Annotated in this window: 40 protein-coding genes; 20 read left to right on the forward strand and 20 right to left on the reverse strand. The window is 62.7% G+C overall.

The genetic code is table 11. The annotated features are described in order from the left end of the window. The 9 genes from AK81_RS22780 to AK81_RS22820 form a co-directional block, all read right to left on the reverse strand. The coding region (locus AK81_RS22780; protein WP_043202748.1) for a DUF444 family protein at nucleotides 1-369 on the reverse strand (369 nt) is incomplete at its 3' end. Between the two features lie 131 nt (nucleotides 370-500). Beyond that, nucleotides 501-2,423: a PrkA family serine protein kinase gene (locus AK81_RS22785; RefSeq protein ID WP_016497703.1), complete on the reverse strand. Its 1,923-nt coding sequence runs from the start codon at nucleotides 2,421-2,423 to the stop codon at nucleotides 501-503. Nucleotides 2,424-2,708: 285 nt separating this feature from the next. Then, nucleotides 2,709-3,041: a thiosulfate sulfurtransferase GlpE gene (gene glpE, locus AK81_RS22790; RefSeq protein ID WP_043202751.1), complete on the reverse strand. Its 333-nt coding sequence runs from the start codon at nucleotides 3,039-3,041 to the stop codon at nucleotides 2,709-2,711. Between the two features lie 14 nt (nucleotides 3,042-3,055). Further along, complete coding sequence (locus tag AK81_RS22795) at nucleotides 3,056-3,922, reverse strand: symmetrical bis(5'-nucleosyl)-tetraphosphatase (protein WP_043202753.1); 867 nt, start codon at nucleotides 3,920-3,922, stop codon at nucleotides 3,056-3,058. Then, nucleotides 3,922-4,302 carry a Co2+/Mg2+ efflux protein ApaG gene (apaG, locus tag AK81_RS22800; protein ID WP_043202755.1) on the reverse strand — a complete coding sequence of 127 codons (381 nt, stop codon included), beginning with the start codon at nucleotides 4,300-4,302 and terminating at the stop codon, nucleotides 3,922-3,924. Before apaG ends, AK81_RS22795 begins: the two co-directional genes overlap by 1 nt. Nucleotides 4,303-4,508: 206 nt before the next feature. Next, nucleotides 4,509-5,309: a 16S rRNA (adenine(1518)-N(6)/adenine(1519)-N(6))-dimethyltransferase RsmA gene (gene rsmA, locus AK81_RS22805; protein ID WP_043202756.1), complete on the reverse strand. Its 801-nt coding sequence runs from the start codon at nucleotides 5,307-5,309 to the stop codon at nucleotides 4,509-4,511. Next, the gene (pdxA, locus tag AK81_RS22810; protein ID WP_043202758.1) at nucleotides 5,306-6,295 is read right to left on the reverse strand and encodes a 4-hydroxythreonine-4-phosphate dehydrogenase PdxA; all 990 of its coding nucleotides are present in this window, start codon (nucleotides 6,293-6,295) and stop codon (nucleotides 5,306-5,308) included. Before pdxA ends, rsmA begins: the two co-directional genes overlap by 4 nt. Further along, nucleotides 6,292-7,611: a peptidylprolyl isomerase SurA gene (surA, locus tag AK81_RS22815; protein WP_043202761.1), complete on the reverse strand. Its 1,320-nt coding sequence runs from the start codon at nucleotides 7,609-7,611 to the stop codon at nucleotides 6,292-6,294. The genes pdxA and surA overlap by 4 nt, the downstream gene beginning before the upstream one ends. Then, entirely contained in the window at nucleotides 7,592-10,423 is a 2,832-nt protein-coding gene (locus tag AK81_RS22820) for an LPS-assembly protein LptD (RefSeq protein WP_043202763.1), read from the reverse strand. Before AK81_RS22820 ends, surA begins: the two co-directional genes overlap by 20 nt. A 130-nt stretch (nucleotides 10,424-10,553) precedes the next feature. Here AK81_RS22820 and AK81_RS22825 point away from each other — a divergent pair, with 130 nt between their 5' ends. The 3 genes from AK81_RS22825 to AK81_RS22835 are packed head-to-tail and all read left to right on the forward strand — an operon-like array spanning nucleotide 10,554 to nucleotide 13,010. After that, on the forward strand, nucleotides 10,554-11,573 hold the full coding sequence (locus AK81_RS22825; RefSeq protein WP_043202765.1) for an aminoglycoside phosphotransferase family protein: 1,020 nt from the start codon (nucleotides 10,554-10,556) through the stop codon (nucleotides 11,571-11,573). Continuing rightward, nucleotides 11,570-12,241, forward strand: coding sequence for an N-acetylmuramate alpha-1-phosphate uridylyltransferase MurU (murU, locus tag AK81_RS22830; RefSeq protein ID WP_043202767.1), 672 nt, complete (start codon nucleotides 11,570-11,572; stop codon nucleotides 12,239-12,241). Before AK81_RS22825 ends, murU begins: the two co-directional genes overlap by 4 nt. 1 nt (nucleotide 12,242) lies before the next feature. Next, nucleotides 12,243-13,010, forward strand: coding sequence for a TerB family tellurite resistance protein (locus AK81_RS22835; RefSeq protein ID WP_043202770.1), 768 nt, complete (start codon nucleotides 12,243-12,245; stop codon nucleotides 13,008-13,010). A gap of 108 nt (nucleotides 13,011-13,118) precedes the next feature. Here AK81_RS22835 and AK81_RS22840 read toward each other — a convergent pair whose 3' ends face one another. Then, nucleotides 13,119-14,117: an alpha/beta hydrolase family protein gene (locus AK81_RS22840; protein ID WP_043202772.1), complete on the reverse strand. Its 999-nt coding sequence runs from the start codon at nucleotides 14,115-14,117 to the stop codon at nucleotides 13,119-13,121. Between the two features lie 95 nt (nucleotides 14,118-14,212). Here AK81_RS22840 and AK81_RS22845 point away from each other — a divergent pair, with 95 nt between their 5' ends. The 9 genes from AK81_RS22845 to trpE all read left to right on the forward strand — a co-directional run bounded on the left by AK81_RS22845 (nucleotide 14,213) and on the right by trpE (nucleotide 25,127). Next, a complete protein-coding gene (locus AK81_RS22845; RefSeq protein WP_043202774.1) occupies nucleotides 14,213-16,600 on the forward strand; it encodes a PAS domain-containing sensor histidine kinase in 2,388 nt (795 codons plus the stop codon). Nucleotides 16,601-16,607: 7 nt separating this feature from the next. After that, a complete protein-coding gene (locus AK81_RS22850) occupies nucleotides 16,608-17,240 on the forward strand; it encodes a response regulator (protein WP_193393774.1) in 633 nt (210 codons plus the stop codon). Nucleotides 17,241-17,535: 295 nt separating this feature from the next. Then, a complete protein-coding gene (locus AK81_RS22855; protein ID WP_043202776.1) occupies nucleotides 17,536-18,660 on the forward strand; it encodes an ABC transporter ATP-binding protein in 1,125 nt (374 codons plus the stop codon). A 40-nt stretch (nucleotides 18,661-18,700) separates the two neighbouring features. Further along, nucleotides 18,701-19,735, forward strand: a complete 1,035-nt coding sequence (locus AK81_RS22860; RefSeq protein ID WP_043202777.1) for an ABC transporter substrate-binding protein — start codon at nucleotides 18,701-18,703, stop codon at nucleotides 19,733-19,735. Nucleotides 19,736-19,801: 66 nt separating this feature from the next. Then, a complete protein-coding gene (locus AK81_RS22865; RefSeq protein WP_019472254.1) occupies nucleotides 19,802-21,049 on the forward strand; it encodes an ABC transporter permease in 1,248 nt (415 codons plus the stop codon). An 11-nt stretch (nucleotides 21,050-21,060) separates the two neighbouring features. Continuing rightward, on the forward strand, nucleotides 21,061-21,888 hold the full coding sequence (locus AK81_RS22870; RefSeq protein WP_016497719.1) for an ABC transporter permease: 828 nt from the start codon (nucleotides 21,061-21,063) through the stop codon (nucleotides 21,886-21,888). Nucleotides 21,889-22,086: 198 nt separating this feature from the next. Continuing rightward, a complete protein-coding gene (gene rpe / locus AK81_RS22875; protein WP_043202780.1) occupies nucleotides 22,087-22,761 on the forward strand; it encodes a ribulose-phosphate 3-epimerase in 675 nt (224 codons plus the stop codon). Beyond that, nucleotides 22,758-23,576: a phosphoglycolate phosphatase gene (locus tag AK81_RS22880; protein ID WP_043202783.1), complete on the forward strand. Its 819-nt coding sequence runs from the start codon at nucleotides 22,758-22,760 to the stop codon at nucleotides 23,574-23,576. The genes rpe and AK81_RS22880 overlap by 4 nt, the downstream gene beginning before the upstream one ends. A gap of 69 nt (nucleotides 23,577-23,645) precedes the next feature. Further along, nucleotides 23,646-25,127: an anthranilate synthase component I gene (trpE, locus tag AK81_RS22885; protein ID WP_043202785.1), complete on the forward strand. Its 1,482-nt coding sequence runs from the start codon at nucleotides 23,646-23,648 to the stop codon at nucleotides 25,125-25,127. A 141-nt stretch (nucleotides 25,128-25,268) separates the two neighbouring features. Here trpE and estP read toward each other — a convergent pair whose 3' ends face one another. Beyond that, nucleotides 25,269-27,158, reverse strand: a complete 1,890-nt coding sequence (gene estP, locus AK81_RS22890) for an esterase EstP (RefSeq protein WP_043202787.1) — start codon at nucleotides 27,156-27,158, stop codon at nucleotides 25,269-25,271. A gap of 368 nt (nucleotides 27,159-27,526) precedes the next feature. On the opposite strand from estP, the gene AK81_RS22895 reads away from it, so the two are divergent. The 4 genes from AK81_RS22895 to AK81_RS22910 all read left to right on the forward strand — a co-directional run bounded on the left by AK81_RS22895 (nucleotide 27,527) and on the right by AK81_RS22910 (nucleotide 30,862). Next, nucleotides 27,527-28,120, forward strand: a complete 594-nt coding sequence (locus AK81_RS22895; RefSeq protein WP_039613257.1) for an aminodeoxychorismate/anthranilate synthase component II — start codon at nucleotides 27,527-27,529, stop codon at nucleotides 28,118-28,120. Nucleotides 28,121-28,129: 9 nt separating this feature from the next. Then, nucleotides 28,130-29,179, forward strand: coding sequence for an anthranilate phosphoribosyltransferase (trpD, locus tag AK81_RS22900; RefSeq protein WP_043202795.1), 1,050 nt, complete (start codon nucleotides 28,130-28,132; stop codon nucleotides 29,177-29,179). After that, the gene (gene trpC / locus AK81_RS22905; protein ID WP_043202798.1) at nucleotides 29,176-30,009 is read left to right on the forward strand and encodes an indole-3-glycerol phosphate synthase TrpC; all 834 of its coding nucleotides are present in this window, start codon (nucleotides 29,176-29,178) and stop codon (nucleotides 30,007-30,009) included. The genes trpD and trpC overlap by 4 nt, the downstream gene beginning before the upstream one ends. A gap of 148 nt (nucleotides 30,010-30,157) precedes the next feature. Beyond that, nucleotides 30,158-30,862 (forward strand): lipoate--protein ligase family protein, encoded by a 705-nt coding sequence (locus tag AK81_RS22910; RefSeq protein ID WP_043202800.1) that lies wholly within the window; start codon nucleotides 30,158-30,160, stop codon nucleotides 30,860-30,862. Here AK81_RS22910 and crp read toward each other — a convergent pair. Beyond that, on the reverse strand, nucleotides 30,859-31,503 hold the full coding sequence (gene crp / locus AK81_RS22915; RefSeq protein ID WP_043202801.1) for a cAMP-activated global transcriptional regulator CRP: 645 nt from the start codon (nucleotides 31,501-31,503) through the stop codon (nucleotides 30,859-30,861). The two genes, AK81_RS22910 and crp, sit on opposite strands and share 4 nt — an antisense overlap. Before the next feature lie 189 nt (nucleotides 31,504-31,692). On the opposite strand from crp, the gene AK81_RS22920 reads away from it, so the two are divergent. Further along, nucleotides 31,693-32,115 carry an OsmC family protein gene (locus tag AK81_RS22920; RefSeq protein ID WP_004376171.1) on the forward strand — a complete coding sequence of 141 codons (423 nt, stop codon included), beginning with the start codon at nucleotides 31,693-31,695 and terminating at the stop codon, nucleotides 32,113-32,115. A gap of 122 nt (nucleotides 32,116-32,237) precedes the next feature. On the opposite strand, the gene AK81_RS22925 is transcribed toward AK81_RS22920, so the two are convergent. The 6 genes from AK81_RS22925 to hemJ all read right to left on the reverse strand — a co-directional run bounded on the left by AK81_RS22925 (nucleotide 32,238) and on the right by hemJ (nucleotide 36,664). After that, complete coding sequence (locus AK81_RS22925) at nucleotides 32,238-33,278, reverse strand: hypothetical protein (RefSeq protein ID WP_043202803.1); 1,041 nt, start codon at nucleotides 33,276-33,278, stop codon at nucleotides 32,238-32,240. 10 nt (nucleotides 33,279-33,288) lie between these two features. Continuing rightward, nucleotides 33,289-33,936, reverse strand: coding sequence for a 2-polyprenyl-3-methyl-6-methoxy-1,4-benzoquinone monooxygenase (coq7, locus tag AK81_RS22930; protein ID WP_043202805.1), 648 nt, complete (start codon nucleotides 33,934-33,936; stop codon nucleotides 33,289-33,291). A gap of 65 nt (nucleotides 33,937-34,001) precedes the next feature. After that, complete coding sequence (locus AK81_RS22935; protein WP_003255518.1) at nucleotides 34,002-34,340, reverse strand: histidine triad nucleotide-binding protein; 339 nt, start codon at nucleotides 34,338-34,340, stop codon at nucleotides 34,002-34,004. Between the two features lie 63 nt (nucleotides 34,341-34,403). Then, complete coding sequence (locus AK81_RS22940; RefSeq protein ID WP_043202807.1) at nucleotides 34,404-35,186, reverse strand: SDR family NAD(P)-dependent oxidoreductase; 783 nt, start codon at nucleotides 35,184-35,186, stop codon at nucleotides 34,404-34,406. A gap of 67 nt (nucleotides 35,187-35,253) precedes the next feature. Beyond that, the gene (locus tag AK81_RS22945; protein ID WP_043202808.1) at nucleotides 35,254-36,210 is read right to left on the reverse strand and encodes an NAD(P)H-dependent flavin oxidoreductase; all 957 of its coding nucleotides are present in this window, start codon (nucleotides 36,208-36,210) and stop codon (nucleotides 35,254-35,256) included. Nucleotides 36,211-36,238: 28 nt separating this feature from the next. Further along, entirely contained in the window at nucleotides 36,239-36,664 is a 426-nt protein-coding gene (gene hemJ / locus AK81_RS22950) for a protoporphyrinogen oxidase HemJ (RefSeq protein ID WP_043202810.1), read from the reverse strand. Between the two features lie 142 nt (nucleotides 36,665-36,806). On the opposite strand from hemJ, the gene argC reads away from it, so the two are divergent. Continuing rightward, nucleotides 36,807-37,841: an N-acetyl-gamma-glutamyl-phosphate reductase gene (gene argC / locus AK81_RS22955; RefSeq protein WP_043202812.1), complete on the forward strand. Its 1,035-nt coding sequence runs from the start codon at nucleotides 36,807-36,809 to the stop codon at nucleotides 37,839-37,841. Nucleotides 37,842-37,987: 146 nt separating this feature from the next. After that, nucleotides 37,988-38,338 (forward strand): iron-sulfur cluster insertion protein ErpA, encoded by a 351-nt coding sequence (gene erpA, locus AK81_RS22960; protein WP_016497734.1) that lies wholly within the window; start codon nucleotides 37,988-37,990, stop codon nucleotides 38,336-38,338. Nucleotides 38,339-38,397: 59 nt separating this feature from the next. On the opposite strand, the gene AK81_RS22965 is transcribed toward erpA, so the two are convergent. Together AK81_RS22965 and AK81_RS22970 are read right to left on the reverse strand one after the other, a co-directional pair. Beyond that, nucleotides 38,398-39,489, reverse strand: coding sequence for an anhydro-N-acetylmuramic acid kinase (locus tag AK81_RS22965; RefSeq protein ID WP_043202815.1), 1,092 nt, complete (start codon nucleotides 39,487-39,489; stop codon nucleotides 38,398-38,400). A gap of 4 nt (nucleotides 39,490-39,493) precedes the next feature. Further along, the gene (locus AK81_RS22970; RefSeq protein WP_043202817.1) at nucleotides 39,494-40,915 is read right to left on the reverse strand and encodes a peptidoglycan DD-metalloendopeptidase family protein; all 1,422 of its coding nucleotides are present in this window, start codon (nucleotides 40,913-40,915) and stop codon (nucleotides 39,494-39,496) included. A gap of 213 nt (nucleotides 40,916-41,128) precedes the next feature. Between AK81_RS22970 and tyrS the strand changes: the two genes are divergently transcribed. Beyond that, nucleotides 41,129-42,328, forward strand: a complete 1,200-nt coding sequence (gene tyrS, locus AK81_RS22975; RefSeq protein WP_016497737.1) for a tyrosine--tRNA ligase — start codon at nucleotides 41,129-41,131, stop codon at nucleotides 42,326-42,328. Nucleotides 42,329-43,220 lie beyond the last annotated feature (892 nt).

Raw genomic sequence — 43,220 nt, forward strand, 5'->3', positions numbered from 1 at the left:
GAATTCTTCCTGGGTGATCTGGAAGACGAAGTCGTCCATGCCATCGCCGGAGTTGCCCGCTTTGCCGCGGCCGCCGCCGCCCCCGCCACCACCTTGTGGCCTGGGGATATGTTCGCCGGCAGTGAATTCCTTGTTGCCCGGGTGCACGACGGTCTGTTTGCCGCCGCGACCGTGGTGGAGCACGGGTTCGTCGATGTCACGCCCCGGGATGCTGATCTGCTCGCCATGTTCCATGTCCATGATGGAACGGCGGCTTACCGCCTCTTCGACGGCTTTCTTGATGTGTTCACGGTACCGCCGCAGGAAGCGCTGGCGGTTGACCGTGCTCTTGTTCTTGCCGTTCAGGCGTCGGTCTATAACGTAGCTCATGGTCCCTCCGGTAGCTGGGAACAGCTGCACGCTTCAAGCTACGAGCTTGCTGCAGCCAAAGGCAGCAAGGCAGTTGCTGCCGCCCGGGGCTGGCGTAGCAGCCCAGGGCGCGCAGTGTGTAGCTTGTCGCTTTATTGCGATTTCCTGACCCGCAGGTACCATTCCGACAGCAGACGAACCTGTTTGTCGGTGTAGCCACGCTCCACCATGCGCGTGACGAAGTCGTTGTGCTTCTGTTGGTCTTCCTTGCTGGCCTTGGCGTTGAAGCTGATGACCGGCAGCAGGTCTTCGGTGTTGGAGAACATTTTCTTCTCGATCACCACCCGCAGCTTTTCATAGCTCAGCCAGCTCGGGTTCTTGCCGTTGTTGTTGGCACGGGCACGCAGCACGAAGTTTACGATTTCGTTGCGGAAATCTTTCGGGTTGCTGATACCGGCCGGTTTCTCGATCTTCTCCAGCTCTTCGTTGAGGGCGATGCGGTTGAGGATTTCGCCGGTCTCCGGGTCGCGGTATTCCTGGTCCTGGATCCAGAAGTCGGCGTACAGCACGTAGCGGTCGAAAATGTTCTGGCCGTATTCGCTGTAGGACTCCAGGTAGGCCGTCTGGATTTCCTTGCCGATGAACTCGATATAACGCGGTGCCAGGTATTCCTTCAGGTAGCGCAGGTAGCGTTCGCGCACTTCGGCAGGGAACTGTTCCTGTTCGATCTGCTGTTCGAGCACATACAGCAGGTGAACCGGGTTGGCCGCGATCTCGTGTGGGTCGAAGTTGAAGACTTTGGAAAGGATCTTGAAGGCGAAGCGGGTCGACAGGCCGTTCATGCCCTCGTCGACGCCTGCCGAGTCCCGGTACTCCTGGATCGACTTGGCCTTCGGATCGGTGTCCTTGAGGTTCTCGCCATCGTAGACGCGCATCTTCGAGTAGATGTTGGAGTTCTCTGGCTCTTTGAGGCGCGAGAGTACAGTGAACTGGGCGAGCATCTTGAGGGTGTCTGGCGCGCAATGGGCCTTGGCCAGCGAGCTGTTGATCAGCAACTTGTCGTAGATCTTGATCTCATCGCTGACGCGCAGGCAGTAAGGCACCTTGACGATGTAGATCCGGTCGATGAACGCCTCGTTGTTCTTGTTGTTGCGGAAGGTGTGCCACTCCGATTCGTTGGAGTGGGCCAACAGGATGCCGGTGTAGGGAATGGCACCCAGCCCCTCGGTACTGTTGTAGTTACCTTCCTGAGTGGCCGTGAGCAGTGGGTGCAGGACCTTGATCGGGGCCTTGAACATCTCGACGAATTCCATCAGGCCCTGGTTGGCCCGGCACAGCGCGCCCGAATAGCTGTAGGCATCGGCGTCGTTCTGCGGGAATTCTTCGAGCTTGCGGATATCGACCTTACCGACCAGGGCGGAAATGTCCTGGTTGTTCTCATCGCCCGGCTCGGTCTTGGCGATGGCGATCTGGTTGAGGATCGACGGGTACAGCTTGACCACTTTGAACTTGCTGATGTCGCCGCCGAACTCCTGCAGGCGCTTGGTGGCCCAGGGCGACATGATGGTGTTCAGGTAGCGCCGCGAGATGCCGTACTCTTCCTCGAGGATGGCCCCGTCTTCGGTGGCGTTGAACAGCCCCAGGGGCGACTCGAATACCGGCGACCCCTTGATGGCATAGAACGGTACCTTTTCCATCAGCTGCTTGAGTTTTTCGGCCAGCGACGATTTACCGCCGCCCACCGGGCCCAGCAGATAGAGGATTTGTTTCTTTTCTTCCAGGCCTTGGGCGGCGTGGCGGAAATAAGACACGATCTGGTCGATGCACTCTTCCATGCCATGGAAGTCGGCAAAGGCCGGATAGCGGCGGATAACCTTGTTGGAGAAGATGCGCGACAGCCTGGAGTTGGTAGAGGTGTCGATCAGCTCTGGCTCACCGATGGCCAGCAACAGCCGTTCGGCCGCCGATGCGTAGGCACTGCGATCCCCTTTGCACAGCTCGAGGTACTCCTGCAGCGAGAGTTCTTCCTGGCGCGTGGACTCGAAACGTTGTTGGAAGTGGCTAAAAATACTCATGACGTCACCTCGCTCGATACGTGGAGACGACGCCGGATCAGTCAGCTGATGCTGGCATGCAACCGGGTTTCGCCGGTTGCTGTATACCCCCCAGAACACCCTGTAACGCTACCGATGACCCGCACGCCGGTGTACCGGCTCTCCCCTTTTTCTGGATGGCCTGCGCTTAAGAATAGTTGGTTATCGGTAAGTTCAAGGCGGAGGGGCGGAGAAGTTGCGAACGACCGTTCGTCAGATAAGCCGCAAGCCCGCACGTGGCGCGGGCTGCAGTAAAAATGAAAATATTTATTCGGCGGTGCCTTGGGCGGTCTCTGCCGGGTAGGTGGCGCGCCACAGCTCAAAGCCGCCGTCCACGCTGTACACGTCGGAAAAGCCCTGGCCGACCAGGTAGGCGGCAGCGCTCTGGCTGGAATTGCCGTGGTAGCAGACCACCAGGGTAGGGGCGTCGAGGTCGGCATTGCGGATGAACTCGGCAACCGAAGTGTTATCCAGATGCTGGGCGCCGGTGATGTGGCCTGCGGCGAAGGCTTGCGAGTCACGAATGTCGACGACGACCGCACCTTCTTGCTTGCGAAGCTCCAAGGCCTGCTCGGGAGGGATGCGCTTGAATTCGCTCATGGGTACTACTTCCTTCAGGTGTGGTCGTTGAGTGTAGTGGGTTGTGCCGGCTGGCGCAGGGTGCCGTCGTCGGCGCAGTCGCAGCGGTGGTATTCGCCGCTGTCGACGTTGTACAGGGTCATGGCGCCGCCCCACACGCAGCCGGTGTCCAGGGCGATGACGCCCGGCTCGTCGACGCGGCCTTCGAGGGCGGCCCAGTGGCCGAAGATGATCTTCACATGCCGCGAGCGGCGGTCCTTGTGTGCAAACCAGGGCTTGTAACCCTTGGGCGCGGTGCCCAGGCCTTCCTTGCTCTTGAGGTCGAGCTTGCCCTCTGCGGTGCAGAAACGCATGCGTGTGAAGTAGTTGGTGATGACCCGCAGGCGCTCGATGCCGGTGAGGTTCTTGCTCCACTTGTTCGGCTCGTTGCCGTACATGCCGTCGAGGTACAGCTTCAGGCGGCCATCGTCGCGCAGTACTTCTTCCACCTCAGCGGCAAGGCCCAGGGCCTGGCCGAGTGTCCACTGCGGCGGGATGCCGGCGTGCGCCATGGCAATGCCGCGTGCCTCATCGTAATGCAGCAGTTTTTGCTGGCGCAGCCAGTGGAACAGCAGGTCGGCGTCCGGTGCTTCGATGATCTCGCGCAGCGTGTCGCTTTTCTTCAGGCGCTCGACGTTGTGCCAGGCGGCCAGCAGGTGCAGGTCATGGTTGCCCAGCACGCAGACCAGCGACTGGCGGATCGAGTACAGGAAACGCAGGGTTTCCAGTGATTCGGGGCCGCGGTTGACCAGGTCGCCGACCAGCCACAGGCGGTCGACGGCCGGGTTGAAACTGACACGTTCGAGCAGGCACTTGAGGGGTTGCAGACAGCCCTGCAGGTCACCGACGGCGTAGGTTGCCATCAGTGCAGTGCCCCGGGCACCGCGAGGCGGAAGGGGGCGATCTCGGCGTCGAAGCGCTTACCGTCTTCGGCGAACATCTGGTAACTGCCCTGCATGGTGCCCACGCGGGTGGTGATAACCGCACCGCTGCTATAGGTATGGCTCTGGCCCGGATCGATGTTGGGCTGTTGGCCAACCACGCCGGAGCCGCGCACTTCCTCGACCTCACCGTCACCATTGGTGATCAGCCAGTGGCGTGACAGCAGCTTGGCTTTGAGCGAGCCGCCGTTGTGCACGGTGATGGTGTAGGCGAAGGCGAAACGACTGTTTTCGGGGTCGGATTGTTCTTTGAGGTAGCGGGTCACGACGCTGACGTCGATCAGATAGCGGGGATCGGACATGCAATGGCCTTGGGCGAGCTGACGCAATAATGCAGTCTAGGCCATTGGGAGGGGGGAGGGCCAGCGGTGTAAGGCTTGCGGATTTGTGTTGTCGGTGCTGGCCCTATCGCCGGCAAGCCAGCTCCCACAGGTACAGCACAGTTCTTGAGTGCTGTGGAGTTCCTGTGGGAGCTGGCTTGCCGGCGATAGGGGCGGTACAGGCAGCGTCAGGCTTGCTGATCGGCCAACTGGTCAGCCAGGCGCACGAAGGCCGCCAGGTCCAGCTGTTCGGGGCGCAGGCTGCCATCCACGCCGGCAGCTTCAATGGCCGTGCTGTCGAGCAGGCCTTTCAGGGTATTGCGCAGTGTCTTGCGACGCTGGTTGAAGGCTTCGCGAACGACACGCTCCAGCAGCAGGTGGTCCTTGGCCGGGAACGGCAGCACCTCGTGCGGTACCAGGCGGACGATGGCTGAATCCACTTTCGGCGGCGGGTTGAAGGCACCAGGGCCCACGTTGAACAGGTGCTCGACGCGGCAGTGGTACTGCACCATGATCGACAAACGCCCCCAGTCACCACCGCCAGGGCCGGCGGCCATGCGCTCGACCACTTCCTTTTGCAGCATGAAGTGCATGTCGCGGATCAGCCCGGCATGGCTGAGCAGGTGGAAGATCAGCGGGGTGGAAATGTTGTAGGGCAGGTTGCCCACCACCTTGAGGCTGCGCGGTGGCACGCCCAGCTGGTTGAAGTCGAACTTCAGGGCGTCGCCCTGGTGCAGGCGGAAGTTGCTGCGGTTGCCGAACTTGTGCTGCAGGATCGGCACCAGGTCCTTGTCCAGCTCCACCACGTCCAGTTGTGCGCCGCTGCCCAGCAGGCCTTCGGTCAGGGCGCCTTGGCCCGGGCCGATTTCCAGCAGGTGTTCGCCGGCCTTGGCGTTGATGGCGCGCAGGATGCGGTCGATGATGCCGGCGTCGTGCAGGAAGTTCTGGCCGAAGCGCTTGCGCGCCCGGTGTTGGTATTGCTCGTTCATGGTCGGTTCTCGGCCATCTGGTAGGCGGTTTCCAGTGCGACGCGCAGGCTGCCGGTGTCGACGTTGCCGGTGCCGGCGAGGTCCAGGGCGGTGCCGTGGTCGACCGACGTGCGGATGATCGGCAGGCCCAGGGTCACGTTGACGGCAGCGCCGAAGCCTTTGTACTTGAGTACAGGCAGGCCTTGGTCGTGGTACATCGCCAGCACTGCGTCGCAGTGCTCCAGATATTTGGGGGTAAACAGGGTATCGGCCGGCAATGGCCCGCGCAGGTCCATGCCTTCGGTGCGCAGGCGGGCCAGGGTCGGCTCGATGATGTCGATTTCTTCGCGGCCCAGGTGGCCGCCCTCGCCCGCGTGCGGGTTGAGGCCACACACCAGTATGCGCGGGTTGGCAATGCCGAACTTGTCGCGCATGTCGGCATGCAGGATACGGGTTACACGTTCGACGCGCTCGGCAGTGATGGCATCGGCAATATCACGCAGCGGCAGGTGCGTGGTCACCAGGGCCACGCGCAGGCCGCGGGTGGCCAGCATCATTACCACTTGCGGGGTGTGGGTGAGTTCGGCAAGGAACTCGGTATGCCCGGAGAAGGCGATACCGCTTTCGTTGATTACGCCTTTGTGCACAGGGGCAGTGATCATCCCGGCAAAATGCCCATCGAGGCAGCCTTGCCCGGCGCGTGACAGGGTTTCCAGCACGAACGCCGCGTTGGCTTTGTCGAGCTGGCCTGGCACTACCGGGGCTGCAAGAGGGGTATCCCATACGTACAGGCTGCCCGCGGGTGCCGGTCGGTCGGGCCATTGGCCCGGGGCGACTGGCAGCAGGCTGACGGCCAGCCCCAGCTGCGTGGCCCGCTCGGCGAGCAGGTCACGGCTGGTGATGGCGATCAGGGGGTGGGGCTGGGCGTCTGCGGCGAGCAGCAGGCACAGGTCGGGACCTATGCCGGCAGGCTCGCCGGGAGTGACGGCGAAGCGTAGGGGCTTCACTGAACGGCCTGGTCAGCGCCAGGCAGCTTGATTTCAACGTAGGCTTCGTCGCGAATCTGGCGCAGCCAGGTTTGCAGCTCTTCGTCGTACTTGCGGTTGCGCAGGACGCTCTGGGCCTGTTGCTCACGTGCCTGTTCGGTGCTGTCGGTGGCGCGGCGGCCCAGCACTTCCAGAACGTGCCAGCCGTACTGGGTCTTGAACGGCTTGGTCACTTCGCCTTGCTGGGCGTTGGCCATCTGTTCGCGGAACTCCGGTACCAGGCTGTTCGGGTCTACCCAGTTGAGGTCGCCGCCGTTGAGCGCCGAACCCGGGTCTTCCGAGAAGCTCTTCGCCAGCTCGCCGAAGTCTTCGCCGTTCTTGATGCGATCGTACAGGCGCTCGGCCAGTTGCTCGGTGGCCGCTTCGCTGCGGATCTCACTTGGCTTGATCAGGATGTGGCGTACATGCACCTCGTCACGCAGCACGTTCTCGCTGCCACCGCGCTTCTCCTCGAGCTTGAGGATGATGAAGCCGTTGGGGATGCGAATAGGCTGGGTGATTTCACCGACCGGCATGCTGCTGAGCATCTTGGCGAAGTCTGGTGGCAGCTGGCCGGCTTTACGCCAGCCCATCTCGCCGCCTTCCAGGGCGTTCTCGCTGGCGGAACGGGCAATGGCCATCTGGCCGAAGTCCGCGCCTTGCTTGAGCTGCTGGTAGACATCGCCGACCTGGCGTGCGGCCGCCTGGATGGCTTCCGAGTTGGCGCCTTCCGGGGTCGGGATGAGGATGTTGGCGAGGCGGTACTCTTCCGACATCTGCATCTTGCCCATGTCGGAGTTGAGGAAGTTCTTCACTTCCTGCTCCGACACCTGGATGCGCTCGGCCACCCGGCGCTGACGCACGCGGCTGATGATCATCTCGCGTTTGACCTGCTCGCGAGCGTCGTCGAACGACAGGCCGTCATGGGCCAGGGCGGCGCGGAACTGGTCCAGCGACATGCCATTGCGCTGGGCAATGGTGCCGATGGCCTGGTTCAGCTCTTCGTCGGTAATGCGGATACCGGAGCGCTCGCCGATCTGCAGCTGCAGGTTCTCGACGATCAGGCGTTCCAGTACCTGCTGTTCCAGGGCACCGGTCGGCGGCACGCCGCCGCCGCGCTTGGCGATGGTTTGCTGCACCTCGTGGACGCGCTGGTCCAGCTGGCTTTGCATGACCACGTCGTTGTCGACGATGGCCACCACGCGATCAAGAGGTTGTACCGCGGCATGCACCGCGCCACTCAGCAAAGCGGCGCCCAGCAACACTGGGCGCAGACGATCAATAAGCTTGGTCTTCACGTTCACGGTAACCTTGAATGCCTTGGTCGAGGAAAGATTCGACCTTGTTGCCCACTACGCCACCGAGGCCTTTCAGAACGATCTGAAGGAAGATACCGTGGTCGCCTTTTTCGTTCGCCGGAAGTGCCTGGCTGAAGTCGTCGTAATCGATCCAGTAACGGTTGATCAGGCGCAGCTTCCAGCAGCAGTTGTCGTACTCGAAACCGCCCATGGCTTCCAGGGTGCGGTTGCGGTTGTAGTCATGCTGCCAGCGAGCGATGACGTTCCACTGCGGAACGATCGGCCAGATGACCGAGAAGTCGTGCTGCTGGATCTTGTAGTAGTCCTTGATGTAGTTCGGATCGCCGGGATTCCCAAAACTACTACCACCCTCTTTCCAAGTACCCGTGGAAGAATCGTAAACGATTGTGTCGTTACGGTACCGATAACCAAGGTTAAGCACCTTGTTCGGGTTGTCCTCAGGCTGATAGTGGAACATCGCGCTCCCCGACCGGGTGCTGCGGCTGTCCGGGTCCCAGTTGAAGTCCGAATTGAAGCGCCAGTCGCGGTTGAAGTAGTAGTTGTACATCAGGGCGTAAGGCGATACATCGGACTGTGAGGATTTCCGAGTGCGATAGTTAATCCCTGGAAGCTGGACTTTGCGATCTTTGAAATAGTACGCCTGACCGATACTGAAGTTCTGGCGCTCGAAGCCGTTTTCTTCGATCCAACGAGTGGTCACCCCCAACGACAGCTTGTTCTCGTCGCCGATACGGTCGGTGCCGCTGAAGCGGTTATCGCGGAACAGCGAATCGTAGCTGAATAGGCTCTCCCCCGAGTCGAACAGCGGGATGTCCTTCTGGTCCTTGTACGGGACGTTGAGATAGAACAGGCGTGGCTCGAGGGTTTGCTTGTAGTTGGTGCCGAACAACGACGTATTGCGGTCGAAGTACAGTCCGCTATCCACACTGAAGATCGGGACGTCTCGGTTCAGCGAGCTGTTGTAGCTGCCATACGCCGGGTTTGCCGACTGCGCGATTGCCTGGGCTTTGCCCTGGCTGTCCAGGTCCAGGTCGTAATGGGTGTACGCATACTTCAGCTTGGGCGTCAGGTAGCCGTAGCTGGCTTCCATCGGCAGGCTGATCGACGGCGCAACGTTGTAGCGGTTGCCGTTGGCGCGGGCGATACCGGAAACGTTTTGGTCGAGCCGTCGACCGCCCAGCACTTGACCTGTGATTGGATCTGTCACCACACCTGCAGTTGTGTCCGGCAGGCCGTCTTTGTTGAAAACCAAATCGTTTTTGAGGTCTCGATCGAAGCGCACAGCTTCGCTCTCATACTCAAGGTTCAGTCCGCCTGGTTCGAACGGCAGCTTACCGTTGAAGGTAATTTGCGGCAGGCGATCATATGGCGTGATCTTCGAGATGGTCGCCATCTCGTAGGCATGCACGTTCAACCGCGCGGTGTAGCTGTCACCGCGGTAGGTCAGGGCGCCCTGCTGGTTCAACAGGTCCTGGGTCTCTACGCCGATCTGGTCGGATTCCAGGTCCTGGAAGTAGAACGGGTCGCTGATGTCGGTGTAGTCCACCTCGGCCATCAGGCGCTCGTCCAGGCCACCCTTGTGCTGCCAGTTGACCATCCAGCGCTGTTCTTTGTAGTCAGTCTGGTCTTTGCGGTCGTCGTTCTTGTCGTTCAGGTACGCGCCACCGAACTGGCCTTCGCTGGAAGGCGTCAGGTAGCGGAACTCGCCTTCCATCAGCAGGCCGCGTTTGGTCATGTAACGCGGGTACAACGTGGCGTCGTAGTTGGGCGCCAGGTTGAAGTAGTACGGCGTCACCAGCATGAAGCCGGTGTCGCTGCTGGTGCTGAACGATGGCGGCAGGAAGCCGGACTGGCGACGGTCGTCGATCGGGAAGTAGATGTACGGTGTGTAGAACACCGGGAAATCCTTCACCCGCAGCGTAACGTTGGTCGCAGTACCGAAACCGGTGGCCGGGTTCAGGGTGATGTTGTTGCCTTTCAGCTGCCAGGCGTTGCTGCCTGGTTCGCAGGTGGTGTACGTACCGTCCTTGAGGCGGATGATGGCGTTTTCACCACGCTTGGCATACAGGGCACTGCCGCGGATGTGCGACTTGTGCATCACGTATTCGGCGTTGTCGACCTGGGCTTCGCCCGTGTCGAGCTGAATCTGTGCCTCGTCACCGACCACCAGCGAACCGTTGTCACGGATCTTGACGTTGCCCTTGAGCTCGCCACGGTTTTCGGTCTGGTAGAGGTTGGCCTCGTCGGCCTCGGCCTGCATGCTGCCCTGGCGCATCACCACGTCACCGGCGAGGGTAGCAATCTGCTGCTCCTGCTGGTACTTGGACACCTTGGCGTTGATGTAGGTCGGCGACTCGTCCTTCGGCGTGGTGTCGGCCATGCCCGGGCGGGTTGGCTCGACATACGCGCCACCGCAATACGGGCCGGTTTCGGCCAGCTGCGCGGCAGTCAGCTTGTCACGCGGCACCCAGTCCAGGTGGCTGTAGTCTTCGCTGCGCGACTTCAGGGCACGGCCCTTGGCCTCGGTGACCAGCATCGGCCGGTCCGCGGTTTCGGCTTCGCTCGCGGCTTCTGTGCCGGAGCTGACGGCCGCACCCTCGTGCACCGGGCGCGGCGGCAGGTTGTTGACTGGCGCTTTGGGCTTGCAGTCCCAACCACCGGAGGCGGACACTTGGCAGTCGAACTGTTCGGCTGCCACTACATATGAGGTGGCCAGAGGTTGCAGGGCCAGCAGACCGCCGGTTACCAGCAACGGAAACTTTCTACGAAACGCGGGGGATTTCAATGCCATCTTATTAGTCCGGGCTTCCTGCGTGCCATCTGCCCGCGTGTGGGGCCGCACGCCTCTCGATGGTCTGAAAAAGATGCTGGATAATAAAGCATGACCCGCTTGACGGCTAGGGCCGTCGGAGACCCTTGTAATGCCTGAACACGATGTACGCCTGCAACAACTGACGGTCTGGCTCGATGAGCAGCTCAATGATCTTTTCCTGAACAACGCCTGGGGCGAAGTGCCCGCAGGCAGCCTGACCGCGGCCAGCAGCGACGCCAGCTTCCGCCGCTACTTCCGCTGGCAGGGCGCTGGGCACAGCTTCGTGATCATGGACGCGCCACCCCCGCAGGAAAACTGCCGACCGTTCGTCGCCATTGACCATCTGCTGGCCAGCGCTGGTGTGCATGTGCCGCTGATCCATGCCCAGGACCTGGAGCGCGGCTTCCTGTTGCTGGGGGATCTGGGCCACCAGACATACCTTGATGTAATTGATGCCGACAACGCCGATGGCCTGTTCGCCGACGCCATCGAGGCCTTGCTGGCCTTCCAGCGCCTGCCAATGGATGCGCCGCTGCCCAGCTACGACGATGCCCTGTTGCGCCGTGAAGTAGAGCTGTTTCCCGAGTGGTACGTGGGGTGTGAGCTTGGCCTGGCCTTGAGCGAAGTGCAGAAAGCCACCTGGCAGCGGGTCAGCCAGTTGCTGATCGACAGTGCCCTGGCCCAGCCCAAGGTGCTGGTGCACCGCGACTACATGCCGCGCAACCTGATGCAGAGCACCCCCAACCCCGGTGTACTGGACTTCCAGGACGCGGTGTACGGCCCGGTCACCTACGACATCACCTGCCTGTTCAAGGACGCCTTCCTCAGCTGGCCGCAGGCACGGGTCGAAGGCTGGCTGCGAAATTACTGGCAGCAGGCCAAGGCGGCCGGCATCCCGGTGCAGGACGACTTCGAAGCGTTCCAGCGTGCCAGCGACCTGATGGGTGTGCAGCGCCACCTGAAGGTCATCGGCATTTTCGCCCGCATCTGCCACCGCGATGGCAAACCGCGCTACTTGGGCGACGTGCCGCGTTTCTTCGCCTATATAGAAGAAGTGATCGGCCGCCGGCCCGAATTGGCGGAGCTGGGTGAGCTGATTGCCGAGTTGCAGGCCGGAGTGCGTGCATGAAGGCAATGATCCTGGCAGCGGGCAAAGGCGAGCGCATGCGCCCGTTGACCCTGCATACCCCCAAACCACTGATCCCGGTCGCCGGCAAGCCGCTGATCGAGTACCACCTGCACGCTCTGGCGGCGGCGGGTGTTACCGAAGTGGTGATCAACCATGCCTGGCTCGGCCAGCAGATCGAAGACCACCTGGGCGATGGCAGCCGCTTCGGGGTGAGCATCCGTTATTCACCCGAGGGCGAGCCGCTGGAAACCGGTGGCGGCATCTTCAAGGCCCTGCCGTTGCTGGGTGACGCGCCGTTCCTGCTGGTTAACGGCGATGTCTGGAGCGACTACGACTTCACAGGCCTGCAGGCACCCTTGCAAGGCCTTGCTCACCTGGTACTGGTCGACAACCCTGGCCATCACGGGCGCGGTGACTTCCGCCTGGTGGGCGAGCAGGTCGTCGATGGCGATGATGCACCAGGCACGCTGACCTTCAGTGGCCTGTCGGTGCTGCATCCGGCACTGTTCGACGATTGCCAGCCCGGTGCCTTCAAGCTGGCGCCGTTGCTGCGCCAGGCCATGGTGGACGGCAAGGTCACTGGCGAGCACTACCCTGGGCACTGGGTGGATGTTGGCACGCTTGAGCGCCTGGCCGAGGCTGAGCGCTTGATTGGCGAGCGCGCCTGATATGTGGTGGCCAGGCACGGTGATTGGTATGGGGGCCGGTTTTGCTGTTGCCAGCATACCGGGGGCATTGCTCGGTGGGTTGCTTGGGCAGGCCATGGACCGCCGCCTGCGCTTGCGAGGCTGGGAAGACATGCGCGAACGCCTGGGCGGGCGCTCGGCCTTGCGCGACGACGAGTTGCTGTTCGTGATGCTCGGGCGCCTGGCCAAGTGTGATGGCCGGGTGGCGGAGCAGCATATCCGTCAGGCACGCCAGGAAATGGTGCGCCTGGACCTGGCCGAAGCGGCCCGGCTGCGCGCGATAGCCGCGTTCAACCGCGGCAAGGCGGGCAAGGACCGGCTGGGCAGCCATTTGCGCCGCATTCGCCAGCAGCCGCATGCGGCTGAAGGCACCCTGCGCGCCTGTTGGCGCATGGTCTGGGCCGACGGCAAGATGGGCAACAAGGAACGCGAGCTGCTGCTGGACTGGGGGCAGAAGCTGGGCCTGAGCCGGCGGCAGGTGCAGGCGATGTCGCTGGAGTACGAGCCGCGCAAGGCAACCGGAACGGAAGGGGTGGCCATGACCTATGCCGCAGCGTTGCGCTTGCTGGCGGTTGAGGCGGACACCGAGACCGACAAGGTCAAGCAGGCGTATCGCCGGCTGGTCAGCCGGCATCACCCGGACAAGCTGGCGGGTACCGGTGCCAGCGAGGCGCAGGTGCGCGAGGCGACCGAGCGCACCCGCGAGCTGCACCAGGCCTATGCCATGATCCGTAAGCGCCGGGGCCTGTAAGGGCCTCTTCGCCGGCAAGCCAGCTCCCACAGGTAATTCACAGGTCCTGAATTTTGTGGGGTACCTGTGGGAGCTGGCTTGCCGGCGATAGGGCCATCATGGCGAATCTTATCCTTGCGGGCTCATCCACCCCCGCACCCGGCGGAACAACTGCTCTTGTTCCGCCGCCTTGTTCCCTGGTATGGCAATCAACGACAACTGCCGGTACTGGCTGTCCTTCTGCCGCTTGCTGGCCTGCAGGCGCTGCGCGGCCGCCTTGCGGTCGCTGCTACGGGTGACGTAGTAGATATCGGCAGTCGGCACCTTCAAGGTAGGTGCCAGGCTTTCCAGGTCATGTTCAACCCGCGCCGGTGTCTGCGCGGCGACCATCACCAGTTTTTGTACCTGTGGTGGCTGCTTCTCGCTCAGATAGCGGGCCGCCCAATACGCACCGCTACCATGGCCGATCAGCACGATGCTGCGGGCGTTGTGTTGCTGGGCGTACGCCACGGCGGCATCCAGCCGGGCGAAGATGCGTTCGGCATCTGCCGGGTCGGCCTGCTCGCTGGCCTGTTCGGCGTCGGTGCTCTCTGCCGCGTCGGCATCGGCTGCGGTGGCCTGGGCCACGTTGGCGTTGGCGTCGGCCGGTACATCCTTGGCCGGTGCGCTTTCGCCTGGGTCTTTCGCAGGCTCGGCAGGCGGTGTGGCCTCGACCCTGGCTTGCGGGCTGTCGGCAAGCAGGTCGGGCAGGCTGACGCTCAGGCTGTGCCAGCCGACATCAGGGAATTTCTGCCGCAGTGGGCCGACCGCATTTGGCCAGTCGGCGGTCTCGCCTGCACCTGGGAGGATGATGACTGCCCCTTGCGGGTCGCTGTCGTTGGCCGGTTTCCACAGGGCCAGGAAGCTGTCGGCACCGGCCTGCAGGGTCTGCTGCTCAGCCTTTGGTACCAGCCGCTCCAGCGCTTGGGCATCTTCCTGGCTGCGCTCCAGCAGGGGCGGGCGCGGGGCTTCGGCGGTCGGCGCTTCGGTAGTGGTGGGTGGTTTTTCGGCATCGGCAGCCAAGGCGCCGAGTGGAAGGATCGAGGCCAGGCAGCACATTGCCAGCGTCGTGCGATAAAGTGTGGACATGAGTCAACCCAAGGCCAGAATGATACCGGCAGCCTAATAGTATTTGCCCGTGACGGCCATGCTGCATGGCCGCCTTTGCCAAGACGAGCGTGTAGATGAAGCGAGTGCGTCGCCTGTTGGTTATCGGCTGCTTGTGGCTGCCCTTGATTGCATTGGCCAGGCCCGAGGGGGTGCCCACCGTTACCCTGGAGCCTGCGCAGCAGCAGTGGCTGGACGCGCACCGCAGCTTGCGCGTCGGCCTGGTGCTGCAGGCACCCTACGCCCAGTTCGATCGGCGCCTGCAGCAACTGTACGGGGCCAACGTAGAACTGGTAGACAGCCTTGCGCAGGCACTGCGCCTGGACCTTACCTGGCGCAACTTCAGCGACCAGGCCAGCCTTGAACATGCCCTGTTGGCCGGGGAAATCGACTTCGCCCCGGGCCTGACCCAGACGCCGGCCAGTCTGCGCCTGTGGTTGTTCAGCGACCCGTACATGCGCGTGCCGCAACTGGTCGTGGGGCCGCGCACCGGGGCCATGGCCGTAGAGCTGGAAAAGCTTGAAACCGAGCAGCGGGTGGTGGTTCGCATGCCCAGCCAGTTGGCGGATTACCTGCGCGGCAACTACGGCAACCTCAACCTGCAGGGGGTGCCCAACGAGCGGGAGGCCCTGCAACTGGTGGTAGGTGGCCAGGCCAGTTTTGCGGTGCTGGATGAAGCCCAGCTCAGCCGCCTGTCACGCGAGAGCGAGTTCAGCGAGCTGGCGGTGGTCGGCGATATCGGCCTGCCGCAGCTGCTGCGTATCGGCTCGCGACGCGACTGGCCGCTGCTGGCCGATGTGCTCGAGCGCGGCCTGCAGGCACTGCCGGCCAAGGAGCTGGAGCAACTGCACCAACGCTGGTTGCAGCCCAAATACCCACGGCTGAGCGAGTCGCCTGGCTTCTGGCAGAACCTGGCCTTGCTGTTCGGTATGTTGCTGATGTGTGCCTTGGCCACCCTGGTGTGGCAACGCCGGCAGCAGCGCCAGCTGGAGCGCAGCCTGCTGACCACCCGGGAAAGCCTGGTGGAGCGACAAGTACGTGAAGAGGCCCTGCGCCTGAGCCAGTTCGCCATCGACCAGAGCACGGTGGGCATTCTCTGGGTCAACTGGGACAGCCACATACGCTACGCCAATCACGCCGCCGAGCGCATGCTGGGGTATGGCGACGGCGAACTGCTGGAGCGGCCGTTGAGCACCTTCGAGCCGAGCCTGACCATGGACCGCTGGCTCGAGTTATGGAAAGGCGCTCGCACGGGGGAGGGCGGCGTCGGCCAGTTCGAGGCGCAGTGCCGGCGAGCAGACAACAGCCTGCTGCCAGTCGAGCTGTCACTGAGCTTTCTGCGCTTTCGTGATTCCGAATACCTGGTGGTCTACCTCGCCGATGTCACCGAGCGCCACCGCGCCCTGGCGGCACTGCGCGAAAGCGAGGCGCGGCTCAAGGGCATTGCCGGCAACGTGCCGGGGCTGGTGTTTCGCCTGGAGCGCGACCCGGCCGAGGGCGAGCTGGAATTCCCCTACATCAGTGAGGGCAGCGAGGCGTTGGTGGGCTATGCGCCTGTCGAGATCCAGCACCCACAGATGGGCCTGCGCAACCTGGTTCACCCCGAAGACCGCGCCGATTACCACCGGGTCCAGGACCTGGCCTTGGCCAGCGACCAGGATTGGTCCTGGCAGGGGCGTATCCTGACCCGCCAGGGTGAACAACGCTGGGCCGACATCAAGGCCAGCACCCGGCGCCTGACCAACGGCCAGGTGGTGTGGGACGGTGTGGTATGGGACATCACCCAGGGCAAGCGGGCCGAGTTGGCGTTGGCGAAATCCCAGGAGCAGCTGCGCGAGCTGTCGGCCCACCTGGAAAGCGTGCGCGAGGAAGAAAAGGCCCGCATCGCCCGGGAAGTGCATGATGAACTGGGGCAGATGCTGACCGTGCTCAAGCTGGAGGTATCGATGTGCGAGCTGGCGTTTGCCGAGCTGGACCCCGGCCTGAATGAGCGGCTGGCTAGCATGAAGCGCCTGATTGCCCAGCTGTTCCAGCTGGTGCGTGATGTCGCCACTGCCTTGCGCCCGCCAATCCTCGATGCCGGCATTGCCTCGGCCATCGAATGGCAGGCACGGCGCTTCGAAGCCCGCACGCAGATCCCCTGCCTGGTACAAGTGCCGGATAATCTGCCAGCATTGAGCGATGCCAAGGCCACCGGCCTGTTCCGTATCCTGCAGGAGGCGCTGACCAACGTCATGCGTCACGCCCAGGCCCACAGCGTGGAGATCGAACTGGTGCGTGAAGACGGGCAGTTGCGCATGACGGTCAGCGATGATGGCCAAGGCTTTTGCCGCGAGCAGACCCGGCCCACGTCATTCGGCCTGGTGGGTGTACGCGAGCGGGTGCTGATGCTGGGGGGCAGCATGGCGCTGGACAGTGAACCGGGCGAAGGCACCAGCCTGAGTGTGGCCATTCCGTTGGAGTAGGAGAGCAATCGTGATTCGAGTACTGGTGGCCGAAGACCACACCATTGTCCGTGAAGGCATCAAGCAGTTGATTGGCCTGGCCAAGGACATGCAGGTGGTGGGGGAGGCCGGGAACGGCGAGCAGTTGCTCGAAACCCTGCGCCACACGCCGTGCGAAGTGGTGCTGCTGGATATCTCGATGCCGGGGGTGAACGGCCTGGAGGCGATCCCGCGGATCCGTGCCTTACACGATGCGCCGGCAATCCTGATGCTGTCGATGCACGACGAGGCACAGATGGCGGCGCGGGCGCTGAAGGCCGGTGCGGCGGGCTATGCCACCAAGGACAGTGACCCGGCGCTGCTACTGACCGCGATTCGCCGGGTAGCCGCTGGCGGGCGTTACATCGACCCGTCGCTGGCCGACCGTATGGTGTTCGAAGTGGGCCTGACCGAGTCCCGGCCGTTGCACACGCTGCTGTCGGAGCGGGAGTTCTCGGTGTTCGAGCGCCTGGCCCAGGGGGCCAACGTCAACGACATCGCCCAGCAGCTGGCGCTGTCGAGCAAGACCATCAGCACCCACAAGGCGCGCTTGATGCAAAAGCTGAAAGTGAACTCGCTGGCGGAGCTGGTGAAGTACGCCATGGAGCACAAGCTGGTCTGATTGCGACATCCCCGTTCTCGAAACTTGCCGTGGCCCCTGTGGGAGCGGGCATGCCCGCGAAAGGGCCTGGCCTGCTGATCTCTATGGCTGAGCCGGCCTCTTCGCGGGCATGCCCGCTCCCACAGGTTTGGTGGGTGGCTCGGAAGGGCATTCCAAACCCGTCATCCTTGTAGGGCAATCCCTACAGCAAATCTTCCATCCGGATGATGGCATTCTCTCAGTGCCCCCGATTTTCGGGCGCTTGCGCCTCTTCTACTCTTTTGCCTACGCAGTCATCCAACAAGAAGGTGCAGGCATGAGCGAGGCGAAGTCGAACGCTGCAACCAGCGAAACGCTGGTCAGCTTCCGTGGTGTGCAGAAGAGCTACGACGGCGAGTCGCTGATCGTCAAAGACCTCAACCTGGAAATCCGCAAAGGTGAGTTCCTGACCCTGCTCGGCCCGTCCGGCTCGGGCAAGACCACCAGCCTGATGATGCTCGCCGGCTTCGAAACCCCTACCGCCGGTGAAATTCAGCTGGCCGGGCGCTCGATCAACAACGTGCCGCCGCACAAGCGCGACATCGGCATGGTGTTTCAGAACTACGCGCTGTTCCCGCACATGACCGTGGCCGAGAACCTGGCCTTTCCGCTGACCGTGCGCAACCTGAGCAAGACCGACGTCAGCGAGCGGGTCAAACGCGTGCTGAACATGGTCCAGCTCGATGCTTTCGCCAGGCGCTACCCCGGCCAGCTCTCCGGTGGCCAGCAACAGCGTGTGGCCCTGGCCCGTGCGCTGGTGTTCGAGCCGCAACTGGTGCTGATGGACGAACCGCTCGGCGCGCTGGACAAGCAGCTGCGTGAACACATGCAGATGGAGATCAAGCACATCCACCAGCGCCTTGGCGTGACCGTGGTGTACGTGACCCACGATCAGGGCGAAGCGCTGACCATGTCCGACCGCGTGGCGGTGTTCCACCAGGGCGAGATCCAGCAGATCGCCGACCCGCGCACGCTCTACGAAGAACCTTGCAATACCTTCGTCGCCAACTTCATCGGCGAGAACAACCGCATCAACGGCACCCTGCTGGCCAGCGATGGCAAACGCTGCCAGGTGCAGCTGCCGCGCGGCGAGCGGGTCGAGGCGCTGGCGGTGAACGTCGGCCAGGCCGGTGAGCCGGTAACCCTGTCGATCCGCCCGGAGCGCGTGCGCCTGAATGGCCACAGCGAAAGCTGCGTCAACCGCTTCTCTGGCCGGGTGGCCGAATTCATTTACCTGGGCGACCACGTGCGGGTGCGCCTGGAAGTTTGCGGCAAGGCCGACTTCTTCGTGAAACAGCCGATTGCCGAGCTCGACCCGGCCCTGGCCGTGGGCGATGTGGTACCGCTGGGCTGGGAGGTGGAGCACGCCCGCGCGCTCGATCCGATTGCCGAAGCCCATTGATGGATAGCTTCACCAACCCTGTACTGTGGAGAGAATAAGAATGCGCAAGCAGTTGAAACTGACCGCCCTGGCCCTGGGGCTGTTCGCCGCTGGCCAGGCCATGGCCGCAGACCTCACCGTGATCTCGTTCGGGGGCGCCAACAAGGCCGCCCAGGTCAAAGCGTTCTACGAGCCATGGGAGAAGGCGGGTAACGGCAAGATCGTCGCCGGTGAGTACAACGGCGAGATGGCCAAGGTAAAGGCGATGGTCGACACCAAGAGTGTGTCGTGGAACCTGGTAGAGGTGGAGTCGCCGGAGCTGTCGCGCGGTTGCGATGAGGGCATGTTCGAAGAACTCGACCCAGCACTGTTCGGCGATGCAGCCGACTATGTGCCTGGCGCCATCCAGCCGTGCGGCGTGGGCTTCTTCGTCTGGTCCACGGTCATGGCCTACAACGCCGACAAGCTCAAGACTGCACCGACCAGCTGGGCCGATTTCTGGGACACCAAGCAGTTCCCAGGCAAACGTGGCCTGCGCAAGGGCGCCAAGTACACGATGGAATTCGCACTGATGGCCGATGGCGTTGCGCCCAAGGACGTCTACACAGTGCTGGCAACCAAGGAAGGCCAGGACCGCGCCTTCAAGAAGCTCGATGAACTCAAGCCCAGCATCCAGTGGTGGGAAGCGGGCGCACAGCCACCGCAGTTCCTGGCCTCGGGCGACGTGGTCATGAGCTCTGCCTACAACGGCCGTATTGCCGCTGTGCAGAAAGAGAGCAACCTCAAGGTGGTGTGGAACGGCGGCATCTACGACTTTGATGCCTGGGCGATCCCTAAAGGTGCCAAGAACGTCGAAGAGGCGAAGAAGTTCATCGCCTATAGCGTCAAGCCCGAGCAGCAGAAGATCTACTCCGAGAACATCGCCTACGGCCCGGCCAACACCAAGGCCGTGAGCCTGCTGTCGGACGAGGTGAAGAAGGACATGCCGACCACACCTGAAAACATTGCCAATCAGGTGCAGATCGATGTGGCCTTCTGGGCCGACAACAGCGAGCAGCTGGAGCAACGCTTCAACGCCTGGGCGGCGAAGAAGTAAGGCGTATCAAAGGGGCGCTGGCCGTTGCGCTGGCGCTCCCCGTTTCCCTGTTTTGCGGAGTTCGCCATGGCCATTGCAGTGCCCCTCAACGAAGGCGCAGGTCCAAGTCTCAAGCAGCGCCTGAAACACGCCGAGCGGGTCAACCGCTGGAAGGCGCAGGCGTTGATCGCGCCGCTGGCGCTGTTTCTTCTGCTGGTGTTCCTGGTGCCGATTGCGGCGCTGCTGTACAAGAGCGTCGGCAACCCGGAAGTGGTCGCCGGCCTGCCACGCACGGTAGACATCATCACCCAGTGGGATGGCAAGAGCCTGCCGGGCGAGGATGTGTACAAGGCGCTGAGCCAGGACCTGGCCGAGTCGCGCAAGAACCAGACCCTTGGCGACCTGTCCAAACGCTTGAACATGGAACTGGCCGGCTACCGCAGCCTGTTGACCAAGACCGCCCGGGCACTGCCATTCAAGGCGGAACCTGCCTCTTATAAAGACGCCTTGCAGGCCGTCGACGAGCGTTGGGGCGACCCGGCCTACTGGCAGGCGATACGCCGCAATACCAGTACGGTGACCTCGTTCTACCTGCTGGCTTCCGTCGATCACCGCATCGACGACCTGGGCGAGCTGGCCAAGGCCACGCCGGACCAGGCCATTTACCTGGATATCTTTGCCCGCACCCTGTGGATGGGTGTGGTGATTACCGCCATCTGCCTGGTGCTGGCTTACCCGCTGGCCTACCTGCTGGCCAACCTGCCGACCCGGCAGAGCAACCTGCTGATGATTCTGGTGTTGCTGCCGTTCTGGACTTCGATCCTGGTGCGGGTGGCGGCGTGGATCGTGCTGCTGCAATCGGGTGGCCTGATCAACAGTGCACTGATGGCCATGGGCATCATCGACCAGCCGCTGGAACTGGTGTTCAACCGCACCGGTGTGTACATCTCCATGGTGCACATTCTGCTGCCGTTCATGATCCTGCCGCTGTACAGCGTGATGAAGGGCATTTCGCCCAGCTACATGCGTGCCGCGATCTCGCTGGGCTGCCACCCGTTCGCCAGCTTCTGGCGGGTGTACTTCCCGCAGACCTACGCCGGTGTTGGCGCGGGTTGCCTGCTGGTGTTCATCCTGGCCATCGGCTACTACATCACCCCGGCGCTGCTGGGTAGCCCGAACGACCAGATGGTCAGCTACTTCGTTGCCTTCTATACCAACACCAGCATCAACTGGGGCATGGCCACCGCGTTGGGCGGGCTGTTGCTGCTGGCTACCGTGCTGTTGTACCTGATCTATAGCTGGCTGGTCGGCGCCAGCCGCCTGCGCCTGAGCTGAGGAGCCTTGCCATGTTGAGCCCCTATATGTCGCCCGTGGAGCGGGTCTGGTTCTACAGCCTGCGCATTCTTTGCGGCCTGGTTCTGCTGTTCCTGATCTTGCCGGTGCTGGTGATCGTGCCGCTGTCGTTCAACAGTGGCAGCTTCCTGGTGTACCCGCTGCAGGGCTTTTCGCTGCAGTGGTACCAGGATTTCTTCGGCTCGGCCGAATGGATGCGGGCGCTGAAAAACAGCATCATCGTCGCCCCGGCGGCGACGGTGCTGGCCATGGTGTTCGGTACCCTGGCGGCCATCGGCCTGACCCGTGGCGATTTCCCGGGCAAGTCGCTGGTGATGGCACTGGTGATTTCACCGATGGTGGTGCCGGTGGTGATCATTGGCGTGGCCAGCTACCTGTTCTTCGCCCCGCTGGGGATGGGCAACAGCTTTACCTCGCTGATTCTGGTGCATGCGGTGCTGGGCGTGCCGTTCGTCATCATTACCGTGTCGGCAACCTTGCAGGGTTTCAACTACAACCTGGTGCGGGCGGCTGCCAGCCTGGGTGCGTCGCCGCTGCTGGCCTTCCGTCGGGTGACCCTGCCGCTGATTGCGCCCGGGGTGATCTCGGGGGCGCTGTTCGCCTTTGCCACGTCGTTTGACGAGGTGGTGGTGACACTGTTCCTGGCAGGGCCGGAGCAGGCGACCCTGCCGCGGCAGATGTTCAGTGGTATCCGCGAAAACCTGAGCCCGACCATTGCGGCGGCGGCGACCTTGCTGATTGCGTTCTCGGTGGTGTTGCTGCTGACCCTGGAGTGGCTGCGTGGGCGCAGCGAGAAGCTGAGGACCCAGCAGCCTGCCTGATCGTCGGGAGGGCTTTGCCCTCCGATCGCGACACAAGGCCGCTCCTACAGGAGACCGCGATCCCTTGTAGGAGCGGCCTTGTGTCGCGATCGGGGTGCAAAGCGCCCCCTGTGTCGGACACCAATTGATACCAATCAGCCCTCATCCCCTTCCCTGAGTTACAATGCGCGCCACCGTGATTCTGCCAACAGGTGCGCCATGCAGCCCTACGCTATTGCCCCCTCCATCCTCTCCGCCGATTTCGCCCGCCTGGGTGAGGACGTCGACAAGGTATTGGCTGCGGGTGCCGACATCGTCCACTTCGATGTCATGGACAACCACTACGTTCCCAACCTGACCATTGGCCCGATGGTCTGCACCGCCCTGCGCAAGTACGGCGTCACTGCCCCGATCGACGTGCACCTGATGGTCAGCCCGGTCGACCGCATCATCGGCGACTTCATCGAAGCCGGCGCCACCTACATCACCTTCCACCCGGAAGCCTCGCAGCACGTCGACCGTTCGCTGCAACTGATCAAGGACGGCGGCTGCAAGGCCGGCCTGGTGTTCAACCCGGCCACCAGCCTGGATGCCCTGAAGTACGTGATGGACAAAGTCGACATGGTGCTGCTGATGAGCGTCAACCCAGGCTTTGGCGGGCAGAAGTTCATCCCGGGCACCCTCGACAAGCTGCGCGAGGCGCGTGCGCTGATCGACGCCAGCGGCCGTGATATCCGCCTGGAAATCGACGGTGGCGTCAACGTCAACAACATCCGCGAGATCGCTGCCGCTGGCGCCGACACCTTCGTGGCCGGTTCGGCGATCTTCAACGCCCCGGACTACCAGGAAGTCATCGCCAAGATGCGCGCCGAGCTGGCCCAGGCCCGCCCATGAGTGGCTTCGAGCAGCTGTTCCCGGGGACGCTGCCCAGGCTGGTGATGTTCGATCTGGACGGTACCCTGATCGATTCCGTGCCAGACCTGGCCGCCGCCGTGGACCGCATGCTGCTCGAACTGGGGCGCCCGCCTGCCGGCCTTGAGGCCGTACGCCACTGGGTTGGCAATGGCGCCCAGGTGCTGGTGCGCCGTGCACTGGCGGGTGGCATCGACCACGCCGCCGTGGACGATGCGCTGGCCGACCAGGCGCTGGCGCTGTTCATGGACGCCTATGCGCAAAGCCATGAACTGACCGTGGTCTACCCCGGTGTGCAGGACACCCTGCGCTGGCTGCGCAAGCAGGGCGTGGAAATGGCCCTGATCACCAACAAGCCCGAGCGCTTCGTCGGCCCGCTGCTTGACCAGATGAAAATCGGCAATTACTTCCGCTGGATCATTGGCGGCGACACCCTGCCGCAGAAAAAGCCCGACCCGGCGGCGTTGCTGTTCGTCATGCAGATGGCCGGCGTTACCCCGCAGCAGTCGTTGTTTGTCGGCGATTCGCGCAGTGACGTGCTGGCGGCCAAAGCGGCTGGCGTGCAGTGCGTGGGGCTGACCTACGGCTACAACCATGGCCGGCCGATCCACGACGAATCCCCCAACCTTGTGATCGACGATCTGCGCGCATTGCTACCCGGTTGCGCAGACCCGGCCACTGGGATAACGTTGGCGGACCTTCAAGCCTCACAAGACAGAGAGCCCACCGTGGTGGTTACTGGCAAATTCTGGATGAAAGTCATCAAGGCCCTGGCCCGTTGGCGTTGGCGCGCCTGACTTCAGCCTGCCGGCGCGTGCCGGCCCGTCCGTTTGCCTGACCTATTGCTGCTTGCCACGAGGCTACTCATGAACCGCGAAGAATTCCTGCGCCTGGCCGCTTCCGGCTACAACCGCATTCCCCTGGCCTGCGAAACCCTGGCCGACTTCGACACGCCGCTGTCGATCTACCTGAAACTGGCTGACCAGCCCAACTCGTACCTGCTCGAATCGGTACAGGGCGGCGAGAAATGGGGCCGTTACTCGATGATCGGTCTGCCGTCGCGCACCGTGATGCGTGTGCACGGCTACCACGTCAGCATCCTGCAGGATGGCGTCGAGGTTGAAAGCCACGATGTCGAAGACCCGCTGGCGTTCGTTGAAACCTTCAAGGACCGCTACAAGGTTGCCGACATCCCCGGCCTGCCGCGCTTCAACGGCGGCCTGGTCGGCTATTTTGGCTATGACTGCGTGCGTTATGTGGAAAAGCGCCTGGGCGCCAGCCCTAACCCGGACCCGCTGGGTGTGCCGGATATCCTGTTGATGGTGTCCGATGCTGTGGTGGTGTTCGACAACCTGGCGGGCAAGATGCACGCCATCGTGCTGGTCGACCCGGCTGAAGAACAGGCCTTTGAACAGGGCCAGGCACGCCTGCAAGGCCTGCTGGAAACCCTGCGCCAGCCGATCACCCCGCGCCGCGGCCTGGACCTGAGCGGCCCGCAGGCTGCCGAGCCGGAATTCCGCTCCAGCTATACCCGCGACGACTACGAGAACGCGGTCGGCCGTATCAAGGAGTACATCCTGGCCGGTGACTGCATGCAGGTGGTGCCGTCGCAGCGCATGTCGATCGACTTCAAGGCTGCGCCCATCGACCTGTACCGTGCGCTGCGCTGCTTCAATCCGACGCCGTACATGTACTTCTTCAACTTTGGCGACTTCCATGTAGTCGGCAGCTCGCCCGAGGTGCTGGTACGTGTCGAGGACAACCTGGTCACCGTGCGCCCGATTGCCGGTACCCGCCCGCGTGGCGCGACCGAAGAGGCCGACCGCGCGCTGGAAGACGACCTGCTGTCGGACGACAAGGAAATCGCCGAGCACCTGATGCTGATCGACCTGGGCCGCAACGACGTGGGCCGTGTGTCCTCGACCGGCAGCGTGCGCCTGACCGAGAAGATGGTGATCGAGCGTTACTCCAACGTGATGCACATTGTCTCCAACGTCACCGGCCAGTTGCGTGAAGGGCTGACGGCGATGGATGCACTGCGGGCAATCCTGCCGGCTGGCACCCTGTCGGGTGCGCCGAAGATCCGTGCGATGGAAATCATCGACGAGCTGGAGCCGGTCAAGCGTGGGGTTTACGGTGGTGCAGTCGGCTACTTTGCCTGGAACGGCAACATGGACACCGCGATTGCCATCCGTACTGCGGTGATCAAGGATGGCGAGCTGCATGTGCAGGCCGGGGGCGGTATCGTTGCCGACTCGGTGCCGGCGCTGGAGTGGGAAGAAACCATCAACAAGCGCCGGGCGATGTTCCGTGCGGTGGCGCTTGCAGAGCAGACTTTGGCCAAGTAACTCACGGGCCTCCGGGGCTGCTTCGCAGCCCATCGCGACACAAGGCCGCTCCCACAGGTACCGCGCAAATCCCGAGGCCTGCGCGGTCCCTTGTAGGAGCGGCCTTGTGTCGCGAAAGGGCCGCTAAGCGGCCCCAAAAATTCAGAAGTCCACGCTCACCCCCAGGCTAACCCCCTGCTGCGTCAACTCATCACTCTTGCGCCAGTTGTAGTTCCCGCGCAGATGCACCCCTGCCACCACTTCATGGCTCACCCCCAGGCTCGCCCGGGTCAGGTCGCTGTGCGGCGTATACCCGGTCAGGGTGAAGTCATTGGCCGGCAAGCTGGTCAAGTGCATCGTCACATCCTGCTGGTCATCCTCGAACTCATGCTCCTGTGCCACTTCGGCGAACAGCCGGGTACTCGGCAGCACCTGAATACTGCCCAGCAACCCCAGGCCCAGGCGCCGTGATGTGCGTTCCTGGTCATCGAAGCCCAGTGCCGTCGAGCGCCCGCTCTTCTCGTCATAGCCATCCACCTTCACCCGCGCATAATCCGCGCTGATGAACGGCGCCAACTGCCAGCGGCTGCTTTCGGCTGCCAGGTTGTAGCCCAGCCGCCCGGACATCGCCCAGGCTTCGCCGTCGGTGTCACCCTTTTCGCTGCGGTCATTCACGCCAAGGGCGAAGGTGCGCTTGAGGTCGCTGTAGTCCAGGTGCCCGGCGGTCAGCGCAGCATCGGCCCACCAGCGGTCCTGGCGGTATTGGGCGAAGGCGCTGGCCAGGTAGCTGTTCAGTTTGTAATCCGAGTCATTGGCACCGGCCTCCAGCTTTTGCCGGTACACACCGCCGGCCAGGCCCAGACGCCAGGCGTCGTTCAGGCGATAGCTGCCGCCCACGGTCAGGTTGTAGCCACGGCCATCGCCGCTGGCCGCGCTGCGCTGGCTGTCGAAGTCCAGATCCTGGGCACCGGTGGCGACGAAGGCCTGCCATTGGCCAACGGCCTGCCAGGGTGTCTGCCATTGGTTGCGCAGTTCGTCCTGGTGGGCGCGCAGGCTGGCGTGAGCCATTTCCGGTAGTAGCGTCAGCTCCCAGGGGGCGGAGATGATCGAATAGGCGTAGTCGGCAATCAGTTGCTGGCCAGCGATGGTCGGGTGAACCGAGTCGTTGAACAGCAGCTTGGTCGGGTCGGGCGTGATGCCGTTGATGCCGTACACCGGGTTTGCCACGCAGCCTTGGCCGCTGTAGCAGGTGCCGATCAGGTTCTGGTCGCTGGCCAGGCCGAACTGGTTGGGGCTGGCCAGTGCCTCACTTAATAGCACGGGGATGTTCAGCGGAATGATTTCGGCATCGATCTGCCCGAGTTGGCTGATCAGCGACTGGTTGAACGCGCCAGACAGCAGCGACAGCGGGTTTTGCTGCGGCGTGCCGCTGAAGTTGGGTGTCTGGCCGAGGTCGGGCAGCAGCCAGACCATGATGTAGCGCGCGCCACCTTGTTGCAGGGCCTGGGCGCTGACCGCAAGGCGGGCACCGGCGGCCACGGCGTCGGCCGGGCTGTTCACCAGGCCTTGCAGGAAGTCGTTGCCGCCGCCAGTCAGGTAGTAAAGCGCGTTGGGATCGGCACGCAGGCCATTGGCCAGGTAGCCCGCTTTTTCACGCAGCACCAGGCCGGCGCCCTGGTTTCCTGGTGGGATGACGGTTTCGGACGTTGTCGTGATCGAATCCAGGATCTGCTGGGTTGTGTAACCACCGACAGCCCAGTTGTTGCCATCGGGCTGGATGCCCACTGAGGTGGAGGGGTTCAGCTCATCCGGGTTGATACCCAGCCTTCCACCCAGGATCATGGGCGAGACAGGTGCAAAGTTGCCATTGGCATCGCGGTTGGTGAAGCGTGCGCCTGGGGTACCACCGGTCAGGTCGGGAAATTGCCCCGCATCGGCGAGGCTGTCGCCGAACACGATCAGCGTGGAATAGGGCGAGGGTGCAGCGAACGCCTGGCTGCAGGCCAGGGCCAATGAAGCGAGGGTAAAGCGCAATAACGGGGCTTTTCGCATCTGGGAACATCCTTTTCTTTGTTTTTATCAAGGACAGCCCAATCGACCTTAGCAAATCGCAGTGCATCCCTCCCAAGTCCATTCGTTTCCCCGTGTTTACAGGCATATTGCGCCCGCCGCCCCGGTAAGCTACTGTGCCGGGACGTATGAGCGAGACCTATCCTGTGTTGATCGTCAGTAAACTCTTGATGCGCGTAATCAAGGCCCACGCCCGTTGGCGTTGGCGCGCCTGACTTTATCCCCTGCCGGCCCGCCCGGCCCGCCCCCGTTTGCCTTCTTCTTTACTGCCCTTTGTGGCGAAGCCGTGCCTGTAGCGGCTGCAAGAAGGTTCGAATTCTGAAGTCAGTAAATTCAAGAGGTTTAACACCATGTTACTGATGATCGACAATTACGACTCATTCACTTACAACGTCGTTCAGTACCTTGGCGAGCTGGGTGCCGAGGTCAAGGTCATTCGCAATGACGAAATGACCATCGCCCAGATCGAAGCCCTCAACCCCGAGCGCATCGTCGTATCCCCGGGCCCGTGCACGCCGAGCGAAGCGGGCGTGTCCATCGAGGCCATCCTGCACTTTGCCGGCAAGCTGCCGATCCTGGGTGTGTGCCTGGGCCACCAGTCCATCGGCCAGGCCTTTGGCGGTGACGTGGTGCGTGCCCGTCAGGTGATGCACGGCAAGACCAGCCCGGTACACCACCGTGACCTGGGCGTGTTCGCCGGCCTCAACAACCCGCTGACCGTGACCCGTTACCATTCGCTGGTGGTCAAGCGCGAAACCTTGCCCGATTGCCTGGAAGTCACTGCCTGGACCGCTCATGCAGACGGTTCGGTCGACGAGATCATGGGCCTGCGCCACAAGACGCTGAATATCGAAGGGGTGCAGTTCCACCCCGAGTCGATCCTGACCGAGCAGGGCCACGAGCTGTTCGCCAACTTCCTCAAGCAGACCGGCGGCCGCCGCTAAGGATCGAACATGGATATCAAGAGCGCGTTGAGCCGTATCGTCGGCCACCTGGACCTTTCTACCGAAGAAATGCGCGATGTCATGCGCCAGATCATGACCGGCCAGTGCAGCGAGGCGCAGATCGGCGCCTTCCTGATGGGCATGCGCATGAAGAGTGAAAGCATCGACGAAATCGTCGGTGCAGTGTCGGTGATGCGTGAGTTGGCCGACAAGGTTGAACTCAAAAGCCTGGATGGCGTGGTCGATATCGTCGGCACCGGCGGTGATGGCGCCAATATCTTCAACGTGTCCACCGCGTCTTCGTTCGTCCTGGCGGCAGCGGGCTGCACCGTGGCCAAGCACGGCAACCGCGCAGTGTCGGGCAAGAGCGGCAGTGCCGACCTGCTGGAAGCTGCCGGCATCTATCTGAACCTGACGCCAGTTCAGGTGGCCCGTTGCATTGACAGCTTGGGCATCGGCTTCATGTTCGCGCAAAGCCATCACTCGGCCATGAAATATGCCGCCGGCCCGCGCCGCGATCTGGGGCTGCGTACCCTGTTCAACATGCTCGGCCCGCTTACGAATCCGGCCGGAGTTAAGCACCAGGTGGTCGGCGTGTTCGCCCAGGCCCTGTGCCGGCCGTTGGCCGAGGTACTGCAACGCCTGGGTAGCAAGCATGTGCTGGTGGTGCACTCGAAGGATGGCCTGGATGAGTTCAGCCTGGCTGCACCCACCTTCGTTGCCGAACTGAAAAACGACGAAATCACTGAATATTGGGTCGAGCCGGAAGACCTCGGCATGAAGAGCCAGAGCTTGCATGGCCTTGCCGTCGAGAACCCGCAGGCGTCGCTGGAGCTGATCCGCGATGCGCTGGGGCGCCGCAAGACCGAAAACGGCCAGAAGGCTGCGGAAATGATCGTGCTCAACGCAGGCGCGGCACTGTATGCCGCCGATCATGCAATGAACCTGGCTCAAGGTGTGGAGCTGGCCCACGACGTACTGCACACCGGGCTGGCCTGGGAGAAGCTGCAGGAACTGGGTGCCTTTACTGCAGTATTCAAGGTGGAGAACGAAGCATGAGTGTGCCGACGGTGCTGGAAAGGATCATTGCCCGCAAGTTCCAGGAAGTGGCCGAGCGCAGCGCGCGCGTCAGCCTCGCCGAGCTGGAGGGCCTGGCCAAGGCCGCCGATGCCCCGCGTGGCTTCGCCAATGCGCTGATCGAGCAGGCCAAGCGCAAGCAGCCAGCGGTGATTGCCGAAATCAAGAAGGCTTCGCCGAGCAAGGGCGTGATCCGCGAGCACTTCGTGCCAGCGGAAATCGCTGTCAGCTACGAGAAGGGCGGCGCTACCTGCCTGTCGGTGCTGACCGATGTCGATTACTTCCAGGGTGCCGACGAGTACCTGCAACAGGCCCGCTCGGCCGTTTCGCTGCCGGTGATCCGCAAGGATTTCATGGTCGACCCTTACCAGATTGTCGAGGCCCGGGCCTTGGGCGCGGACTGCGTGCTGCTGATCGTCTCGGCGCTGGACGACGTGAAGATGGCCGAACTGGCCGCGACCGCGAAAGATGTCGGCCTTGATGTACTGGTAGAAGTGCACGATGGCGACGAGCTGGAGCGTGCGTTGAAAACCCTGGATACGCCGCTGGTGGGGGTTAACAACCGCAACCTTCACACCTTCGAGGTCAGCCTGGAAACCACCCTTGACCTGCTGCCGCGCATTCCGCGTGATCGCCTGGCGATTACCGAGAGCGGCATTCTCAACCGGGCCGATGTGGAACTGATGGCGATCAACGAGGTTTACTCGTTCCTGGTGGGCGAGGCGTTCATGCGCGCTGATAACCCTGGGCTGGAGTTGCAGCGGTTGTTCTTCCCCGAGCAAGTGAAGAAGACTGTTCAGCAACTGGACTGATCAAATGAAGCCGGCGTTTTTGCCGGCTTTTTTGTATGCCTGACATGGCCCTTGCGCGGATTGTTCACCCTCTTAAGCCCTGTGCTAGACCTGTGGGAGCGGGCATGCCCGCGAAGAGGCCATCAAAAACAACATCAAAGGTGGATCAATGACCGATCAACCCCTGGCCCTGACCGTCGAACAGGGCCTGCACGCCGAACAGGACCTGCTGGCCGCGGTGTGCCGCGGCGAACGCGAAAGTGGCGTGCTGTTCTGGCGCCCCACCGACCATGCCCTGGTCATGCCCCGGCGCATGAGCCGCCTGGACAACTTCGAGGCCGCCTGCTCGGAGCTGGCGATTGCCGGCTGGCCGGTGCTGCTGCGCGAAACTGGCGGTGAGCCGGTGCCTCAGTCCCATTCCACCGTCAACGTTGCACTGGTCTACGTTGCCCCGCGCAGCGAAGGCGATCACGGCCGTATCGAAAGTGCCTACGAGCGCCTGTGCCTGCCGCTGTGCGATGTACTGCGCGAGTGGGGCGGGGTGGCGTCGGTGGGTGAAATCGACGGGGCGTTCTGCGATGGCCGCTACAACGTCAACCTCAATGGCCGCAAGCTGGTGGGCACCGCCCAGCGCTGGCGTCAGGGCCTGGGTGGCAAGCGACCGGTAGTGCTGGTGCACGGTGCGTTGCTGCTGGACAACGAGCGTGAGTCGATGGTGGCGGCGGTCAACCGCTTCAACGAATGCTGCGAGCTGGAGCAACGCTGCCGCGCCGATGCACACATCGCCCTGCATGAAGTGGCGCCTGCAGCGCCCTGGTTCGAGCGCCTGTCGCAGGCTTACGCCAAGGTACTGGCGGATCTGCCCAAGGACTAGCGGGTACCGTAGACCACCATGGTCTTGCCCTTGACCTGCACCAGGCTGCGTTCTTCAAGGTCCTTGAGGACGCGGCCGACCATTTCCCGGGAGCATCCGACGATTCGGCCGATTTCCTGACGGGTGATCTTGATCTGCATGCCGTCGGGGTGGGTCATGGCATCGGGTTGCTTGCACAGCTCCAACAGGCAACGGGCAACCCGCCCGGTGACGTCGAAAAATGCCAGGTCGCCGACCTTGCGCGTGGTGTTACGCAGGCGCTGGGCCATCTGGCTGCCCAGGGCATAGAGGATTTCCGGGTCCTGGCGCGCCAGTTCGCGAAACTTCTCGTAGCTGATCTCGGCCACTTCGCACTCGGTCTTGGCGCGCACCCAGGCACTGCGCTGCTGTTCGCCGTCAACCGGCTCGAACAGCCCCAGCTCGCCAAAGAAATCGCCATTGTTGAGATAGGCAATGATCATTTCACGGCCGTCGTCGTCTTCGATGAGGATGGTCACCGAACCCTTGATGATGAACGACAGTGTCTCGGCCCGGTCGCCGGCGCAGATGATGTTGCTTTTGGCGATATAGCGGCGGCGCTGGCAGTGTACCAACAGTTTGTCGATGTTCTTGATCTTGGCGGGTAGGGCGGAGGCAACCATCACGAAATCCTGTTCGATACGACCCGTAGGCTTTTTATAAGGCTGTCTGGCGCAAGCGCCATTCATTTGGCGCCAGCTTATCAGACGCCACCGGATGTTTCGGTACTAAACCGACACGTCTCGTGCTTTTCCCACAGCCACACAAGGTCTAAGCTGACACCCTTTTCCGAATATCAGGAGTCCGGGTAGATGAAGGCACGTATCCAGTGGGCCGGTGAGGCCATGTTCCTCGGCGAATCGGGGAGTGGCCATGTCGTCGTGATGGACGGCCCGCCCGAGGCCGGCGGCCGCAACCTGGGTGTGCGCCCGATGGAAATGTTGCTGTTGGGCCTGGGTGGCTGCAGCAGCTTTGACGTGGTGAGCATTCTGAAGAAATCGCGCCAGGCGGTGGAAAGCTGCGAGGCGTTTCTGGAAGCCGAGCGCGCCAGCGAAGACCCGAAGGTGTTCACCAAGATCCACATGAACTTCGTGGTGAAAGGGCGTGGGCTGAAAGAAGCGCAGGTCAAGCGAGCCGTGGAGCTGTCGGCAGAGAAGTACTGCTCGGCTTCGATCATGCTCGAGCGTGCCGGGGTTGAGATTACCCATGGCTACGAGATTGTAGAGCTGGGTTAAAGCTGAGATTTTGGGGCCGCTTTGCGGCCCATCGCGACACAAGGCCGCTCCTACAGGAAGTACGCGCTCCCCTGTAGGAGCGGCCTTGTGCCGCGACGGGCTGCGAAGCAGCCCCGACAATATCAGCTCCGAAGCGCGGGCAGTGCAACTTGCACCCACCCCGGCAACCATCCTCGCATCGCGTGGCTCAACCGCTCTCGCCGCTTCTGGTAAACCAGCCCCAGCCAGATAACCCCCAGCCCGATCAAGGTCACCACCACCGGGAACAGCAGCGACTCGGCAAACACCTCGTACGACAGGTACCCCAGGTAAGCCGCCACCCCCAACGCACCAAACACCATGAACACCGGCCGGCGCAACAGCACGGCCATGCCCATCAGCACAATGTTGATCAGGCAGTACAGGGCCTTGCCCAATTCACTGCCGCTGTCCACCAGCGTCAACCCGCCCCAGAACGCCGCCAGCCCGGCCAGGTAGCCCCAGCGGGCATAGTCTTCACGCGTGCGGCCGTCTATCACCAGGAACACCACCAGCAAAGCCAACCCGAACCACAGCGAAACCTCGCGGCGCTGCTCCCAGCTGAACGGCGAGCCGAAGAACCATTCGCTCAGGTCCATCGACATGAACCACAAGGCCACGGCTATCGGCATGACGACGAACGGGTAGGGGATCAGCCGCAGCATCAGCAGCCCGGCAAGCACCGTGGCCGCTTCCATCGCCAGCCAACCACCCTGCACGTAGGTGTAGTACTGGTGATAGTTGGCTTGTGCGTCGTCCAGTGGCCACCAGCCCAACAGGCGTTCGATGGCGAACACTGCCAGTGGCACGATGCTGACCGCGACGGCCGCCAGCACCCCGGCAGCAACAGGCTGGGCGCGGCGCTGCAGATTGAGGGCGAACAAGGTGATCAGCAGGATATAGAGGCTGGCGATGACCAGCAGGGCGCCGTCACCGATGCTCATCCAGGCTTCGGTGAGCAACCAGCCCATGGCCGCCATGATCAGCATGGCGCCGAAGTAGAAGGCGACATGGGCCAGCTGAAAGCTGCCACGGGCTGCCGGTTGCTGGCGCAGGAATGCCAGCAGCGCCTGGTCCTGGCCTGGCTGGAGAATGCCGGCCTGCACGGCGCGCGCCAGGTCCTTGGCGTCGAATCGATCCGTCATGGTTGTGCCTTCAGATGCGGTAGGTGCTCTTGGTCATGACCTTGGCCAGCAAGCTCATGCCAAAGCGGACCGGGGCCGGGAAGCGATAACCACCGGCTTCCAGGGCGGACTCGGCGTGCTGTTCTTCGTCGATGCGCATCTGTTCGAGAATGGCCCGGGACTTTTCGTCTTCGTGCGGGATCTGCTCCAGGTGCTCGTCGAGGTGCTTGCACACCTGGTGCTCGGTGGCGGCGACGAAGCCCAGGCTAACCTTGTCGCTGACCAGGCCGGCGAGTGCGCCGATGCCGAACGACATGCCGTAGAACAGGGGGTTGAGCACGCTTGGGTGGCTGTTCAGCTGGCGAATGCGTTGTTCGCACCAGGCCAGGTGGTCCACTTCTTCCTCGGCGGCATGCTCCATGGCCTTGCGTACTTGGGGCAGCTTGGCGGTCAGCGCCTGGCCCTGGTACAGCGCTTGGGCGCACACTTCACCGGTGTGGTTGATACGCATCAGCCCGGCGATGTGGCGGGTCTGCTGCTCGTCCAGGTCGACGTCCGGCTGGACAATGGCCGGTGATGGCCGGGCGGGTTGGCCGCTGAAGGGCAGCAAGGTGCGCATGGCGGTATCTGCCTGCAGCAACAAGCGGTCGAGCGGCGAGTAGTGACGTTCGGTAGCCATCGGGCACCTCCGCAAGAATGTGCCCGACAGTTTACCGCAATAGCGGCGGGGTCGCTTGCCGTGGATCAGCCCGGTGGCCAGTTCATCTGGCGCTGGCCAAGCACATGCATATGGATGTGGTAGACGGTCTGGCCGCCTTTCGGGTTGCAGTTCATCACCACGCGGAAACCTTCCTCGCAGCCTTGCTCGACAGCCAGGCGCTGGGCGGTGAAGAGGATGTGGCCAGCCAGGGCCTTGTCTTCTTCGGTCAGGTCATTGAGCGTACGGATGTGTTTTTTCGGGATGACCAGAAAATGTACCGGTGCCGCGGGTGCAATGTCCTTGAAGGCCAGGATCTGGTCGTCTTCGTAGATGATATCCGCCGGGATTTCCCGGTTGATGATTTTGAGGAATAGATCGTCCACAGCACTTGCTCCATGGTGAGGGTCGGGCCGAGTGTACTCAGCCGAGCGCCGCTCGCCCAGTGGCTATTCCATGCCGGCCGGGCAATAGCGTCGGTGGATGGCCCCGGCCAGTTTGCACACCAGCCAGCGCGGCAGCAGGCGCGGGGCAAATGCCAGCCAGCGGTTGCGCCGGCCGGGCATGATCAGCGCGCGGTTCTTGTCCAGCGCACGCACGGTGTACAGCGCGACTTCCTCGGGGCTGAGGCAGCGGGGTTTGCCGTCGAGCCGGGCAATGCGCCGGCGCGGGGAGCGTACCGGGCCGGGGCACAGCACCGAGACCTTGATGCCGGCACGCTTGAGCTCTTCGCGCAGGGCCTGGGAAAAACTCAGCACGTACGCCTTGCTGGCGGCATAGGCCGCCATCCACGGGCCGGGTGCCACGCCGGCCAGGCCGGCGACGTTCAGGATCTGCCCACCACCCTGCACGGCCATCAGGTTGCCGATGGCGTGGCACAGGCGGCTCAGGGCCAGAACGTTGACTTCCAGCAGGTCCTGTTCGTCGGCCCACTCATGGGCCAGGAACGGCCCGTAGGTGCGCAAGCCGGCACAGTTGACCAGCAGGTCGATACGCCGTTCGCCTTCTTCCAGTTCCAGCACGAAGCCCGACAGGCGCAGCGGCTGGCTGAGGTCGCAGGCGCGGAACAGCACCTCGACACCGAAGCGCTGGGTCAGCTCGATGGCCACGGGTTCCAGCGTTTCACGCTGACGTGCCACCAGGATCAGGTTGCGCCCGCGCCGTGCCAGCGCTTCCGCCAGGGCCAGGCCCAGGCCGCTGGAAGCACCAGTGATCATGGCGTAACGGGTCATGCAAGGCTCCTGGGGGCGAAAGAGGGCGCCTAGTGTACAGCTTGGCCGGGCAAGGTGTTGCCTTTTGCTACAAGGCGCGGGCGCGCAGAATCTGGCAGCGCGCCAGGGCTTCCCGGTACTCATTGTGCAGCCGTTCGATCAGTGCGCTGGCGCTGGGCAGGTCATGGATTTCACCGACGCCCTGGCCCGCCGACCATACGGTCTTCCAGGCTTTGGCTTCATCGTCGATCGGCTTGAGCTTGCCTGGTTCGTGGCTGCCCTTGAGGGCATTCATGTCGTAGCCAGCCTGCTGCAGGCTCGGGCGCAGGAAGCTAGCAGGGATGCCGGACACTGCCGGGGTGTGGATGATGTCGGCGGCATGGGCATCGAGCAGCATCTGCTTGTAGGCATCCTGCGCCTGGCTTTCTGCTGTGGCGATAAAGCGCGTGCCCATGTAGGCCAGGTCGGCGCCCAGCAATTGTGCGGCGAGGATCTCGTGGCCGTGGTTGAGGCAGCCGGCCAGCAGCAGGGTCTTGTCGAAGAACTGGCGAATCTCTGCGGCCAGTGCGAACGGGCTCCAGGTGCCGGCATGGCCGCCCGCGCCGGCAGCCACGGCAATCAGCCCGTCGACACCCGCTTCGGCGGCCTTCTCGGCATGGCGGCGGGTGGTGACATCGTGGAACACCAGGCCGCCGTAGCCGTGCACGGCATCGACCACTTCCTTGACCGCCCCCAGGCTGGTGATGACGATTGGCACGCGATGCTCCACGCACAAGGCCAGGTCGGCCTGCAGGCGTGGGTTGGTCGGGTGCACGATCAGGTTGACGGCATAGGGGGCTGGCGCCTGCAATTGCGCCAGGCCTGCCTCGATCTCCTCCAGCCAGGCCTTGAAACCGGCGCTGTCGCGCTGGTTAAGGGCCGGGAAGCTGCCGACCACACCGCTGGCGCAGCACGCCAGCACCAGTTTGGGGTTGGAGATCAGGAACATCGGCGCCGCCACCACAGGCAGGCGCAGGCGTTGTTCGAGCGAGGCAGGTAGCGACATGGCAAGGCTCCTTGGACGGGTGGTTATGTCAGAACGGTTTGACCACCACCAGAATTACGATGCCCAGCAGGAACAGCACGGGCACTTCGTTGAACCAGCGATAGTAGACGTGGCTGCGGGTGTTGTGGCCGCTGGCGAAGCGTTTGCGTTGGGCGCCGCACATGTGATGGTAGCCGGTCAGCAGGATGACCAGGGTCAGCTTGGCATGCAGCCAGCCCTGGCTCAGCCAGCCGGGGGTGAGGTAGAGCATCCACGCGCCGAACACGTAAGTGGCGATCATCGCCGGGTTCATGATGCCGCGGTACAGCTTGCGCTCCATGGTGACGAAGCGGTCCTTGCTGATGCTGTCCTCGCTCTGGGCGTGGTAGACGAACAGCCGCGGCAGGTAGAACAGGCCGGCGAACCAGCAGACCACGCTGACGATATGCAGCGCTTTGATCCATAGGTAAAGCATTGAGGGAGTTCCTTCAGGTATTCACGGTCGTCAGATAGTAGTGGTCAAGCGCCCGAAGGGTCACCCGAAGAGTTGTTACAGGCGCTTCGCGCCCCTATTATCGTGCGCTTTCCAGACGGCTCGTTGATAAGGGGCAAGCGTTATGATCAAGGTCGGTATCGTCGGCGGCACGGGTTACACCGGCGTCGAACTGTTGCGTCTGCTGGCACAGCATCCACAGGCCGAAGTGGCGGTCATCACTTCGCGCTCCGAGGCCGGCGTGGCGGTGGCGGACATGTACCCGAACCTGCGCGGCCACTATGACGGGCTGGCGTTCAGCGTGCCGGACAGCAAGGCCCTGGCCGCCTGCGATGTGGTGTTCTTCGCCACCCCGCACGGTGTTGCCCATGCCCTGGCTGGCGAACTGCTGGCGGCCGGTACCAAGGTGATCGACCTGTCGGCCGACTTCCGCCTGCAGGATGCCACCGAGTGGGGCAAGTGGTATGGCCAGCCGCACGGCGCGCCAGAGCTGCTCAAGGACGCGGTATATGGCCTGCCTGAAGTCAACCGCGAGAAGATTCGCCAGGCGCGCCTGATCGCCGTGCCGGGTTGCTACCCTACCGCTACCCAGCTGGGCTTCCTGCCGCTGCTGGAAGCGGGCCTGGCCGACCCGTCGCGCCTGATTGCCGACTGCAAGTCGGGTGTCAACGGCGCTGGTCGTGGTGCGGCGGTGGGTTCGCTGTTCTGCGAAGCTGGCGAAAGCATGAAGGCCTATGCGGTCAAGGGCCATCGTCACCTGCCGGAAATCAGCCAGGGCCTGCGCCTGGCCGCTGGCAAGGACATCGGCCTGACCTTCGTGCCGCACCTGACGCCAATGATCCGTGGCATCCACGCCACCCTGTACGCGAATGTTGTCGACACCTCGGTCGACCTGCAGGCGCTGTTCGAAAAGCGCTACGCCGACGAACCGTTCGTCGATGTGATGCCAGCTGGCAGCCACCCGGAAACCCGCAGTGTGCGCGGCGCCAATGTCTGCCGCATTGCTGTCCATCGGCCGCAAGGTGGTGACCTGGTGGTAGTGCTGTCGGTGATCGACAACCTGGTCAAGGGCGCGTCGGGCCAGGCGGTACAGAACCTGAACATCCTGTTTGGCCTGGATGAGCGCATGGGCCTGTCCCACGCGGGCTTGTTGCCGTAAGCAAGCCGCTATCGAAATGGCCCGCCTCGCGCGGGCCATTTTGTTTGTCGCGACTAAAGCCGCACAATTGTTGACCGATTTTCTCGGGAAAGCGGATAATGCGCGTCATCGAGTTTTAAGACGGCAACTGCGCCGGGAGAGTCAACATGAGCGTCGAAACCTTCACCCCTACCGGTCTGGAATTCACCCATGGGGCAGCCCAGAAAGTGAAGAACCTGGTCGATGAGGAAGGCAATGAGCGTCTGAAACTGCGGGTGTTCGTGACCGGTGGTGGTTGCTCGGGCTTCCAGTACGGCTTCACTTTCGATGAGGATGTGGCCGAAGACGACACCATCGTCGAGCGCGAAGGCGTGGCGCTGGTGGTCGACCCGATGAGCTTCCAGTACCTGGCTGGTGCTGAGGTGGACTACCAGGAAGGCCTGGAGGGTTCGCGCTTTGTGATCAAGAACCCGAACGCTGCCACGACGTGCGGTTGCGGCTCCTCGTTCTCGATCTGAAGCCTGGCCATACGAAAACGCCGCGCAATTGCGCGGCGTTTTGCTTTCTGGCGTAGCGGTCAAGCCGGGTAGATTGCGCCCAGTACCCGCAGGCCCTTGGCCGCCGTCACGCTTGGGCGGTTGGCACTGATGCCTTCCAGGCAGCAGTGAGCCAGCCAGGCAAAGGCCATGGCCTCGACCCAGTCAGGGTCTACGCCATGGGCGCCGGTGCTGGCGACACGGGCCGCGGGTAGCAGCTGGCCTAGGCGCGCCATCAGGGCGCCGTTACGCGCGCCACCACCACACACCAGCAGCGCCTTGGTGCCTTGCTGGGCATTGCTCAGCGAGTCGATGATGCTGCGAGCGGTAAGCTCCAGCAGCGTCGCCTGTACATCCTCGTCCTGGAAAGCGGGCAGGCCCGCCAGGTGGGCATCCAGCCAAGGCAGGTTGAACACCTCGCGGCCGGTACTCTTCGGGCCGCTGCCGGCGAAGAACGGGTCGGCCAGCAATGCACTGAGCAAGCCCGCCTGCACCACGCCGGAGGCCGCCCAGGCACCATCAGCATCGTAGGCGTGGCCAAGCTTGCGCTCTATCCAGGCATCCATCAGCACGTTACCCGGGCCGCAGTCGAAACCGTGGACCGGCTTGTCCTGCTCGATCAGGCTGAGGTTGCTGAAACCGCCCACGTTCAGGACTGCCAGGTGCTGGCCCAAGTGGCTGAACAGGGTTTCGTGGAAGGCAGGTACCAGGGGCGCACCTTGGCCACCGGCAGCCACATCACGCCGGCGGAAGTCAGCGACCACGCTGATGCCGGTAAGCTCGGCGAGCAGCGCCGGGTTGCCGATCTGCACGGTAAAGCCGCGTGCGGGCTCGTGGCGGATGGTCTGGCCGTGGCTGCCGATGGCGCGAATGGCATCGGCCTGCAGGCCCTGGCGGGCCAGCAGTTGGCGGATACCTTCGCCTGCCAGGCTGGCCCAGCGGTTTTCTGCCAGCGCCGCACGCGCGATCTCGTCTGGGCCGCTACTGCACAGGGCAAGCAGCTCCTGACGAAGGTCGCCGGGCATGGGCAGGTAATGGGTGGCGAGCAGTTCAAGCTGCTCGCCTTGTTCGATCAAGGCAATGTCCAGGCCATCAAGGCTGGTGCCGGACATCACCCCCAGGTAGAGCGCCATGGGCTTAGCGCTTGTTCGCTGCGAGCAGGGTGGCCTTTTCCTGATCCATACGGGCAATCAGGGGTTGGCTCTGCTGCTGGAAGCGCTGGCGCTCGCCCTTGGTGATCGGGTCGGCCATGGGTACTTTCTGGCTGAGCGGGTCGACGTGCACACCGTTGACCTGGAACTCGTAGTGCAGGTGCGGGCCGGTGGAAAGGCCGGTGGTGCCAATGTAACCGATGATCTGGCCCTGTTTCACCGAGCTGCCAGTCTTGATGCCCTTGGCAAAGCCCTGCATGTGGCCGTACAGCGTTTTGTAGCGGTTGCCGTGCTGGATGATCACGGTGTTGCCGTAACCGCCACGGCGCCCGGCCAGTTCGATGCGGCCGTCACCGGCAGCTTTGATTGGCGTACCGCGCGGGGCGGCGTAGTCGACGCCTTTGTGGGCGCGGATCTTGTTCAGGATCGGGTGTTTGCGGCCGGCGGAAAAGCGCGAGCTGATGCGGGCGAAGTCCACCGGAGTACGGATGAAGGCCTTGCGCAGGCTGTTGCCGTCGGCGGTGTAGTAGGTGGTGTTGCCCTGCTTGTTGGTGTAGCGCACGGCGGTGTAGGTCTTGCCGCGGTTGGTGAAGCGGGCGGACAGGATGTTGCCGGTGCCGACCACCTTGCCGTCCATCACCTTCTGCTCGTAGACCACATCGAACTCATCGCCTGGGCGAATATCCTGGGCGAAGTCGATGTCGTAACCCAGCACCCGGGCCATGTCCATGGTCATGCTGTGAGACAGGCCGGCGCGCTGGGCCGAGGCCGACAGCGAGCTTTTGATTACGCCGTGGGCGTAAGCAGTACGCACCACCGGCTTGCTGATTTCACGGTTGAAGGTGTAGCCCTTGGCGGACTTGGTCAGGCGAATGGTTTCGAGGTTGCTGACCTTGCTGTGCAGGCTGGCCAGCTGGCCATCCTTGTCGAGCTCGAACTGCAGCACCTGGCCGTGCTTGAGCTGGCTGAACTGCTTGGCTTGCTTGTTACTGGCCAGCAGGTCGTGCACCGCATTGGTCGGCAGGCCGACCTTGGCGAACAGGGTGGACAGGGTGTCGCCACGGGCCACGGTGACCTCGCGGTGGCCAGGCTGCTTGGCGGCTTCGGCGACGGGTTCGGCGGCAGGGGCTGGCTGCTCGGCCTTCTGGGTCTTCGGGGCGGCTTCTTCGATCTGGGCGAATGGCGAGCCTTGCTCACCTTCGGCCTGCACCAGGGGCGCAGCGCGTGATTCGTCTTTCAGCTGCTCGGCAGGGCTCTCCAGCTCGAGGTTGAGGGTGGTTTTCTTGGCTTCCACTTCGCTGGACGGAAATACCAGCAGAGCCAGACTAAGCAGGGCGGCAATGCCGCTGGCGGCCAACAGATGGCTTTTCGGATAAAGCGGGGGCGCTTTAGGCGGTTCGTTGGTCATGGGTAAGGTGACTTTGAAAAAAGTGAAATGGAAAAGATGAATGACATGATGAAGATGAAATAACTGTATAAAATATAACCAAATCCATTTTCACGCAAGGGCGCGTAGACGCCGCAAGCCCGTGCCCGGGTCACATTCCTTTGCGAAACTTGTATTTGACGGCCGATCTTGTATGGTTGGCTCCCCCTGAATCTGAGCCTTGCGGGTTTGTCTATGAAGTCGGTTGAAGAGCAGCTGGCGCTTATAAAGCGCGGCGCGGAAGAAGTACTGGTCGAGTCGGAACTGGTGGAGAAGCTCAAGCGCGGCCAGCCTCTGCGCATCAAGGCCGGCTTTGACCCGACTGCGCCTGACCTGCACCTGGGTCACACGGTGTTGATCAACAAGCTGCGTCAGTTCCAGGAGCTGGGCCACCAGGTCATTTTCCTGATCGGTGATTTCACCGGCATGATCGGTGACCCCAGCGGCAAGAGCGCCACGCGCCCCCCGCTGACCCGTGAGCAAGTGCTGGACAACGCCGAGACCTATAAGCAGCAGGTGTTCAAGATTCTCGACCCGGCCAAGACCGAGGTCGCGTTCAACTCCACCTGGATGGACAAACTGACCCCGGCCGACTTCATTCGCCTGGCGTCGCAGTACACCGTGGCGCGCATGCTTGAGCGCGACGACTTCGACAAGCGCTACACCACCAACCAGCCGATCGCCATCCACGAGTTCCTCTATCCGTTGGTGCAGGGTTATGACTCGGTAGCGCTGAAGGCGGACGTCGAGCTGGGCGGTACCGATCAGAAGTTCAACCTGCTGATGGGCCGCGAGCTGCAACGCGCCTATGGCCAGGAAGCGCAGAACATCGTGACCATGCCGCTGCTCGAGGGGCTCGACGGCGTGAAGAAGATGTCCAAGTCGCTGGGCAACTATGTAGGTATCCAGGAAGCGCCGGGGGTGATGTACAGCAAGCTGGTCTCGATCCCGGATACCTTGATGTGGCGTTACTTCGAACTGCTTAGCTTCCGTTCGATGGAAGAGATCGAGCAGTTCCGTGCCGACGTCGCCAAGGGTGCCAACCCGCGCGACATCAAGATCAAGCTGGCCGAGGAGATCGTTGCGCGCTTCCATGGTGAGGAGGCTGCGGCCAACGCTCACCGTGGCGCAGGTAACCGCATGAAAGAAGGCGAGTTGCCGGAAGACCTGCCGGAAGTCGAAGTGGCTGCAGCGGAAGACTTGCCGATTGCGGCCGTGCTGAACCGGGCTGGCCTGGTGAAGAACTCGGCTCAGGCGCGTGATCTGCTGAGTGGCGGCGCTGTTAAGGTCGATGGCGCGGTAGTTGATCGTGACTTCGTGTTTGCGCTGGGTGCAACCCATGTGTGCCAGGCGGGCAAGAAGTCGTTTGCGCGGGTTACCCTCAAGGCTGAGTGAGCACTTGCAGGTGTAGCTATATAGAAGCGGGGAGGCCGAAAGGTCTCCCCGTTTTGTTTTTGGGTTTGTTCGCCTTGGGTCTTGCGGCGCCTGGGAGATCGAGCGCCGCCCGCGCGGCGCATCGCCGGCAAGCCAGCTCCCACATTTGTTTCGGGCCAATATTGCCTGTGCCTTTGGCGCGCGACCCCTTGTGTGTTCCCTTGAATATCGAAGGTTGCGCCGCCGCTTCTCTGCAACCTCCAGCCATTCACCCAGGGTGCGAGTGCGGAGGAGGCAGGAGTAACTGGCCCGAAACAGATGTGGGAGCTGGCTTGCCGGCGATGCGCCGCGCGGGCGGCGCTCGATCTCCCAGGCGCCGAAGGTGTTGCGGCGGGCACCTGGTGGCCTTTATAGGGTCTTTCCCCCCTATATTTCACTTTCTTGAAATTAAGTGTTGACGCGCTTTCGAATTCCCTTATAATGCGCCCCACTTCCAGCGACATCGGAACGACAAACTCCTTGAGATTCAATGAGTTAGGTAGTTAAGGTGGTGTTGAAAGGGCTGCGATCGAAAGATCGCAAGCGGTTGAAATGGTGGTTGACAGCGCTTCTAAACGCTGTATGATTCACCTCCCGCTACGAGAGATCGCAGCGAGTTAAGTGTTTGAAGCTAAACGAGTTTCTCGGAAAAAACTTCAAAATAAACGCTTGACAGGCTCTGAGGAAAGCGTAGAATGCGCGCCTCGGTTGAGACGAAAAGCTCTTAACCAAACGCTCTTTAACAAATTGAATCAAGCAATTCGTGTGGGTGCTTGTGAGTATGGACTGATAGTCAAAAAGATTATCAGCATCACAAGTGACCATGCGAGAAATCACATAGTCATTTGAGATTGCTGAGCCAAGTTTAGGGTTT

The organism is Pseudomonas putida W15Oct28 (genome assembly GCF_000708715.2).
Lineage (GTDB): Bacteria > Pseudomonadota > Gammaproteobacteria > Pseudomonadales > Pseudomonadaceae > Aquipseudomonas > Aquipseudomonas putida_R.

Coding starts and splice junctions, on each gene's coding strand:
- AK81_RS22965 (WP_043202815.1), bottom strand. CDS start 39,489: ATGGCGCTCTACCTGGGGGTGATGTCCGGCACCAGCCTTGATGGCCTG.
- rsmA (WP_043202756.1), bottom strand. CDS start 5,309: ATGAACGAGCAATACCAACACCGGGCGCGCAAGCGCTTCGGCCAGAAC.
- AK81_RS22880 (WP_043202783.1), top strand. CDS start 22,758: ATGAGTGGCTTCGAGCAGCTGTTCCCGGGGACGCTGCCCAGGCTGGTG.
- AK81_RS22825 (WP_043202765.1), top strand. CDS start 10,554: ATGCCTGAACACGATGTACGCCTGCAACAACTGACGGTCTGGCTCGAT.
- AK81_RS22870 (WP_016497719.1), top strand. CDS start 21,061: ATGTTGAGCCCCTATATGTCGCCCGTGGAGCGGGTCTGGTTCTACAGC.
- AK81_RS22910 (WP_043202800.1), top strand. CDS start 30,158: ATGACCGATCAACCCCTGGCCCTGACCGTCGAACAGGGCCTGCACGCC.
- AK81_RS22940 (WP_043202807.1), bottom strand. CDS start 35,186: ATGACCCGTTACGCCATGATCACTGGTGCTTCCAGCGGCCTGGGCCTG.
- coq7 (WP_043202805.1), bottom strand. CDS start 33,936: ATGGCTACCGAACGTCACTACTCGCCGCTCGACCGCTTGTTGCTGCAG.
- tyrS (WP_016497737.1), top strand. CDS start 41,129: ATGAAGTCGGTTGAAGAGCAGCTGGCGCTTATAAAGCGCGGCGCGGAA.
- AK81_RS22835 (WP_043202770.1), top strand. CDS start 12,243: ATGTGGTGGCCAGGCACGGTGATTGGTATGGGGGCCGGTTTTGCTGTT.
- murU (WP_043202767.1), top strand. CDS start 11,570: ATGAAGGCAATGATCCTGGCAGCGGGCAAAGGCGAGCGCATGCGCCCG.
- rpe (WP_043202780.1), top strand. CDS start 22,087: ATGCAGCCCTACGCTATTGCCCCCTCCATCCTCTCCGCCGATTTCGCC.
- AK81_RS22860 (WP_043202777.1), top strand. CDS start 18,701: ATGCGCAAGCAGTTGAAACTGACCGCCCTGGCCCTGGGGCTGTTCGCC.
- hemJ (WP_043202810.1), bottom strand. CDS start 36,664: ATGCTTTACCTATGGATCAAAGCGCTGCATATCGTCAGCGTGGTCTGC.
- AK81_RS22865 (WP_019472254.1), top strand. CDS start 19,802: ATGGCCATTGCAGTGCCCCTCAACGAAGGCGCAGGTCCAAGTCTCAAG.
- AK81_RS22895 (WP_039613257.1), top strand. CDS start 27,527: ATGTTACTGATGATCGACAATTACGACTCATTCACTTACAACGTCGTT.
- AK81_RS22925 (WP_043202803.1), bottom strand. CDS start 33,278: ATGACGGATCGATTCGACGCCAAGGACCTGGCGCGCGCCGTGCAGGCC.
- argC (WP_043202812.1), top strand. CDS start 36,807: ATGATCAAGGTCGGTATCGTCGGCGGCACGGGTTACACCGGCGTCGAA.
- AK81_RS22845 (WP_043202774.1), top strand. CDS start 14,213: ATGAAGCGAGTGCGTCGCCTGTTGGTTATCGGCTGCTTGTGGCTGCCC.
- estP (WP_043202787.1), bottom strand. CDS start 27,158: ATGCGAAAAGCCCCGTTATTGCGCTTTACCCTCGCTTCATTGGCCCTG.
- trpD (WP_043202795.1), top strand. CDS start 28,130: ATGGATATCAAGAGCGCGTTGAGCCGTATCGTCGGCCACCTGGACCTT.
- AK81_RS22820 (WP_043202763.1), bottom strand. CDS start 10,423: ATGGCATTGAAATCCCCCGCGTTTCGTAGAAAGTTTCCGTTGCTGGTA.
- AK81_RS22785 (WP_016497703.1), bottom strand. CDS start 2,423: ATGAGTATTTTTAGCCACTTCCAACAACGTTTCGAGTCCACGCGCCAG.
- glpE (WP_043202751.1), bottom strand. CDS start 3,041: ATGAGCGAATTCAAGCGCATCCCTCCCGAGCAGGCCTTGGAGCTTCGC.
- AK81_RS22840 (WP_043202772.1), bottom strand. CDS start 14,117: ATGTCCACACTTTATCGCACGACGCTGGCAATGTGCTGCCTGGCCTCG.
- AK81_RS22920 (WP_004376171.1), top strand. CDS start 31,693: ATGAAGGCACGTATCCAGTGGGCCGGTGAGGCCATGTTCCTCGGCGAA.
- trpC (WP_043202798.1), top strand. CDS start 29,176: ATGAGTGTGCCGACGGTGCTGGAAAGGATCATTGCCCGCAAGTTCCAG.
- crp (WP_043202801.1), bottom strand. CDS start 31,503: ATGGTTGCCTCCGCCCTACCCGCCAAGATCAAGAACATCGACAAACTG.
- AK81_RS22970 (WP_043202817.1), bottom strand. CDS start 40,915: ATGACCAACGAACCGCCTAAAGCGCCCCCGCTTTATCCGAAAAGCCAT.
- AK81_RS22945 (WP_043202808.1), bottom strand. CDS start 36,210: ATGTCGCTACCTGCCTCGCTCGAACAACGCCTGCGCCTGCCTGTGGTG.
- AK81_RS22855 (WP_043202776.1), top strand. CDS start 17,536: ATGAGCGAGGCGAAGTCGAACGCTGCAACCAGCGAAACGCTGGTCAGC.
- erpA (WP_016497734.1), top strand. CDS start 37,988: ATGAGCGTCGAAACCTTCACCCCTACCGGTCTGGAATTCACCCATGGG.
- AK81_RS22795 (WP_043202753.1), bottom strand. CDS start 3,922: ATGGCAACCTACGCCGTCGGTGACCTGCAGGGCTGTCTGCAACCCCTC.
- apaG (WP_043202755.1), bottom strand. CDS start 4,302: ATGTCCGATCCCCGCTATCTGATCGACGTCAGCGTCGTGACCCGCTAC.
- trpE (WP_043202785.1), top strand. CDS start 23,646: ATGAACCGCGAAGAATTCCTGCGCCTGGCCGCTTCCGGCTACAACCGC.